Source organism: Streptomyces sp. IMTB 2501 (genome assembly GCF_001953885.1).
Classification (GTDB): Bacteria; Actinomycetota; Actinomycetes; order Streptomycetales; family Streptomycetaceae; genus Streptomyces.
Genome location: NZ_MQUS01000031.1, coordinates 1 through 56,348, shown reverse-complemented (window position 1 = coordinate 56,348; position 56,348 = coordinate 1). Strand labels below are relative to the sequence as shown.

The window sequence follows — 56,348 nt, the reverse complement described above, 5'->3', positions numbered from 1 at the left end:
GGCGACATCCAGTTGAGGGGCTTGTAGGCCCGGTCATCGGCGTGGATGGAGACGCTGCCGTCCGCCTTGACCAGGATCAGGCGGGGCGCCGAGGGCAGGTGGGCGGTGAGCCGGCCGGCGTAGTCGACCGAGCACCGGGCAATGACGAGACGCATGGTCGGCAACGCTACTCGACGCGCGCCGGTGCACGCGATTCGCCCATCGCGCTCCCTGTGTATCGCCCCAATTGTCCCTGGAAACTCTTGTTCATCCCTGGCCGATTGTGCCCGTAACGGGACCGTTCCATATACGCATTCTGCTGGTGTGGTCACCGACGGTTGCCTACCGTAGGGAACGGGAGGTCGCCGCATATGTACTGAGCGTGTTCGATATCGCGAACTCCCTGACCTGTCCGGCAACCCCTGCTCTTCGGGGGTGCGAGAGGAGAACCCATGTCGCTCGACGTCTCACCGGCCCTACTCGAACAGGCCGAGCGAGGCGAGGTCGACGAAGCAGCATTCGTCGACTGCGTCCGGACCTCCCTGCCCTACGCATGGGAGATGATCAGCTCCCTGGTGGCCCAGCTGAAGGTCGACGGCGGAGCGTTCGCCGACAACCAGACGCCCCCGGCGGACGAGCAGGCACGCGGTCAGCTGCTGCGCGCGCTCGCGAGTGACGCCATCCGCGGCGCCCTGCAGCGGCACTTCGGTGTGCGGCTGGCCTTCCAGAACTGCCACCGGGTGGCGGTGTTCCCGCCGGACTCCTCGGCGGACGAGACGCTGGCCCGCTTCACCTCGGTGCGCAGCCAGCTGCTGAACCAGTCGCCGGAGCTTCGGGACTGCTGACGGGCAGAACCGGCACGGCGCAGACAGTGAGCCGCTCGCTTGCCGCTCCACCCGCGGGAGGTGCATTCACCACTGGGGCGGCAAGCACTGGGGCCCTGGGCGGCCCGGGAGTTGAGGGCGCGCTCAGCGCAGCTGGGGCAGCACCTCGGTGCCGAGGCGCCGTAGGTTCTCCTCCGTCGCGGCCAGGTCGCCCGAGCCCTCCACGAGCAGGGCGAAGCGGGAGATACCGGTGCGCTCGGACGTGGCCGCGAGCCGGTCGACGGCGAGTCGTGGGGTGCCGACCGGGTGCAGGCCGCAGAGCAGTTCGGTGTAGGCGTACGGATCGCGCATGGCGCGCGCCCGGCCGTCGACCGTCACATGCGCCTCCAGGCCCTGCTTCAGCCAGCCCGGCATCGCCTTCAGCAGCGTCTCCGCCGCGTCCGTGCGCCGGTCCGCGAGCTGGCACACGCCGGCCGAGACATGCGCGGCGCCCGCGATCTCCTCGGCCGGCCGTCCGGCCGCGCGGGCGCAGTGCCGCCACAGGGCGACCATCTCGGCCTTCTCCTCGTCCCCGACGTGCATGCCGAGCAGCATCGGCAGCCCGCGTTCGGCGGCCAGCCGTACGCTCGACGGGGAGGTGCAGGCGACGACGACCTCGGGTCCCGGGGTCTCGGTCAGCGACTCCGACGGGCGGGGTACGACCGGCACCTCACGGAAGGAGAACCGCTCGCCGTCGGCCGCCACGGACGGCTCGCGCAGCCAGCGCAGCAGCAGATCGAGCGACTCCGGGAACCCCTGTTCGTACGCCGCGAGGCCCGTGCCGAAGACCTCCAGGTCGACCCAGGGGCCGCCGCGGCCCACGCCCAGCGTGAACCGTCCGCCGCTCGTCAGGTGCAGCAGCGCGGCCTGTTCGCCGAGGGCGACCGGGTGGGCGGTGGGCAGTACGCTGACCGCCGTGCCGACGCGGATGCGGCGGGTACGGCCGAGCAGTAACGCGGCCAGGGTGACCGCGGACGGGCATGTGCCGTACGGCACGAAGTGGTGCTCGGCCAGCCATACTGAGTCCAGCCCGGCTTCCTCGGCGACCTCCGCCGAGCGCACCGTCCGGTGCAGGGCCTCCCCGGGGCCCTGGCCCGGGAACTGGGCGCCCAGCACAAAACTTCCTACGTACATCGTGTTTTTCCTGCTTCCTCGGCTCCGACTCGGAGCTCCCCCACCCGGCATAACCGTCTGACACGTGCCCAGGACACGGCCTGGCGGAGAGATTTGCCGATTGTCTGCAGAATGGCTGGTCCCGGAGGGGGACTTGTGTGGGTTGGTTCCGTACGCGTACCCCACTCGGCGGCGCGTAGGCTGGATGCAGCCCCTGCTTCCTGTATAGCCCCGAGAGGTGTCCCGTGTCCCCGCGTCGCAACCGACCGAAGGCAGCCGGATCATCGGGCCGGAGCGCCGAGGACGACCCGGCCGGCCGGTACGGCGGCTGGCAGTCGACCGAGAGCTGGCAGGGCGAGGAGTGGAGCGTGCGCCATGTCGCCGGGGCGAGCGCCGAGGGCAAGACGTACCGCTGCCCGGGCTGCGACCAGCTGATCCCCTCCGGTGTCCCGCACGTGGTGGCCTGGCCGGAGTTCGCGGGCGTGGACGACCGCCGCCACTGGCACAAGTCCTGCTGGAACGCGAAGGACCGCCGCACCACGCGGGTGCAGCGGTCCCGTAACGCGCCGAAGTCCTAGAGCCGGCCGAGGCTGTTGAGCTACACGTCCCGCTTCTGCAGCAGCGCGTAGGCACCGGCGAACGCGGCCGCCGAGAGACCCAGCATGATCCACAGCGGGTCCCAGCCCGTGGGGCCGGAGGTGCTCAGGGAGTTGTCGTAGAAGACGCTCATCTGGCTCGGGATCGAGTACTCCAGCAGCCACTGGCGTACCTTCTCCAGCGACTGCCCGCCCATGAACAGCGCGATCACCAGCGGGGCCAGCACCGCGCCGATCATGATGGTGATGGCGCCCGCCGAGTGCCGGATGATCGAGCCCATGAGCAGTGAGAACAGCCCGAGCAGCGCGATGTAGAGGCTGATCCCGACGGTCGCCTTGAGCCATTCGCTGCCGGAGGGGGTCTTGGCACCGCCGACGCCTTCGAGCATGGACGCCTGCATCATGCCCACGAGGGCCGACGTGACCAGGGCGACGACGAAGGCGACGGCGAAGAACACGATCGCCTTGGCGGCGAGCACCCGGGCCCGGCTCGGGCACGCGGTCATCGTCGTACGGACCATGCCGGTGCCGTACTCCGAGGCCGTGGTCAGCACGCCGAGCGTGATGATGCACATGCTGCCGAGCAGCAGGCCGAAGAAGCCGAGCTGGAGCGGGGTCTGGTTCGACATGCTCTCCGACCCGGAGTGGGCCTTGACCACCGAGGCCGCCATCAGGCCGATGCCGAGGACGAGCACGACGAAGACGCCGAGCGTCCACACCGTCGACCGCACCGACTTGATCTTCGTCCACTCGGAGGCCAGCGCGTGCCCGAGGTGGGTGCGCACGACCGGGATCGGCGAGGTGTAACCGGGGTACGACCCGCCGGGCGCCGCCTGCCAGTCGGGTGCGGGAGCCTGCGGCATCGGGGGCTGGTGGGTGCTCATCGGGCGTCCTCGGGCTTGGTCAGGTCGGCGGGAGCGGGTGCGGCGGCCGGGGCCGGGGGAGCGGCTGCGGGCGCCTGGTGGGGCACGGCCGGAGCCGCCGGATGCCCTTGCGGGGCCTGAGGAGCCTGCTGCTGTGCGTGCGGGGCCTGAGGGGCCTGCTGGGCGTACGGGTTGGGGGCGGCGGCGCCCGGGGAGCCGGGAGCGCCGTAGCCGGGCATCTGGGCGCCGTCGTAGGGCATGGGCGCCGCGGGACCGGTGGCCGGCATCGCGAACGGCTGGCCGCCCTGCTGGGGCGGCGGCGGGGCGTACCAGTCGGGCTGGCCCTGGCCGGGCACCGGCACGGGCGGCTGGGCGCCGGGCGGCAGCGGCTGCTGCAGGCCCGCCTTCTGGTCGACGGTCGAGCGGTAGTCCACCGCGCCCTGCGTCATCCGCATGTACGCCTCCTCCAGCGAGGCCTGGTGCGGGGACAGCTCCCACAGCCGGACGCCCGCCTCGTGCGCGATGTCGGAGATCCGGGGCAGCGGCAGCCCGGTCACCCGCAGCGCGCCGTCCTGCTCGGGCAGGACGTGGCCGCCCGCCTCGGCGAGCGCGCTGCCCAGCTTCTCGCGCAGCTGCGGCTCCGTGTCCGGGGTGCGCACGCGCGCGAAGTCGGCGGAGTTGGCCGATATGAAGTCCTTCACGCTCATGTCGGCGAGCAGCTGGCCGCGCCCGATGACGATGAGGTGGTCGGCGGTCAGTGCCATCTCACTCATCAGGTGCGAGGACACGAAGACCGTACGGCCCTCGGCCGCGAGCGCCTTCATCAGGTTGCGGACCCAGAGGATGCCCTCGGGGTCGAGGCCGTTGACCGGCTCGTCGAACAGCAGCACCTGCGGGTCGCCGAGCAGCGCGGCGGCGATGCCGAGGCGCTGGCCCATGCCGAGCGAGAAGCCCTTGGATCGTTTCTTCGCCACGTCCTGCAGGCCGACCACGCCCAGCACCTCGTCCACGCGCCGGGCCGGGATGCCCGACAGCTGGGCGAGGCTCAGCAGGTGGTTGCGGGCACTGCGGCCGCCGTGCACGGCCTTGGCGTCGAGCAGCGCGCCGACCTGGCGGGGGGCGTTGGGCAGCTTGCGGTAGGGGTAGCCGCCGATCGTCACCGACCCGGACGTCGGGTTGTCCAGCCCGAGGATCATCCGCATCGTCGTCGACTTGCCGGAGCCGTTCGGCCCGAGGAAGCCGGTGACGGCGCCGGGCCGCACCTGGAAGGAAAGGTTGTACACGGCGGTCTTGTCGCCGTAGCGCTTGGTCAGGCCTACAGCCTCGATCATGCTCCGCACCCATCGAAAGGTTCAGGACAGCGGGGCGCACGCCCCCGTAAGGGTTAGGAGGATATCGAGGCGCTGACGGTTCCGCCCAAAAGCAAGTAAAGCAAGGAGACTACGCTGCGTGACGGAGGGCTCTACTGGGCGTCCCTGCGCCGGAGGAGTACGTATCCGCCGGCCAGCGCGGCGATCACCCACAGCACCATGATCCCGAGCCCGCCCCAGGGCCCGTACGGTACGTCGCCGGCCCTCGGCACCACCTGCAGGATCCGACTGCCCGCCTGGTCCGGCAGGAACCGGCCGATCTTCTTCGTGGCATCCACACTGCCGAGGATGTTGGAGATCAGGAAGAAGAACGGCATCAGGACGCCGAGCGACAGCATCGGCGAGCGCAGCATCGCGGCGACGCCCATGGAGAACATCGCGATCAGCGTCATGTACAGCCCGCCGCCGAGCACCGCGCGCAGCACACCGGGGTCGCCGATCCGTGCGTGGTACGGGCCGAGCATCGCCTGCCCGAGGAAGAACGCGGCGAAGCTCGTGCACATGCCGACCACCAGGGCGAGTCCGGTGGCCACCGCGATCTTGCTGAACAGGAAGGTGGCGCGCTGCGGTACGGCGGCCAGCGAGACCCGGATCATGCCGGTGCTGTACTCGTTGGAGACGACCAGCACACCGAACACGATCATGGCGAGCTGACCCAGGCTCATCCCCGCGAAGGACACGTACGTCGGATCGAACGCCAGCCGGTCCCGCACCGGCATCGAGTCGAACTGGCTCCGCGAGAACGCGGAGATGAGCATCCCGAGGGCGATGGTGACGACCACGGCCAGCGACAGCGTCCACACCGTGGAGGCCACGGACCGGATCTTGGTCCACTCGGACCGGATGACCTGGACGGCCGTCATGCCGACGTCCCCTTCCAGCCGGCGCCCCAGCCCTGCGGGGCGGGCCCCGGGCCGGCATGCGCGTGGTACTCCACCGCCTCAGCCGTCAGCTGCATGAACGCCTCCTCCAGCGAGGCCTGCTGCGGGCTCAGCTCGTGCAGCACGATCCCGTGCCGCGCCGCCAGCTCGCCGATCTGCTCGGCCTTGCCGCCCTCCACCTCCAGCACCCCGCCACCCGCCTCCACGACGGTGATCCCGCCCTCGTGCAGCACATCGAGCAGCCGCTCGCGCTGCGGGGAGCGGATCCGCACGTACGACCGCGAGTTCTGCCGGATGAAGTCGGGCATGGAGGTGTCCGCGAGCAGCCGTCCCTGCCCGATGACCACCAGGTGATCGGCGGTCAGCGCCATCTCGCTCATCAGGTGACTGGACACGAACACCGTGCGGCCCTGCGCGGCCAGCGATTTCATCAGGTTCCGGATCCAGTGGATGCCCTCGGGGTCGAGCCCGTTCACCGGCTCGTCGAACATCAGGATCCGCGGATCCCCGAGCAGCGCCGCGGCGATCCCCAGCCGCTGCCCCATGCCCAGCGAGAACCCCTTGGCCTTCTTGCGCGCCACCGCGCTGAGCCCGACGGTGTCCAGGACCTCCGCCACCCGGCGCTTCGGGATCCCGTTGCTCTGCGCGAGACACAGCAGGTGGTTGCTGGCGCTGCGCCCGCCGTGCACGTCCTTGGCGTCCAGCAGCGCGCCGATGTACGTCAGCGGGTCCTTCAGCTGCGCGTAGTGCTTGCCGTCGATACGGACGTCGCCGGCGGTGGGGTGATCGAGCCCCAGGATCATTCGCATGGTCGTGGACTTCCCGGCACCGTTGGGCCCGAGAAACCCGGTCACGATGCCGGGCCGGACCGCGAAGGTGAGACGGTCGACCGCGGCCTTGTCGCCGTACCGCTTGGTCAGCCCCTCCAGCTCGATCATGCGGCCACGCTAAGACCGGCCCTGGGGCGCTGCCACCCGAGCGGCCGGGGCGGGCGGCAGAAGGGCGAGCGAGGCGGCGAGAAGGGGGCGCGACCGTGCAGGTCGGCGCGGTGGTCTTCGCAACGGCGCGAGTGGGGCCGGTCGGGTCCGCTCACCGGCACCCACCCGGCCGCACGACGAGGAAGGCCCGCACCCCCCGAAGGAAGTGCGGGCCTTGTCGACAGTCGCCGTGAGGCAGTGTCCTTACCGGGACTGCTGCGCCGGCACCCCACGGGAGACGGGCTCGTCGTCGCCCGGCGTGCCCGCGGCGGCGACCGCGGCGCCCGTCAGCGTGGCGAGCATCTCGCGGACGTTCGTCAGCTGGGCGTTGATGCTGTCGCGGCGGTTGGTGAGGGCCGCCAGTTCGCGCTCGGATTCCGAACGGATGCGGTCCGCCTTGGCGTTGGCGTCGGCCACGATGTCCTCGGCCTGGCGCTGGGCCGTCTCCACCGTCTGGCGGGCGCGGCGCTCGGCGTCCGTGCGCAGCTTCTCCGCCTCCAGGCGGAGCTGCTCCGCGCGGTGCTCGATCTCCGCGAGCCGCTTCTCGGCCTTCTGCTGACGCGAGGCCAGGTCGCGCTCGGACTGCTCGCGGCGCTTGGCGAGGTTTGTCTCGAAGTCGGCGGCGGCCTGCGCGGCCTTGGCGCGGGTCTCCTCGAAGAGGGCGTCCGCCTCCTCGCGCTTGGACTGCGCGTCCTTCTGCGCCTCGGCACGCAGACCGGAGGCGTCGGCCTTCGCCTTCTCGACGATCCGGACGCCCTCGTCCTCGGCCTTGGCCTTGCGCTCGGCGGCGTAGGCCTCGGCGTCGTTGCGGACCTGCTGAGCCGACGACTCGGCGAGGTCGCGGTGCTGCTCGGCCGCCCGCCGGGCCTCCTCACGCAGCTCCTTGGCCTCTTCCTCGGCCAGGCGCAGGATCTTCTCGACCCGCGCGCCGAGACCCGCGTACGACGGCTCGGCGTCGGCGACCTGGGCCTGGGCGTTCTGCGTTTCGAGGTGGAGCTCCTCGATGCGCTTCTCCAGGGCGGTGATGCGGGCGAGAGCGCTGTCACGGTCGGAGACGAGCTTGGAGATACGTTCGTCCACCTGAGCGCGGTCGTACCCACGCCGCACAAGCTCGAAGCCGTAGGGGGAAGTGTCGCTCATGGGGTTCCTGTCGAATGAGACCGGTGAGGTGATAGGGGAATCCTAGGGGCCGAAGCGGTGTGTCATCGAGCGGATACGTGTTTGATCTGGAGAATGAGACCTCTTTCGGGTGGCGGATGGCCGGGGGGCTTGCCAAAAGAGTCGGGCAAAGCCCCCAGAAGACACCGGAACGTGCCTCCTGCGCTAGCCCTCTGACGACTTGCCACCCGAACGGGGGCCACCCACCGTGGCACCGGCCTTGACTCCGCCGTCCTTGCCGGACGACGGGGCCTCGAAGGACTCCAACGCCTCCAGGACGTCCTGGACACGGGAGATCTCGGCGTTGATGTCCTCGCGCCGGCGCACCAGGATCTCCAGCTCGCGCTTGCCCTCCTCGACCGTGCGCCGGGCCTCGCGGATCGCCTCGGCCTTGAGCTCCTCGGCCTCCTTGACGAGGCTGGCCTTCTTCAGCTCGGCCTCCTTGAGCAGCCCCTCCGCCTTCTTGACGGCGGCGATACGCACCTTGCCCGCCTCGGAGTTGGCCTCCGACACCAGCTCCTTGGCCTTCGCCTCGGCCTTCTCCAGCTGCTCCTCGGCGGCCTTGATGAGCGCGTCACAGCGGTCGCCCGTGGACTTCATCGTCTCGGCGGCCTCACGGCGGGCCCGCTCGTGCAGTTCCTCGATCTCGGCGGTGATGCGGTCGCGCAGCTCCTCCGCGCGCTCCCTTATCGCGGTCGCGTCCCGACGGGCACCCACCAGCAGCTCGTCGGCGTCCGTACGGGCCTTCTCGACCCGCGAGTTGCCCTCGACGGTCGCCTCGGAGACGATCCGGTTGGCCTCGCTGCGGGCCGCGCCGACCATCGTGTCGGCCTGCGACTCGGCGTCCGCGGTGGTCTTCAGCGCCTGCTGCTGCGCCTCGCCGAGCAGCTTGTCCGCCTCGGCCGTGGTCTCGGTGATGAGCGTGTCGACCTGCTCGGCCGCCTCCGAGCGCCGCTTGTTGGCGTCCTTGCGGGCCTCGTCCAGGGTCCGCTCGGACTCCTCGCGAGCGGAGTTGACGAGCCGTTCGGCCTCCGCCTCCGCGTCCGCCTTGAGCCGCTCGACATCCGCCCGCACCCGCTCGGCGTGCTGCTGGGCCGAGCCGACGGTCTCGGCGGCCTCGGCGCGCAGCCGCTCGGCCTCGCCGGTGGCCTCGCCGACGAGCTGCTCGGCGGCCGCCCGGGCCTCCGCGCGCACCCGGTCCGCCTCGGTCAGCGCCTCGGTGCGCACGCGCTCGGCCTCGGCGGCGGTCTCCGTCTGCAGCCGCTCGGCCTCGGTCAGCGCCTCGGTGCGCACCCGGTCGGTCTCGGCGGCCGTCTCGGTCGTGAGCCGCTCGGCCTCGTTACGGGCCTCGGTGATGAGGGTGTCGGCCTGGGTCGCCGCGTCCGAGCGGATGCGGTTGGCGTCCTCGCGGGCGTCCGCCCGGGTACGGGCCGCCGCCTGGTCGGCCTCGGCGAGCGCGTCCGAGGCCTCCGTGCGCACCCGCTGGGCGTACTCGGACGTGTCCGAGCGCAGCCGCTCGGCCTCCGCGATCGCCTCCGCGACCGTACGCTCGGCCAGCGCCTTGGCGGCCTCCGTCTCCTCGTTCGCCTCGCGCCGGATCCGCGAGGCGTCCTCGCTCGCCCGCTCCCGCTCGGCGTAGGCGTCGGCGCGGACCCGGTCCGCCTCCTCCTCGGCCTCCCGCCGCGTACGGTCCGCGACGTGCTCGGCGGCCGAACGCAGCCCGGTGATCTCCTCCTGCGCCTGCTCGTGCAGCCCGGCGACGGAGTCCCGTACCTGCTGGGCGTGCTGCTCGGCGGCGGAGACCATCTCGGTGGCGCGCCGGTCGGCCTCCTCGACCAGCCGGGTCGCCTCGGCCTGTGCGTCCTCGACCCGCTTGCGGGCGGAGGCCAGCAGCTCCTCGCTCTGCTCGCGGGCCCGCAGCCGCTCCTGGTCGGCCTCGGTCCGCGCGGCACCGAGCGTCTCCTCGGCCTCGCGGCGGCGCCGGACGGCCTCCTCCTGGGCGGCGGCAAGCGTCTCGGAGGCCTCCGCGCCGAGCCGCTCGGCGGCGGCCTGCGCCTCCGCGCGCACCCGGTCGGCGGTCTCCTGCGCCTCCGTCTTCAGCCGCTCGGCCTCGGCGGCGGCCTCGGAGCGCAGTCGTACGGCGATGGCCTCGCCCTCGGCGCGGGAGGCGGACGCGTCGGACGCGGCCTCGGTGCGCAGCCGTTCGGCCTCGGCCTCCGCCTGCTCCTGGAGGGTACGGATCCGCTCCGCCGCCTCGGCGCGCAGCCGCTCGCTCTCCTCGCCGGCCTCGCGGCGGATCCGGGAGGCGTCCTCGCGGGCCTCGGTCAGCGCCTCCTCGGCCGACACGAGCCGCTCCTGCGCCTCGGTCTGCAGCCGCGTCAGCTCCTCGGCGGCCTCGGCGCGGCGGGCCTCGACGGCGCGCTCGGTCTCCTCGCGCAGCTCGCGCGCGGCGGTCTCGGCGTCCGTCCGCGCCGTCTCCGCCTGCTCGTCGGCCTCGGCGCGCAGCCGCTCGGCCTCTTTGCGGGCGCGGTCCAGAGTCTCCTCGGCCTGCCGGCGCAAGCTGGTGGCCCGCTCGATGGCCTCGGTGCGGACCTTCTCACTGTCGGTGGTCGCGGTCTGCCGCAGCTCGTCGGCGTCCACCTTGGCCTTGGCCAGCAGCTCCTCGGCGGACCTGGCCGCCTCCTCGATCTGCGCGACCGCCTCCCGGCGGGCCTCCGCGCGGATCGACTCGCCCTCGGCGACCGCGTCGGCGCGCAGCTGCTCGGCCTCGCCGCGCAGCCGGCGGGCCTCCTCCTGCAGCTCGACCGTCTTGGCCCGGTACTCCTTGGTGTCGTCCTTCGCCGCGCCCTTGAGCTGCTCGGCGATGTCGTGCGCCTCGGCGCGCAGCCGGTCCGCCTCGGCCTCGGCCTCGGTGCGGATCCGCTCGGCCTCCTCGGTGGCGGCCTTGGTGGTCTTCTGGGCGTCCTCCGACGCCTTGTTGAGCACGTCCTCGGCGGTCCTGGCCGCCTTGGACAGCTGGCTCGCCGTCTCCTCGGCGGTGAGCGAGCGGGCGTTCTCGCCGGCCTCGGCGACGATCTTCTCGGCCTCGGCACGCGCGTCCGCGACCAGCTGCTCGGCCTCGGACCTGGTGTTCTCGGCCTCCTTGGTGGCCTCCTCGACCAGCCTGGCGACCTGCTCCTTGGCCGTGCGCGTGCGCGCCTCGCCGGCGGCCTCGGCGCTCGACAGCGTCTTGCTGGCGGCCTGCTCGGCCTCGGCGACCAGCTTCTCGGCCTCGGCCTGCGCCTTGCGCAGCGCCTCCTCGGCCGCCGCCATCCGCTCCTCGGCTGCCCTGCTCAGCTCGGCGGACTGCTTGCGGGCCGCGTCCGACTCGCTGGCCGTGGTGGTGCGCAGCTGCTCGGCGTGGTCGGTGGCTTCCTGGGCCTGCGTGGACGCCGCGTTCAGCAGGCGCTCGGCGTCGGTGCGGGCGCGGCGCAGGATCTGCTCGGCCTCCGCGCGGGCCGCCTCGGCGTCGCTCTGCAGCCGCTCGCGGGCCTCCCGGGTGAGCCGCTCGGCCTCCGTACGGGCGGTGGCCATCGCCTGGTCGGCCTCGGTGCGGGACTCGTCCAGCAGCCGGCGGGCCTGCTGTTCGGTCCGGGCGCGCAGTTGCTCCGCCCAGGCCACGTTCTCGTTGACGTGCGACTCGACGGTGGCGCGGCGCTCGGCCAGCTCCTGGTCGAGCTGCTGGCGCCGGGTGACCGCCTCCTGGTGCAGCTCCGCCTGGAGGCGGGCGGCCTGCTCGGCGTGCTCCTGGAGGATCCGCTGGGTCTGCGCGCGGGCCTCCGCGGCCATCCGCTCGGCTTCCTGGCGCAGCTGGTCGGCCTGGATCTGGGCATTACGGAGCAACTGCTCGGCCTGATAGCCGATGTCACCGCCGTCGAAGGCGGGCCGGGTCATGAGCGTGCGGCGCGCCTCGTGCAGCTTGGCGCGCAGCACCTCGACCTGGTAGCCGAGGTCCTCGGCGTGCTGGATCGCCTTCTCCCGCTCGGTCCTCAGCCGCTTCATCTCGGCCTCGAACCGAGAGAGGTGGTCGACGTCAGCCGCCGGCTCTCGCTCCTGGCTCTCGTAGCCCCGCACTGCGCGGTCCCATCCGTCCCCTGGTCAGCTTCTCCAACGAGCTCCGTCCATCCGCCGAACGGGGCCCCCGGGGAATGGTGTCAGATCAACGGCGGAGCACGGGCTGCTGCCCCGACGCTCGTCCCCCGAAACCCGGACCCCGGCATGCGGTCGCCCCCGCGTTCGGAGACGACCGCCCCCAACCCTACCGGCCCTTATGTACGGGGGTCAGTGCTCGGGCGACTCAACCGGGGCCGAAGTGACCAGTTCTGTCAGGACGCCGTGGCAATCCTTCGGGTGCAGGAAGGTGATCCGCGACCCCATGGAACCGCGCCGGGGCTCGTCGTACAGCACGCGTACGCCCTTGCCCCGGATCGCCTCGGAGTCGGTGTCCACATCCGCCGTACCGAAGGCGATGTGGTGGACGCCCTCGCCGTTCTTCGCCAGCCACTTGCCGACCGCGGAGTCCTCGCGGGTCGGCTCCAGCAGCTGCAGGTAGGAGGCGCCGCCGTCCGAGGTCTCGTTGATCTTGAGCATGGCCTCGCGCACGCCCTGCTCCTCGTTGACCTCGGTGTGGAACACCTCGAAGCCGTACGTGGCCCGGTAGAACTCGACGGTCGCGTCGAGGTCGTGGCAGGCGATCCCGATGTGGTCGATTCGCGTCAGCATGGGTTCAGTGGAGCGCGCCGCGCATGGTTACGCAACGTGCGCGCGATCACACCGACGGCCCGATGACGGCACGGAGTGCCATCAGTACATTCGAAGTAAACCCTCGTTCACTCCTCGGCTGTGCAGGCCGGTAAGGGGATCGCAGCTCATGCCTTCTGGAACGACCAGCTCCGTGATCGTCGCGGGCGCGCGCACGCCCATGGGACGACTTCTGGGCTCTCTCAAGTCCTTCTCCGGGGCCGACCTGGGCGGCTTCGCGATCAAGGCCGCCCTCGACCGTGCGGGGATCGGCGGCGACCAGGTGCAGTACGTGATCATGGGTCAGGTGCTGCAAGCCGGCGCCGGCCAGATCCCGGCCCGCCAGGCCGCCGTCAAGGCCGGCATTCCGATGAGCGTCCCGGCGCTCACCGTCAACAAGGTGTGTCTCTCCGGCCTCGACGCCATCGCCCTGGCCGACCAGCTGATCCGCGCCGGCGAGTTCGACATCGTCGTGGCGGGCGGCCAGGAGTCCATGACCAACGCCCCGCACCTGCTGCCGAAGTCCCGCGAGGGCTTCAAGTACGGCGCGGTGGAGATGCTCGACGCGATGGCCTACGACGGCCTGACCGACTCCTTCGAGGGCATCGCCATGGGCGAGTCCACCGAGAAGCACAACACCCGCCTCGGCATCGCCCGCCCCGAGCAGGACGAGATCGCCGCCCTGTCCCACCAGCGGGCCGCCGCCGCGCAGAAGAACGGCCTGTTCGAGGCCGAGATCACCCCGGTGGAGATCCCGCAGCGCAAGGGCGACCCGGTCCTGTTCAGCAAGGACGAGGGCATCCGCGGCGAGACCACCGCGGAGTCCCTGGGCAAGCTGCGCCCGGCCTTCGCCAAGGACGGCACGATCACCGCCGGCACCTCCTCGCAGATCTCCGACGGTGCGGCCGCCGTGGTCGTGATGAGCAAGGCCAAGGCCGAGGAGCTGGGCCTGACCTGGCTCGCCGAGATCGGCGCGCACGGCAATGTGGCGGGCCCGGACAACTCCCTGCAGTCCCAGCCGTCCAACGCCATACTCCACGCCCTGAAGAAGGAGGGCCTGGAGGTCTCCGACCTCGACCTCATCGAGATCAACGAGGCCTTCGCCGCGGTCGCCGTGCAGTCAATGAAGGACCTCGGCGTGTCCACGGAAAGGGTGAACGTCAACGGCGGCGCCATCGCGCTGGGTCACCCGATCGGCATGTCCGGCGCCCGCCTCGTGCTCCACCTGGCGCTCGAACTCAAGCGCCGCGGCGGCGGCGTCGGCGCGGCCGCGCTGTGCGGTGGCGGCGGCCAGGGCGACGCGCTCATCGTGCGGGTGCCCAAGGCCTGAGCCCTCGCTGTACGTCGGTCTCTGTACGTCGGTTGTACGTCGCTGAAGTGAACGGAGCTGTTTGATGCAGGACGTCTCCTCTCTGGTGGCCCGGGCCAGGGAAGGCCGGCCGCGGGCCGTGGCCCGGCTGATCTCCCTGGTGGAGGGGGCGTCCCCGCAGCTCAGGGAGGTCATGGCAGCACTGGCGCCACTGACCGGCAACGCCTATGTGGTGGGCCTCACCGGCTCCCCGGGAGTCGGCAAGTCGACGTCGACCTCGGCGCTCGTGAGTGCCTATCGCAAACAGGGAAAGCGGGTCGGCGTCCTGGCTGTCGACCCGTCCTCCCCGTTCTCGGGCGGTGCCCTGCTCGGCGACCGCGTCCGTATGTCGGAGCACGCTTCGGACCCCGGCGTCTACATCCGCTCGATGGCCACGCGGGGCCACCTGGGCGGCCTCGCCTGGGCCGCACCGCAGGCGATCCGCGTCCTGGACGCCGCGGGCTGCGACGTGATCCTGGTCGAGACGGTCGGCGTCGGCCAGTCGGAGGTGGAGATCGCCTCCCAGGCGGACACGTCGGTGGTCCTCCTGGCCCCGGGCATGGGCGACGGCATCCAGGCGGCGAAGGCGGGCATCCTGGAGATCGGCGACGTGTATGTCGTCAACAAGGCCGACCGGGACGGCGCCGACGCCACGGCCCGCGAGCTGAACCACATGCTGGGCCTGGGCGAGTCCCGTGGTCCCGGCGACTGGCGTCCGCCGATCGTGAAGACGGTCGCGGCCCGTGCCGAGGGCATCGACGAGGTCGTGGAGGCCCTGGAGAAGCACCGCGCGTGGATGGAGGAGCGCGGTGTGCTCACCGAGCGCCGCAGAGTCCGCGCGGCCCGCGAGGTGGAGACCATCGCCGTCACGGCGCTGCGTGAGCGCATCGGCGACCTGCACGGCGACCGCCGCCTCAGCGCGCTCGCGGAGCGGATCGTCGCGGGCGAACTGGACCCGTACCGAGCGGCGGACGAACTGGTGGCGGGCCTGACCCAGGGCTGACCCCGGTCAACCTCCTTACCGGGAAGCTGTCTTGATCCACATGCTCCTCACCCTGGCGTAGAGCGCACCCCGGTCCGCGAGGCCGCAGGCATGGCCCTCGCGGACCTTCGGTGTCCTCTCTCCCGCCTCCGCCCTGAACCGGCGCCCCGGGGTACCGCCGGTGACCACGGGTGGTCCGGCGCCTGAGTGAACACAGCGGTGAGCGCGGGAAGTTCGGGCGGGGCGCCGGGTGCGGGTCTGCCGATCGCCGGCCTACTGCTACCGCTGTGCTCCACCCTGGCCAGTGCAACTGCACTGGGCAGCGCCTTTGGTGCTTCTGCCGTCGCCGTGCCGCGGGCCGCCGCGGGGCGGTCGCGCAGTTCCCCCCCGCCCCTGGAGAACCGCGGCGCCCTCGGCCGGCTGGCTCAGGGACGCCCCCGCTGTCCCCGCAGGTGGTCGGCGATCGGCTTCAGGGCCTTGTCCAGTTCCGTCAGGGCCTCCGGCGACAGCAGGTCGATGAAATGCCGCCGCACGGAGGCGACATGATGTGGCGCCACCTTCTTCATCGTCTCCAGGCCGTGCTCGGTCAGTACGGCGTACAGCCCCCGCCGATCGGACTCGCAGTTCTCGCGGCGCACCAGATTCGCGTTCTCCATGCGCGTGATCTGGTGCGAGAGCCGGCTCTTGGACTGCAGGGTCGCGGAGGCGAGGTCGCTCATCCGCATACGCAGGTCGTCCGACTCGGACAGGTTCACGAGGATCTCGTAGTCGTTCATAGTCAGGCCGAACGGCTGCAGATCCTTCTCCAGCTGGTACGTCAACAGCCTGTTGACCTCCAGGTGGGTGCGCCAGGCGCACTGCTCCGCATCGGTCAGCCAGTGCGTGGCCGTCTCAGTCTCCATGAATGAAGTCTACCTAAGAAGTTGAATGGCGAACTACTTTGGATGGTGTGACAGTGCGCACGCGTTCGACGTCACACTCCGCAGACTACCGCTCACAGCCCGAAGCGACGCTGGAGGTCCCCCAGCTGTCCGGGAAGGCGCGGTGCGGCGGACGGTTGCGGACCGTGTCCGCCCGGTGCCGTACCGCCACCTCCGGGCACCCCTGGTTCGGACGGCACGACCCCCGTCGCCACCTCGCCCATGAGGGTCTCCGTCGACTGCAGCAGGACCGTCCCGGCACCCACGAACTCGAACTGGTGCTCCTCACCGGAGACCCCGCCGAGGCCCGTCATCGCACGTAGACCGCCCAGTACGCCCGTCAGGTAGCCGTGGTCGTAGTGATGGCACGGCGACGGGCAGTCGGCCCACCCGACGAGCGCCTGCGGGTCGACCCGGATCGGAGGCTCCATGAACACCACCGGACCATTAGATGCAGCCACAAACTTTCCGGTTCCGATAAGGGTCAGAAAACCCGGCACGATCGATTGCTTGAGCGCGAGACTTGGCTGAAAAGCGAGCAGATTGCCCGCGCGAATGGTCAAGTTCCCGTCGTCCAGGTCGTAGGAGTTGACGTCGAAGGCCCGGTCGGCGAGCAGCATCTTGCCCGAGCCGGCCGCCACGACCCAGTCGCTCGCGTGCAGTGGCGAATGGAACGACGTGCGGACAATTCGGTCGAGTCGGCCGTGTCCGATGCCGTTGAACTCGATCGCCCCGTAGTAGGCGATCATCTTCCCCTTCTGCAGGAACCACTGCCCGCTCTTGAGCTCGACGCAGAACGTGTACGTGTTCACGTTGTCGTCGGCGGGCAGGGACATCGGGTCGTACGCGACCGGTCCGGCGCCCGGAGTTCCGTAGGTGCTCACAGCTTCTCCTCCGACGCCTGGACGTACACCGTGCCGTTGCCGCTCAGCTCCAGCTGGAAGGCCTCGCCGGAGCCACGGCCCACCATCTCGCGCCAGCCGAGCGCGGCGGACAGCCTGTTGCGGACCTCGCCGTGATGGGCGACGTACGCCTGCGGGTCGACATGGACCGGGTGCTGGGGGGTGATCGGGATCTCGAAGACACCGCCGTGCGCCATCACGGCGACCGAGCCCTGGCCCTGGAGGGTGGTGGTGAACAGACCCTGCCCGGTGACCTGGCCCCGGACCAGGCCCATCACCCCGCCCTGCGAGCCCATGAACATCGTGCCCTGCCGGAGCGTGCCCTCGAAGGCGAGCAGCCGGTCTGCCTCGACGTAGAGGGTGTCGCCGGTGAGGTTGATGACGTGCACATGGTGGCCGCCGTGCCCGAAGAAGACGGTGCCGCTGCCTTCGACGGTCATCAGCGGGGTCGCCTCGCCGGACACCCGGCGCCCGATCATGGACACCAGCCCGCCCTGGCCGCCCTGGATGTTCGGCGTGAAGGACACGTCCCCCTTGTAGGCGAGCATCGCGCCGCGCTGGCTGTACAGCCGCTGCCCCGGCAGCACGGTCGCCTCGACCATCTTGGAGTTGATCTCCCGGAACGTCATGTCAGAGATCCCCCGCGATCGTGTTCCGCTCGCTCGGCTGCACGTACACCAGTCCGTCGCCCTCGAAGCGGATCTGGAAGGCCTCGCCGCCGCCCTCCCCGAAGAACGTGCGGAACGTCACACCGGACTGGAAGGACTGCCGGACATTGCCCTGGTGGGCGATGTAGGCACCCGGGTCGACGATCAGCGGGTACTGCGGGCTGACCCGGAGCACGACCGCCGGCCCGTCGGACATGATCGCCGCCTGGCCGTGTCCCTCGACCGTGGTCGTGAACAGCCCGTTGCCCTGCGAGGCGCCGCGCAGCCCGGTGAACGTCGTGCCCGTCCGCAGCCCCGCGTCCGTCACGAGGAGATTGCTCGACTCGACGTACAGCTTGTCCCCCTGGAGGCCCACGAGGTTGATCTCCGAGGCGCGGTCCGCGAACCAGCAGGTCCCGTGCCCCTTCACCTCCATCACCGTCATCTGCTCGCCGGTGAGCCGCCGGGTCACCATCCCGCGCAGCCCCTCACCGCCACCGGTGAGCTTCTTGAAACTCATCTGCCCGTCGTACGCCACCATCGAGCCGTTCTTCGCCTTCACGGCATCCCCGGTCATCTCGACGGCGAGCACCTTGCTGCCTTGGAGTCGGAACATCGCCACGCAGCGAAAGTAGCGGCGCGGCGGGTGGACGGAACAGGCCCCGTGGGTGGATACCGACCCTGAGCGGACCCCTAGGGTTGCCGTTTGCCACAATGGGTGAACGCTTGTGCGTGCGTTCACAAACGGCAGCCCCCAGCCGACGGACCGCAACCGGCAGACCGTCGCGAGAACTCCCACCGAAGGTGACCCGTGGACATCAAGACCGCCACCGCCCTCCGCCGCCTCCGCCTGGTCTCGGCCCCGGAGGCCGTGTCCTTCCTGATCCTGCTCGTCTGCTCGGTGCTGAAGCGGACCACGGACTTCAACGCGGTCCCCGTCATGGGCGCGGTCCACGGCGTCCTGTTCGTGCTCTACGTGATCTTCTGGGCGGACGCCTGGAACCGCACGAAGTGGCCGCTGAAGACCGCCGCCCTCTACTTCGTCCTCTCGGTGCTGCCCACCGGCGGCTTCTTCGCCGAGCGCAAGCTCAAGCGCGCCGCCGAGGACGAGGTCATCGCCGCCCGCGCCCGCAAGGAAGGGGTCGTGAACGCATGATCGTCGCCTTCTCCGTGACACCCCTCGGTGTCGGCGAGGACGTGGGGGAGTACGTCGCCGACGCCGTGCGCGTGGTGCGCGAGTCGGGTCTGCCCAACCGGACCGACGCGATGTTCACCTCCGTCGAGGGGGAGTGGGACGAGGTGATGGACGTCGTCAGGCGGGCCGTCGCCGTGGTGGAGGAGCGGGCACCGAGGGTTTCTCTGGTGCTCAAGGCCGACATCCGCCCGGGTGTCACGGATGGGCTCACGTCCAAGGTGGAAACGGTCGAACGGCACCTGGCGTAGCCCCGCGCCCTGTTCAGTCGGCTGTCCCGCTGTCAGTGCCATGCCCGGCGGTGTCCGCTCGTACACGTACAGCACCTGGTGGCCGTGGCGGAGGGACGTCACGGGGCCAGCCGTAGCCGATGGGCCAGGGCTGTGGTGGTCGTCGGCTCGTGCAGTGCGGCGAGGACCGCCGCCCGGTCGCGGCCCGGCAGTCGTACCAGCGCGTCCGGGGTCCGGGTGCCCGGCTCGGTCCACAGACCGGCGATGCCGCGGGCCGGACAGACCGGTGTGGGCTGCCACGGGGGTTCGAAACCCGTGATCGCGTCGGGCCAGGAGAAGGCGCTCGGCATCAGGACCAGGCCCTGGCCGTCGAGGTCGCGCGTGTACTCGATGTGCTGTGCGAGCGTCAGTTACGGCCGTCCCAGGACAGCCGGGGGTCCAGCTCGGGCAGCAGCGCGCCGAGCCCCACCTCGGCCGGCCGGCGCGAGTGGAAGGCCACGTCCGCCTCCAGCAGGGCCCGCAGCCGGGGCCGGTCCGGTGCGACCAGCACCCTCCCCCAGTTCTCGGCTTCGCTCGAACCGGGGGACCCCCATCGCCGCCGCCGGGCCCGCCCTCCGGGCGGACGACGGGAGTTCGACGACAGGGCCTGGCGCGGGCACCCCGGCGCCGGGTCTGCGCCTGCTGTTCGCCGACCGCCGGGTGCGCGTCCTGCTGCTGGTGTTCTGGATCCCGGCGGCGTTCTCCGTCGTCCCCGAGGCGCTGGCGGCGCCGTACGCCGACGAGCTGGGCCGTCGCTCCACGGGGCTCGGGCTGCTGATGTGCGCCCTGCCCGTCGGCACGGTGGCGGGCGAACTGTTCGCCGGGGCCAGGCTCGGCCCCGCGGCCCGCGAACGCGTCGTGCTCCCGCTGCTCTGCCTGACCCTGCTGCCGTACCTCGGCTACGCCCTGCGCCCCGGGCTCGTCCCGTCCCTGCTGCTCCTGCTGCTGTCCGGGGCCGGATCGGCGTACGCCCTGGGCCTGGACCAGTGGTTCGTGCGGGCCGTGCCGGAGGAGCTGCGCGGGCGGGCCATGACCGTGCTGAGCGCCGGGCTGATGACCGTCCAGGGCATCGGCATGACGCTGGCCGGGGTGGCGGGCGTGCTGTGCTGCTGCGCGCCGGCCGTCGCGGCTCGGGCGACCGAAAGCCGAGACGGGGCTGCCCGGAATATGACCGGCCGGTAGGGTCTGATGACGTGCCGAAGCCACTCAGCCTCCCCTTCGACCCCATCGCCCGTGCCGACGAGCTCTGGAAGCAGCGCTGGGGAAACGTGCCGTCCATGGCCGCGATCACCTCGATCATGCGGGCCCAGCAGATCCTGCTCGCCGAGGTGGACGCGGTGGTCAAGCCGTACGGACTGACGTTCGCGCGCTACGAGGCACTGGTGCTGCTCACCTTCTCCAAGGCCGGTGAGCTGCCCATGTCCAAGATCGGTGAGCGGCTCATGGTGCATCCCACGTCCGTGACCAACACCGTCGACCGGCTGGTGAAGTCCGGGCTGGTCGCCAAGCGCCCCAACCCGAACGACGGCCGCGGCACCCTCGCCGTCATCACCGACAAGGGCCGCGAGGTGGTCGACGCGGCCACCCGCGACCTGATGGCCATGGATTTCGGGCTCGGGGTGTACGACTCGGAGGAGTGCGCGGAGATCTTCGCGATGCTCCGTCCGCTGCGGGTCGCGGCACACGATTTCGACGACGACTGAGACGGGGGCCGACCCCGGCCAAGATCTCCCGGAACGGGTGGTTACGCTCGACCCCATGAAGAAGAGCGTGCTGACCCGCTACCGCGTCATGGCCTACACCACCGGTGTCCTGCTGGTGCTGCTGTGCCTGAGCATGATCGCCAAGTACGGGCTGGACATCAGCGGTGCCGCGGACTTCACGCGAGTCGTGGCCATCGCCCACGGCTGGCTGTACGTCGTATACCTGATCTTCGCGTTCGACCTGGGCTCGAAGGCGAAGTGGCCCGTCGGCAAGCAGCTGTGGGTGCTGCTCGCGGGGACCATCCCCACCGCCGCCTTCTTCGTCGAGCGCCGGATCAGCCACGAGCTGGAGGCCAAGGTCGCCGACCCGGCCCCGGTCGCGGCCAAGGCCTAGGGTCTGCCGGGCGGACCCCGTCGCAGAGGCGGGGGCACCCCCCCATCGCCCCCGCTCATCCGCGCTGATGAGGCGCCGTCGATACCCTGCGACCCGATCCGCCGGACAGGCCTGGCGCCCCCGCCTCCACTGCCGCGCGAGTGCCGCTCGGCGGTCGGCCATCGACATTTACTTGGACGTCCTAGTAAATTCGATGGTATGGACGCTCACGCCATCGAGGAGGGCCGCCGGCGCTGGCAGGCCCGCTATGACGCCGCGCGCACGCGCGACGCTGACTTCACCACGCTCTCCGGCGATCCCGTGGAGCCGGTGTACGGGCCCCGACCGGGCGATACGTACGAGGGATTCGACCGGATCGGCTGGCCCGGGGAGTACCCCTTCACGCGCGGGCTCCATCCGACCGGCTACCGCGGGCGTACCTGGACGATCCGGCAGTTCGCCGGGTTCGGCAACGCCGAGCAGACCAACGAGCGGTACAAGATGATCCTGGCCGCGGGCGGCGGTGGGCTGTCCGTCGCCTTCGACATGCCGACGCTCATGGGGCGCGACTCCGACGACCCGCGCTCGCTCGGCGAGGTCGGGCACTGCGGCGTCGCCATCGACTCGGCCGCCGACATGGAGGTCCTGTTCAAGGACATCCCGCTCGGCGACGTCACCACCTCCATGACCATCAGCGGGCCCGCCGTGCCCGTCTTCTGTATGTACCTGGTCGCCGCCGAGCGCCAGGGGGTGGACCCTTCGGTCCTCAACGGCACGCTCCAGACCGACATCTTCAAGGAGTACATCGCGCAGAAGGAGTGGCTCTTCCAGCCCGAGCCGCATCTGCGCCTCATCGGCGACCTGATGGAGTACTGCGCGGCCGGGATTCCCGCGTACAAGCCGTTGTCCGTCTCCGGCTACCACATCCGCGAGGCCGGGGCGACGGCCGCGCAGGAGCTGGCGTACACGCTGGCGGACGGCTTCGGGTACGTCGAGCTGGGGCTCAGCCGCGGTCTGGACGTCGACGTCTTCGCGCCCGGTCTCTCCTTCTTCTTCGACGCGCACGTCGATTTCTTCGAGGAGATCGCCAAGTTCCGTGCGGCGCGCCGGATTTGGGCCAGGTGGATGCGAGATGTCTACGGCGCCCGGTCCGAGAAGGCACAGTGGCTGCGGTTCCACACGCAGACCGCGGGTGTGTCGCTGACCGCGCAGCAGCCGTACAACAACGTGGTGCGTACGGCCGTGGAGGCGCTGGCCGCCGTGCTGGGCGGGACCAACTCGCTGCACACCAACGCGCTCGACGAGACGCTTGCCCTGCCCAGTGAGCAGGCGGCGGAGATCGCGCTGCGCACGCAGCAGGTGCTGATGGAGGAGACCGGGGTCGCCAACGTGGCGGATCCGCTGGGCGGTTCGTGGTACATCGAGCAGCTGACGGACCGGATCGAGGCGGACGCGGAGAAGATCTTCGAGCAGATAAAGGAGCGGGGTCTGCGGGCGCACCCGGACGGGCGGCACCCGATCGGGCCGATCACCTCCGGGATCCTGCGCGGCATCGAGGACGGGTGGTTCACCGGCGAGATCGCCGAGTCCGCCTTCCGCTATCAGCAGGCGCTGGAGAAGGGCGACAAGAAGGTCGTCGGCGTCAACGTCGCCACCGGGTCCGTCACGGGGGATCTGGAGATCCTGCGGGTGAGTCATGAGGTGGAGCGGGAGCAGGTCCGCATCCTGGGCGAGCGGAAGGGGGCGCGGGACGAGGCGGCGGTGCGCTCGGCGCTGGACGCGATGCTGGCCGCCGCGCGTGACGCCCGCGGCGGAGCCGCCAATGGGGGCAGCAACATGATCGAGCCGATGCTGGACGCTGTGCGGGCCGAGGCGACGCTGGGCGAGATCTGCGGGGTGCTGCGGGACGAGTGGGGCGTGTACACGGAGCCGGCCGGCTTCTAGGGCCCCGGTGGGCAACGTCTGCCCGTAGGGAGCGGCGTCCGGTGCGTGCGCTCGGTGTGCCGGCCGGAGGCCGTACCCGACGGGCCGGGCGTCCGCGGGCTCTCGGCCGGTCCGGGGAGAGGGCGTGCCGGGCGTCGCGACGGGGCGGACGTCAGGGCCTGTGCGGTGCGGGCGTACCAGCGGGCCCCGCCCCCCGGACCCCGGGCTGCGCTCGGTCGGCCGCGCGGTGGCCGCTCAGGGCTGCGGCTCGGTCGGCTGGGAGGCTCCTGCCAGGCCCAGCAGCAATATCCGTGTGAAGCTGTGGACCCAGTCCTCGTTCGCCGGTTTGCCGCTCACCAGGGTGCGGTGGACGACCGCGCCCGCCACCATGTCGAAGATCAGGTCCACCGTGCGGGCGGACTCCTCCGGGTCGGGTTCCGGGGGGAGTTCGCCGCGGCGCTGGGCCCTGGCGCGGCCCTCCAGGACCAGCCGCATCTGGCGTTCGACGATGGACGCGCGGATGCGCTCGCGCAGGGCGTCGTCGCGGGTGGACTCGGCGACCACCGCCATCAGGCCGCTCTTCGCCTCCGGACGGGCCAGGATCGCCGCGAACTGCAGGACCACGCCCTCGATGTCGGCCGCGAGGCTGCCGCGGTCGGGGAGTTCCAGCTCGTCGAACAGTTCTGCCACCGCGTCGCACACCAGCTCCGGCTTGCCCGCCCAGCGGCGGTACAGCGTCGTCTTCGCAACTCCGGCGCGCGTCGCCACGTCTCCCAGGGTGAGCTTGGACCAGCCCAGTTCCACCAGCGCCTCCCGGGTCGCGGCCAGGATCGCGGTGTCCGCGGTGGCGCTGCGCGGACGTCCGGTACGGCTGGCGGGAGTGCGGCTCTGCATCCCCCGACCATAACCGGCGGGAACTGTGCGGTCGTGAGGGAGATCACCGGGGGGTGGTGTCGCGAGGGGTCCCGATGGCATTACGCTACGAGTCGTAGCGAAAGCTCGTGAGAGCTCGTGCCGGACGTACGCGAGCGACGACCACGGGGCGTGGGGTGGGGACCCGGCGCCCGCACCGACGACTTTTTCATTTCGACGCGGTAACGGGGGAGGATAGACGCATGCAGCCACGGAACATGTCCATGAGCGGCGTCGTCGACCTCGCCGCGGTGAAGGCGGCCCAGGAGGCCAAGGCCAAGGCCGAGCAGACGCGCGCCGAGGCCGCCCGGCAGGGCGGCACGGGGGCCGTCGCCCCGGCCGATCTCGTCATCGACGTCGATGAGGCGGGATTCGAGCAGGATGTCCTGCAGCGCTCCGCCGAAGTCCCCGTCGTCATCGACTTCTGGGCCGAGTGGTGTCAGCCCTGCAAGCAGCTGAGCCCGGTCCTGGAGCGGCTGGCCGTCGAGTACAACGGGCGCATCCTCCTCGCCAAGATCGACGTCGACGCCAACCAGATGCTGATGCAGCAGTTCGGGGTCCAGGGGATTCCGGCCGTCTTCGCGGTCGTCGCGGGACAGGCGCTGCCCCTCTTCCAGGGGGCCGCAGGCGAGCAGCAGATCCGGGAGACCCTGGATCAGCTGGTGCAGGTCGCCGAGCAGCGCTTCGGGATCGCCGGCCTGACCGTCGACCCGGACGCTCAGCCCGGCGCCGCCCCCGCCGAGGTCCGGGAGGGCCCGTACGACGCCGCGCTGAACGCGGCCGCCGACGCCCTGGACGCCGGTGACCTGGCCGGTGCCGTCCAGGCGTACAAGAACGTGCTGGCCGACGATCCGGCCCACCCCGAGGCCAAGCTGGGCCTGGCGCAGGCCGAGCTGCTGCAGCGGGTGCAGGGCTTCGATCCGCAGCAGGTCCGCCAGGAGGCCGCCGCGAAGCCGAAGGACGCGGCCGCGCAGATCGCCGCCGCCGACCTGGACCTGGTGGGCGGCCATGTCGAGGACGCCTTCGGGCGGCTGATCGAGACCGTGCAGCGCACCGTCGGTGACGACCGGGACACGGTGCGGCGCCGGCTGCTGGAACTGTTCGAGGTCGTGGGCCCCGAGGACCCGCGCGTGATCGGGGCGCGCAGGGCGCTCGCGCGGGCGTTGTTCTGACCAGTCGCTAAACGCCGCGGCTTGTGATGCCGAGGTGAAAGATTCGCCGACGAGACGTCAGGGCGACTCCGCTTTACCAAATCTTGGTAATCGGGTGATCTGTTACTCCGAGTAAGTCGAAGCCGTTGATCTGTCTGGTTTTGTCCAGGGGTCAACGGCTTTGCTCTGCCCTGAGATGACACCCAGAGTCGCACTCCGAGACCGGTCGGTCGTACTCCGGTTATCCAGCCGTTACTAGCCAGTAACGAACCCCCTTGTGCCCGGCGCGAGAATGCACCACGATCGGCGACGCTCGGTCCATTCCCGTACCCCGACATCCGGTTGGGTCGCGGGAGACACTGGGTCCCCACCGAGCAGAGCCGACGGCAGTGGCGCCGGCTCTTGGGCAGGGGGGTCTTCGTCCACCCGGCGAAGCCTGTCCAGCAAGGTTGTGCGTGATGCGTGTCAGGCGCGACCAGTGGTTGTCGCTCGGGAATGATCGCCGGTGATTCGGGCGCGCTTCGCGCCACTGAGCGCGGGCGTTCTCCTTCCCGAGGACGTAGCACTTCTCCCATCCCTGCCCGGGTGAGCCGCCTGTTGGGGCGATTCCGGGCCAGGAGATGTACGTCCGAGAAGGAGGAAAAATGGAGTCCCAGGTGCGTGGCGGGACCAGATGGAAGCGGTTCGCTGTGGTCATGGTGCCCAGCGTGGCCGCCACGGCGTGCATAGGTGTCGCCCTCGCGCAGGGTGCTCTCGCCGCTTCGTTCAGCGTGTCCGGTCAGTCGTTCAAGGTGACCGCGGACAAACTGGTCGGTCAGGGCTTCGAGCAGTACGGCGCGATCGACAACGGCTACACCATGAGCGGCCAGCAGACCGCTCACCCGGTCGCGGTCTCGGCCTTCAAGAGCGCCTCGATCAGCAACATGTGCCAGTCCGTCGTGACGCCGAACATCCCGGTGCTGGGCTCGGTGAGCCTGGTGCTGAAGGCGGGCGCCGACAAGCCGGTCGAGGCCGACAATCTCTACATCGACCTCGACGACCTCAGCGCCGATGCCACCTTCAACAACATCGACATCGGTGTGGCTGCCAAGGACGCCAACAAGGGTCCGGGTATGAAGGGCGGGAAGGAGCAGTCCAACCCGTACGGCTTCGCACAGCAGGCCGACTCGGCCACGCTGACCGGTGTGAAGCAGACGGCCTGGGCGACCACGGCCGGAACCTTCAAGCTCAGCGGTCTGCACATGTCGGTGCAGACGGGTACGCACGAGTGCTACTGAGCACTCACTGACGGGCGGGGGAGCCGGTGGCGCCCCCGCCTGTCCACTCTCCGGCCGTGCTTCACAAGCGGTCCACATCACCACCACAGCAACGCCGCACCAGGGAGCTGTTTTCCATGAGCGCCGAGACTCCTGCCGCCGCACCCGGCCAGTTCACCCGCCGGAGGCTGCAGTTCCGCGCCTGGCGGGGCACCCGTCCTTTCTGGGCTGGTCTGTTCGTCTTGCTCGGCGGCTTTCCGATCATGTACTTCCCGTACGCCCACCTCCAGGTCGGACATCTGACGCTGGCGATGGCGACCACCGCGGGAGCCGGATCCCTGATCATCGGCGTGCTGCTCATGGTCCTGGGCATCAGCCTCTGGTTCCAGAAGCACGTCCGCACGTTCGCGGGCGTCGCGGCGATCCTGCTCGCGCTGGTGTCCATCCCCGTGTCCAACTTCGGTGGCTTCGTCCTCGGCTTCCTCTTCGCCCTCATCGGCGGAGCGATGGCCGTGGCCTGGGCGCCGGGCGCGCCTCCGCAGCCGCAGCCGCCCGCCGAGGCGGCTCCCGGCGAGGGCGGTGCCCCGCAGGCCGCGGTGCCGTCGGAGCAGCGCGCGGACGCGTTCGACGCGTTCGGGGAGAACGACCTGTCAGGAACGAGCCCGGCCAACGGGGCGAACGGGAGGCACAGTGCCGGCTGACGAGGTGACCCGCGGGACCGACGAGGACGGGTCCCACGTGAGAACCGGGCCCCGCCATGCGGCCCCCAGAAAACCACTGTTCACCAGGTTCCACATGCCGGCGGGCAAGGCGATCGCCTCCGTGGCGATGCCGACGGCGGTGCTGATGGGCATGGGCTTCACGTCCACGCTCGCCCTCGCGGACAGCGGTGGCAGCCCGTCCCCGTCGACGACCTCGAAGAGCCTGACGGCCGACGAGTACAAGAACTGCGTCGCGGCGATGGACGGCTCCAAGAGCGCCTCGCCGTCGCCCTCCGCCTCGGCGAGCAAGTCCGCGGACACGGCCACGCCGACGCCCTCGGCGAGCGACAGTGCCAAGGACACGAAGTCCGGTGGCTCGGGCACGACCTCTTCGCCGGATTCAGGTTCCGGCGACAAGGCCTCGCCCACGCCTACCGCGACGTCGGCCCCCTCCTCCTCGGGCTCCGGCTCGGGCTCGTCCGGTGACACGGCCACGCCCACCCCGTCGGCGTCCAAGAGCAGCGGCGGTCTGCTGGGCACCATCGGCGACACGCTCGGCGGCATCCTCACCGGCGGCAGCAAGGACTCCGGATCCCCCTCCGCGAGCCCGACGCCGTCCGCGACCCCGTCGGCGGGCAAGTCCTCGGACTCGGCGTCCCCGTCGGACTCGTCGTCGTCCGGTTCCAAGGCCTCCGACACCGTCTCCAATGCCGCCAAGGCGGTCGGCGACACGGTCAAGAGCACCACCGACACCGTCAAGAGCACCACCGGCTCGGTCTCCAAGGCGGCGCAGGACACGGCCAAGGCGGCCGCGTCGGCCACGCCGAGCCCGTCCGCGAGCTCCAGCACCCCGGCGGGGAACTGCCCGGCGGCCACGACCGACCAGGGCGGCGTCGACAACAAGGTGCCGGTGGCGGACGACCCCTGGTACCTGGACGCCAGCTCGCTGCTGCTCAAGGGCGCCGACTACCAGGGCATCGTCGAGGTGAAGACGGCGTCCGGCACCACCAAGAAGGTGCTGAAGTACGTCATCTCCGACGGCACGGACATCGGGGACCTGCACCAGACGGTGAAGGACAAGCTCTCGGGCAAGACCTACCACGTGCAGGCGGCCGGCGGGTCGACGTCCACCATCCGGGGCGGCGCCACCACGATGTACACCGAGAGCATCTCGGGCAACCTCTTCGGCCTGATCCCGATGAAGTTCACGCCCGACAGCCCGCCCCCGCTGAACCTGCCGCTGATCTACTTCACCAATGTGAAGGTGGTCCAGGCAGCCCAGTTCGGCGGCAACCTGCACGTGCCCGGCATGCATGTGTACACGACCGACTGACCGGTCCCACAAGCCCGTTCGGGAGCCGCAACACACTGAGGGCGCCCCCTGATCCCAGGGGGCGCCCTCAGTGCCGTACAAGGCCCTTGCGGGGCTTGTCAGTTGCCCTGCGTGCCCAGGTGGTGGACGCGGAGCATGTTGGTGGTGCCGGGGACGCCGGGGGGCGAGCCGGCGGTGATGATGACCGTGTCGCCCGCGTTGAAGCGGCCCAGCCTGGCGATCTCCTGGTCCACCAGGTCCACCATCTCGTCCGTGGTGTTCACGAACGGCACGACGTGCGACTCCACGCCCCAGCTCAGCGTGAGCTGGTTGCGGGTGCCCTCGTCCGTGGTGAAGGCGATGATCGGCTGGATCGCGCGGTACCGGGACAGGCGGCGCGCGGTGTCACCGGACTGGGTGAAGGCGATCAGGCCCCGGCCGCCGAGGAAGTCGGCGATCTCGCAGGCCGCGCGGGCCACCGAACCACCCTGCGTGCGCGGCTTCTTGCCCGGCACCAGCGGCTGCAGGCCCTTGGAGAGCAGCTCCTCCTCGGCCGCCTTGACGATCTTCGACATCGTCTTGACCGTCTCGACCGGGTACGCGCCCACGCTGGACTCGGCCGACAGCATGACCGCGTCGGCGCCGTCCAGGATCGCGTTGGCCACGTCGGAGGCCTCGGCGCGGGTCGGACGGGAGTTGGTGATCATCGACTCCATCATCTGGGTCGCCACGATCACCGGCTTGGCGTTGCGCCGGCACAGCTCGATCAGGCGCTTCTGCACCATCGGGACCTTCTCAAGCGGGTACTCGACGGCGAGGTCGCCACGGGCCACCATCACGGCGTCGAAGGCCGCGACGACGTCCTCCATGTTCTCCACCGCCTGCGGCTTCTCCACCTTGGCGATGACCGGGACCCGCCGGCCCTCCTCGTCCATGACGCGGTGCACGTCCTGGACGTCCTTGGCGTCCCGGACGAAGGACAGCGCGACCATGTCGCAGCCCATGCGGAGGGCGAAGCGCAGGTCCTCGACGTCCTTGTCGCTCAGCGCCGGCACGTTGACGGCCGCGCCGGGCAGGTTGATGCCCTTGTGGTCGGAGATGACACCGCCCTCGATGACGATGGTCTTCACCCGCGAGCCCTCGACATCCAGGACCTTCAGCTCGACGTTGCCGTCGTTGATCAGGACCTGGTCGCCCTTGTCGACGTCGCCCGGCAGCCCCTTGTACGTCGTACCGCAGATGTGCTTGTCGCCCGGTACGTCCTCGGTCGTGATGACGAACTCGTCACCGCGTTCGAGCTCGACCGGACCCTCGGCGAAGGTCTCCAGGCGGATCTTCGGGCCCTGCAGGTCGGCGAGGACACCGATGGCCCGGCCGGTCTCCTTGGCCGCGCCCCGGACGCGGTCGTACCGCGCCTGGTGCTCGGCGTGGGTGCCGTGGCTGAAGTTGAACCGGGCTACATTCATGCCCGCCTCGATCATGGCGACGAGCATCTCGTGGGAGTCGACCGCGGGGCCGAGAGTACAGACGATTTTCGAACGGCGCATGGGGCGATCCTATCGGTTTGTTTCGCTACGGAATATTCCGTCTGGCGGAAGATACAAATGAGTGCCACACCGCTCAGGTGCTATTCAGTTGTTCTTTCCGACCAGTGCGTAGGTCTGGGTTGCGATCTCCAGTTCTTCATCCGTCGGCACCACGGCGACGGCGACACGCGCATCCCGCGGAGAGATCAGCCTGGCCCCGTCCGCTCGCACCGCGTTCAGCTCCGGGTCGACCGCCAGGCCCAGCCCCTCCAGGCCCGCGATCGCGGCCTCGCGCACCGGCGCCGCGTTCTCGCCGACCCCGGCCGTGAACGCCACCGCGTCCACCGTGCCGAGGACGGCGTAATAGGCGCCGATGTACTTCTTGAGCCGGTGAATGTAAATGTCGAACGCGAGAGCGGCCTCTTCGTCCCCCTCGTCGATCCGGCGGCGGATCTCCCGCATGTCGTTGTCCCCGCACAGACCGAACAGGCCGCTCCTCTTGTTGAGAAGAGTGTCGATCTCGTCCATGGACATTCCGCCAACCCGTGCCAAATGGAAGATGACGGCGGGATCCAGATCACCGGAGCGCGTCCCCATCACGAGCCCCTCCAGCGGAGTCAGCCCCATGGAGGTGTCCACGCACCGGCCCTTGTCGACCGCGGACGCGGAGGCGCCGTTGCCCAGGTGCAGCACGATGACGTTGACCTCGGACGGATCCTTGCCCAGCAGTCGCGCGGCCTGACGCGAGACGTACGCGTGCGAGGTGCCGTGGAAGCCGTACCGGCGGATGCGGTGGCGGTCGGCGATCTTCGGGTCGATCGCGTAGCGCGCCGCGGACTCCGGCATCGTCGTGTGGAACGCGGTGTCGAAGACGGCGACCTGGGGCAGGTCGGGGCGGAGCGCCCGGGCGGTGCGGATGCCGGTGAGGTTGGCCGGGTTGTGCAGCGGGGCGACCGGGATCAGCCGCTCGATCTCGGCGAGCACCTCGTCGTCGATGACGGTCGGCTCGGTGAAGAACAGGCCTCCGTGCACCACCCGGTGCCCGATCGCGGCCAGCTCCGGCGAGTCGAGGCCGAGGCCGTCCCGGGTCAGCTCCTCGGCGACCGCCTTGAGCGCGGCGTCGTGGTCGGCGATGGGCCCGGTGTGCTCGCGGGTGTCGCCGGTGGTGAGGCAGGCGTGCTTGAGCCGGGAGGTCTGCTCGCCGATGCGCTCCACCAGACCGACGGCCAGTCGGTTCGCGTCGCGCATGTCGAGCAGCTGGTACTTCACCGACGAGGAGCCGGAGTTGAGGACGAGGACGCGAGTCGCTGCGCGGGTTGCTGCCACGGTGTTGAAGTGCTCTCTGTTTGACGTTACTTGACGGGCGTCTGGGCCTGGATCGCCGTGATGGCGACGGTGTTGACGATGTCCTGGACGAGGGCGCCGCGGGACAGGTCGTTGACGGGCTTGCGCAGACCCTGCAGGACCGGGCCGACGGCGATCGCGCCGGCCGAGCGCTGCACGGCCTTGTACGTGTTGTTGCCTGTGTTGAGGTCCGGGAAGATCAGGACCGTCGCCTGCCCGGCGACATCGGAGTCCGGCAGCTTGGTGGCCGCGACCGACGGCTCCACGGCCGCGTCGTACTGGATCGGCCCCTCGATCTTCAGGTCGGGCCGGCGCGAGCGCGCCAGCTCGGTGGCCTCGCGCACCTTGTCGACGTCGGCGCCGGAGCCGGAGGTGCCGGTGGAGTACGACAGCATCGCGATCCTGGGCTCCACGCCGAACTGAGCGGCCGTACCCGCCGACTGGGTCGCGATGTCCGCGAGCTGCTCGGCGTTCGGGTCCGGGTTGACCGCGCAGTCGCCGTAGACCAGCACCTTGTCGGCGAGGCACATGAAGAAGACGGACGAGACGATCGAGGAGTCCGGCCTGGTCTTGATGATTTCGAAGGCGGGCCGGATGGTGGCCGCCGTGGAGTGCACCGAGCCGGAGACCATGCCGTCGGCCAGGCCCTCCTGGACCATCAGGGTGCCGAAGTAGTTGACGTCCGACACGACGTCATAGGCGAGTTCGACCGTGACGCCCTTGTGGGCGCGCAGCGCCGCGTACTTCTCGGCGAAGGAGTCCCGCAGTTCGGAGGTGGCCGGGTCGATCAGCTGGGTGTCGCCGAGGTCGATGCCGAGGTCGGCGGCCTTCTTGCGGATCTGGTCCTCAGGCCCGAGCAGGGTCAGGTCGCAGACCCCGCGGCGCAGCAGCACCTCGGCCGCGTGCAGCACCCGCGCCTCAGAGCCCTCCGGGAGGACGACCCGGCGCCGGTCGGAGCGTGCCTGTTCCAGGAGCTTGTGCTCGAACATCATCGGGGTGACCCGGTCGCTGCTCGGCGCCGAGACCCGGCGGGCCAGGTCGGCGGTGTCGGCGTAGCGCTCGAACAGGCCGAGCGCGGTCTCCGCCTTGCGCGGGGTGGCCGCGGTCATCTTCCCCTCCAGCGAGAACAGCCGCTCAGCGGTGGGGAAGCTGTTGCCGGCCACGGAGAGGACCGGGGTGCCCGGGGCGAGCCGGGCCGCGAGGGTGAGGATCTCGTCGGTCGGCACCTCGTTCAGGGTGAGGATGACACCGGCTATCGGCGGGGTGCCGGCGCTGTGCGCGGCCAGCGAGCCGACGACCAGGTCGGCGCGGTCGCCCGGGGTGACGACCAGGCAGCCCGGGGTCAGGGCGGTGAGCAGGTTCGGCAGCATCGCGCCGCCGAAGACGAAGTCCAGCGCGTCCCGGGCGAGCCCCGAGTCGTCGCCGAGCAGGATCTTGGCGCCCAGGGCGTGGCCGATCTGGGAGACGGTCGGCGCGGACAGCGCTGGCTCGTCGGGCAGCACGTAGCAGGGCACCGGCATCCGGGTGTCGAGCCGCTCGGCGATCAGGTCGCGGTCCTCGCGGGCCACCCGGTTGACGGCCATGACGAGCACGTCGCAGCCGAGGCCGTCGTAGGCGCGGTAGGCGTTGCGGGTCTCCGCGAGGACGGACTCGGCCGACTGCTTGCGGCCGCCGACCACCGGGATCACGGAGGCGCCGAACTCGTTGGCGAGACGGGCGTTCAGGGACAGTTCGTCCGGCAGCTGGGTGTCGGCGAAGTCGGTGCCGAGGACGAGGACCACGTCGTAGTCCCGCGCGACCAGGTGGAAGCGGTCGACCAGCGCCGAGACCAGCTCGTCGGTGCCCTGCTCGGCCTGGAGCGCGGACGCCTCGTGGTAGTCCATGCCGTAGACGGTCGCGGGGTCCTGCGAGAGGCGGTAGCGCGACCGCAGCAACTCGAACAGGCGATCGGGTCCGTCGTGCACGAGCGGACGGAAGACGCCCACCCGGTCGACCTGCCGGGTCAGCAGTTCCATGACTCCCAGCTCCACGACCTGGCGGCCGTCACCGCGATCGATCCCGGTCACGTACACGCTGCGCGTCACGCGTCGACTCCGTTCCTCATGTCATATGTCCGATAGGCCTGCGTACTGGCCAGAAGGTCGTGTCTTCGGCATAAAAATCGCCCACCAAGGTGAGCTGAACCCTCTTGACAATACCTCTGCCGCCGGATAAGGCGCCCGTCAAGTGGCTCACGGTCCCGGCGGACGTGGAACAATCGACACTGGCTCACCGGCACCGACAGCGAGCAGGAGACACAGCACGATGCGCATCGGAGTTCTCACCGCAGGCGGCGACTGCCCCGGCCTGAACGCCGTGATCCGGTCGGTCGTGCACCGGGCGGTGGCGCAGTACGGCGACGAGGTCATCGGCTTCGAGGACGGCTACCGGGGTCTGCTCGACCGCCACTACCGCTCCCTCGACCTGGACGCGGTCAGCGGCATCCTGGCCCGCGGCGGCACCATCCTCGGCTCCTCCCGGCTGGAGCGCGACCGGCTGCGCGAGGCCTGCGAGGGCGCCGCCGACATGGTCGAGGAGTTCGGCATCGACGCGCTGATCCCGATCGGCGGTGAAGGCACCCTGACCGCGGCCCGCATGCTCTCCGACGCGGGTCTCCCGGTCGTCGGCGTCCCCAAGACCATCGACAACGACATCTCCTCCACCGACCGCACCTTCGGCTTCGACACCGCCGTCGGCGTCGCCACCGAGGCGATGGACCGGCTGAAGACGACTGCCGAGTCCCACCAGCGCGTGATGGTCGTCGAGGTCATGGGCCGGCACGCCGGCTGGATCGCCCTGGAGTCCGGCATGGCCGCCGGCGCCCACGGCATCTGCCTGCCCGAGCGGCCCTTCGACCCCGCGCACCTGATCAAGATGGTCGAGGAGCGCTTCGACCGCGGCAAGAAGTTCGCCGTCATCTGCGTCGCCGAGGGCGCCCACCCCGTCGAGGGCACCATGGACTACGGCAAGGGCGAGATCGACCAGTACGGCCACGAGCGCTTCCAGGGCATCGGTACGGCGCTCGCGTACGAGCTGGAGCGGCGCCTCGGCAAGGAGGCCAAGCCGGTCATCCTCGGCCACGTCCAGCGCGGCGGCGTCCCCACCGCCTACGACCGCGTCCTCGCCACCCGCTTCGGCTGGCACGCCGTCGAGGCCGCTCACCGCGGCGAGTTCGGCAGGATGACCGCGCTGCGCGGCACCGACATCCAGATGGTGCCGCTCGCGGAGGCCGTCACCGAGCTGAAGACGGTGCCGAAGGACCGGATGGACGAGGCCGAGTCGGTCTTCTAGGCGGTCCTGTTCTCCACGGCGGTCCAGAAGTTCTGCACGATCCGGTCGAGGAACTCCTCGCCCCCCTCGCCGGACTGCTTGCTGCCGCCGCCCCAGCTGAGGGTGGCGGCCATGTGTCCCTGGTAGTCCTGGTGCAGATCCTGCAGGACGTCCTCCAGGACGCCGCGGTCCACGGCCGCCAGCTTCGCCACCGGACGCACATAGGCCTGCCAGCGGGTGGTCACCGCGCTGTGCAGCAGCTCGGTGAGCTTGTCCTCGCGGCCCGTGACGGCCACGAAGTCGGGCAGCGCCAGCTGCAGCAGCTCCGCCAGCGCGGCCGACTGGCGCTCGTTGCCGCGCCAGGTCCCGCTCTCCTCCATCCGCAGATACGCGGAGAGGTCCGTGCCGATGGCCCGGGCCACGTCCTCCGGCGCGATCCCGCGCGCGATGCGGTGCTCGCGCAGGGTCCGGGGCCGGCCGATGAGGTCCCCCGCGGAACACCACAGCACCCCTGCGAGCGCGGTGAGTTCGGGACTGGTCGGGGAGGCGACGCCGCGCTCCCAGGCGATGACGAGATCGGGCGTGACATGGGGCAGACCGTACGAGGCCCGCATGCCGTAGGCGACATGCTCGGGGCCCATGCCGAGCGCGGCACGCAGCCTGCGGGCGGCCGGAGCGTTGAACGGAGGAGCTGAGGGTTGGCGCACCCCGCACAAGCTAGGGGTGCTCTGTCGCGCTGACTACGGTCCGTTCGAACGAGATCACACATCGTAGATTCGTACGTCTAGATCGTCCCCTCTGTCATGGCACTCGGTGTCACGCCTGTCACCTGGGGTTACCCCACGTTACCCCTTCACCGCCCCGCCGAGCGCGAAACCGCCGCCCAGTCGGCGGGCCACCAGGACGTAGAGCAGGATCACCGGCGTCGAGTAGATGACGGAGAACGCGGCGAGCTGGCCGTAGGCCACCATGCCCCGGTTGCCGAAGAAGTCGTTGATGCTGACCGAGGCCGGCATCTGGTCCGGGCTGAGCAGCAGCATGAACGGGACGAAGAAGTTCCCCCACATCATCACGAACGAGAACACGGTGACGACGGCGAGCCCCGGCCCCATCAGCGGCAGCACGATCCGGACCAGGGACTGCAGCGAGGACGCCCCGTCCGTCCAGGCCGCCTCCTCCAGCTCCTTCGGCACCCCGTCCATGAAGTTCTTCATCAGCCAGATGGCGAACGGGAGTTGGGAGGCGGCGAAGAAGAAGACCGTGCCCTGGAGGGTGTCGATCAGGTTCACCCGTACGAACAGCGCGTACACCGGCACCATGATCGCGGTGATCGGCAGGCTCGCCGCGAACAGGATCGTCAGCAGAAACGGCCGGTTGAGCCGGGAGCGGTACCGGGACAGCGGATACGCGGCCAGCGCCGCGCACACGACGGTCAGCGCGGTGCCGCCGCCGCACAGGATCAGGCTGTTGAGCAGCGGGGTGTAGGTGATGTCCGGGGTGAGGATCGCGTCGAAGTTGCCCAGGGTGAATCCGTCCGGGACCCTGACCCGCAGATCGGCGTGCGGATCCACGGAGGACAGCACCACCCAGGCGAGGGGCAGCGCGAAGGCGACGGCCACGACCAGCAGGGAGAGATCGGCGGCGAGCCGGCGGGAGGTGCGCTTGCGGGGCATCTCGGTGTCACACCTCCGTCCGCAGCAGCCGCAGATACACGGCCGAGAACAGGGACCCGACGAGCAGCAGGAGCAGGGCGACCGCGGTGCCGTACCCGATCATGCTGTTCTGGAAGGCCTGCTCGTACATGAACAGCGGCAGCGTCTGGCTCTTGTTCCCGGGCCCGCCCCGGGTCATCACCCAGATCAGCCCGAAGACGGACAGTGTCTGCAGGGTGTTGAGCATGAGGTTGGTGCCGATGGACCGCCGGATCATCGGCAGCGTGATGTGCCACATCCGCCGCCAGCCGCCGGCCCCGTCCACCTCGGCGGCCTCGGTGATCTCGCTCGGTATCTCGTCGAGGGCGGCGGAGTAGACGAGCATCGAGAACGCCGTACCGCGCCAGACGTTGGCGAAGGACACGGCGAGGACGGGCAGCGTGAACAGCCAGTTCTGGCGGGGCAGATGGAGCCAGTCCAGGAGGGCGTCGAGCGTTCCCTCGCGCCGGAAGAAGGCGTACAGCAGAAACCCGGCCACCACCTCCGGCAGCACCCACGCCGTGATGACCACCCCACCGGTGAGCGTGCGCACCGGCTTGGAGGCCCGCTTCATCAGCGCGGCCAGGGCGAGCCCCAGGGTGTTCTGCCCGACGAGCGAGGACAGCACGGTGAACACCAGCGTCAGCCAGACGGCGTTCCGGAACTCCGCGTCCTGAAAGGCGTGCCGGAAGTTGGCGAACCCGACGAACGACGCATGCGCCTGACCGGTCAGCTGCAGGTCGGTGAAGGCGATGTAGACGCAGTAGGCGATCGGCCCGGCGAGGAAGAGCAGCAGGAGGACGACTGCGGGGGAGAGGGGGAGGGCCCGGGCGATCCGGCGCCGGTGACGCCTCACTTCTGGACCACTTGGCCGCCGGTGACGTCCTTGAGTGTCGAGTCGTACGTACCCACCGCTTTCTCCGCCGGCGCGTCACCGGTCGTCACGCTCTCCATCGCCTCCTGGATCGCGGTCGACACCTTCGGGTACGCCGGATACGCGGGCCGGTAGTGCGTGGTGGCGACCAGGTCGGTGAAGAACTTGATGCCGGGCTGGGCGGTGGCGTACGACGGGTCGGCGGCGACGTCCTTGCGCACGGAGATGCCGGAGTCGGCGATGTACCACTTCTTGGCGTTCGCCTCGGTCTGCATGGTCCTGATGAAGTCGAAGGCGAGGTCCGGGTGGCCCGCCTTGGCCGGGACGGCCCAGGTCCACCCGCCGGACATGCTCACCTTGCCGGGCGCCTGCCCGGCTTGCGTGGGCATGTACGCGAGGCCCAGCTGCCTGGACCAGTCGGGCCACTCGTGGCCGCTGCCGGGGAGCCATGTCTGCGGAAGCCAGGAGCCGTCGAGGTCGATGCCGATCCTGCCCTGGGGGAGAAGCTCGCCCATGACGGTGGTGGCGAAGTTGGGATCGAGGGCGTCGGAGACGTCGGGGCCGAGCTTCTCCTTGTACACGGTCTCGACGAACTTGAGCGCGTCCGTGAACCCCTGGCTCCCGGCGATCCACTTCTTGCTGCCGCTGTCATACAGGGGATCGCTCGTGCCGTCGCCCGTGCCGTACAGGAGCATCTCGAACCCCTGCATGGTGGCCCGCTCACCCGCCTGCTTGCCGGTGTAGACGTTGAGCGGGGTGACGCCGGGCACCTTCTGCTTGATGGTGCGGGCGGCGGCGAGGACGTCGTCCCAGTTCCTCGGCTGCCAGTTCGCCGGCAATCCGGCCTTCCTGAAGACCCGCTTGTCGAACCACAGCCCGCGGGTGTCGGTCCCGTCCGGGACGCCGTACGTCTTCCCGTCCTGCCCCCTGGCCGCCGCCTTCGCGGTGTCGATGAACTGATTCCAGTCCGGCCACTTGGCGAGATAGGGGTCGAGGGGCTTCAAGTACCCGCTGGTGATGTCGGAGTTGATGAGGAAGGTGTCCTCGTAGACCAGGTCCGGTGCGGTTCTCGGCGAGCGCATCATCTGCTGGACCTTGGTGTAGTACTCGGAGTCCGGGGCCTTGATGGGGACGAACTCGACCTTCTTCCCGGGGTACTTCTTCTCGAACTCCTTCTTGATCCCGGCGAGATAGGTGTCCATCACCTTGACCGAGTTGTCGGTCGACTGCTTGTACGACACCTTCAGCGTGTTCGGGCTGCTTCCGGAGCCCGAGCCGCACGCGGTGAGGGCGGTCGCGGCAAGGGCGGCGGTGAGGAGGGCGGAGAGAGCGGCGGTGGGGCGCACGGGCATGACCTCCTGCGGGCGCACTTCTACGTGGCCAGGTGGTTGCCGTGCGAAGGTAAGAGGAGTGGTCTAGTCAGGTCAATGCGTGTGCGCGCAATTGGAGTACGCGGATCCTCCCGGCCCCGTTCACCCGCTCATCGCCCTTGCGGAACCCACCGATAAACCAGTTCCGGCCGCCCCACCTGTCCGTACTGCGGGCTGCGTGCGGCGCGGCCCGTGTCGACCAGGTGTTCCAGGTAGCGGCGCGCGGTGATGCGGGAGATGCCGACCGCCTCGGCCACCCCGGCCGCGGTCAGTCCGTCCGCCGCCTCCCGCAGTGCGCCCGTCACCCGCTCCAGCGTGGGCGCGCTCAGCCCCTTCGGCAGCGCCGCGGGTGACGGCGCCCGCAGGGTCGCCAGCGCGCGGTCGACCTCGTCCTGGCCGCTCGCCTCGCCCGCCGCCGCGTGGAACTCGGCGTAGCGGACCAGGCGGTCCCGGAGCGTGGCGAAGGTGAAGGGCTTCAGGACGTACTGGACCACACCCAGCGAGACGCCCTCCCGTACCACCGTCAGATCGCGTGCCGACGTGACCGCTATGACGTCCGCGTGATGGCCGGCCGCGCGCAGGGAACGGGCGAACTGCAGGCCGTGGACGTCGGGTAGGTGGAGGTCGAGCAACAGCAGATCCACGGGCGTACGGTCCAGGACGCGGCGCGCCTCCGCGCCCGTGTGGGCCTTGCCGACCGCGACGAAGCCCGGCACCCGGCCGACGTACAGCACATGGGCGTCGGCGGCGACCGGGTCGTCCTCGACCACGAGGACGCGGATCGGCTGCTGGTCCACGGTCATCTGCCGTCACCCACCGCCGACCGCAGTGGCAACCGCGCCTCGAACATCGCTCCGCCCTCGCCGTCCTCGTCCGACTCCGCCACCGTCAACGTGCCCTCGTGACGGGTCACCGCCTGCCGGACCAGGGCCAGTCCGAGGCCCCGGCCGCCCGGCCCGGCCGGCTTCGTCGAGAACCCCCGCTGGAATACCAGGTCGGCATGGGCCGGGTCGACACCGGGGCCCGTGTCGGACACCCGCAGGACCAGTTCGGTGCCGGTGGCGTACAGCGTCACCGTGACCCGCGCCCCCGCGCTGCCCTGCGCCGCGTCCACCGCGTTGTCGATCAGGTTGCCGAGGATGGTGACCAGGTCCCGCGCGGACAGGCCCTCGGGGAGCAGGCCGTCGTCGAGGCGGCTGTCGGGCGACACCACCAGTTCCACGCCCCGTTCGTTCGCCTGGGCCGTCTTGCCGAGCAGCAGGGCGGCGAGCACCGGTTCGCCGACCGCCGCGACCACCTGGTCGGTCAGCGCCTGGGCCAGCTCCAGTTCCGCCGTGGCGAACGCCACCGCCTCGTCGGCCCGGCCCAGCTCGATCAGCGACACCACGGTGTGCAGGCGGTTGGCGGCCTCGTGCGCCTGTGAGCGCAGGGCCTGGGTGAAGCCGCGCTCCGAGTCCAACTCGCCCATCAGTGACTGGAGTTCGGTGACGTCGCGCAAGGTCACCACGGTTCCCCGCTGCTCGCCTCCCGACACCGGGGACGTGTTCACCATCAGCACCCGGGTCGCCGTCAGATGCACCTCGTCGACCCGGGGCCGCGAGGACAGCAGTGCGCCGGTCAGCGGGGACGGCAGCCCGAGGTCGGCGACCGAGCGGCCGATCACGTCCGTGCCGGATGCGTTGGATGTGCCGGACGCGCTGGTTGCGCCGGAGCCGCCGGAGCCGCCGGAGGCGCCGGAGGCATCGGAGGTGCCGGCTGCGTCCGAAGCGCCGCCGACGCCCAGCAGCTCTCGCCCGCCGTCGTTGATCAGCGCCACCCTGTACTGCCCGTCCAGCATCAGCAGGCCCTCGCGGACCGCGTGCAGCGCCGCCTGGTGGTAGTCGTGCATCCGGCTCAGCTCGGTGGCGTTCATGCCGTGGGTGTGGCGGCGCAGCCGGGCGTTGACGACGTACGTGCCGACCGCGCCCAGCAGCAGCGTGCCGCCGGCCACCCCGAGCAGCGCCGTGACCTGGTCCTGGACCCGGGCGCTGATCTCCTCCACCTTGATGCCGGCGCTGACCAGACCGATGACCCGGCCGTTCTCCTCGACCGGGGTGACCGCGCGGACGGAGGGGCCGAGGGTGCCGGTGTAGGTCTCGGTGAAGGTGTGGCCGTGCACGGCGGGGTCGATACGGCCGAGGAAGCGTTTGCCGATCTGGCGGCGGTCGGGGTGGGTCCAGCGGATCCCGTCCGGGTTCATGATCGTGACGAAGTCGACGTCGGCGTCCCGCATGACCTGAAGGGCGTACGGCTCCAGCGCGGCCGAGGGATCGGAGGTGTGGATCGCCGAGCGGACCGAGGGGGCGTCCGCGATCGAGCGAGCCACCGCCGTGACCTGGCGGACCGCCGCGTCCTCGGCCTGGCGCTGGTCGCTGACGTAGGTGAACAGCGCGTACCCGGCCACGACCAGCGCGATCAGCACGGCCTGCATGGCGAACAGCTGGCCGGCCAGGCTGCGGGGCCGGGGGAGACGGGGGACGCGCATGTCAGCAGTGTGCCTCTTCGGGTGTCTCGTCGGTTAAGCGTGAACTAAATGAACGGAAGGGTGACCGCTCTCACAGGGCGGGAGATAGTCACGGCATCCCCCACAACCCCCGGACGTGAGCCGCACGCCGGTGATGCCGACGAAGACGTCAAGGAGGGCAGCCGTGGCCGCCAGCACCCCCGATACGGCACCTGCCGTACCCCGTGTGAAACGGGACCGGACCCATTACCTGTACATCGCCGTCATCGTGGCGGTCGCGCTCGGCATCGCCGTGGGACTCATCTGGCCCGACGCCGCGGTCCAGCTGAAACCGCTCGGTACCGGTTTCGTCAACCTGATCAAGATGATGATCTCGCCGATCATCTTCTGCACGATCGTGCTCGGTATCGGGTCGGTACGGAAAGCCGCCAAGGTCGGCGCCGTCGGCGGTATCGCCCTCGGCTACTTCCTCGTGATGTCGCTCGTCGCGCTCGCGATCGGGCTCGTCGTCGGCAATGTGCTGCACCCGGGTGACGGGCTGCACCTGACCAACGCCATCAAGGCGACCGGGCACGCCCAGGTGTCCGCCGACGCGCTGCCGCCCGTCGACTTCGTGCTGTCGATCATCCCGACCACGTTCGTCTCCGCCTTCACCGGGGGCCAGGTCCTCCAGACGCTGCTGGTGGCCCTGCTCGCCGGGTTCGCGCTGCAGGCCATGGGCTCGGTCGGGCAGCCGGTGCTGCGCGGCATCGAGCACATCCAGCGGCTGGTCTTCCGCATCCTGTCGATGGTCATGTGGGCCGCGCCGATCGGTGCCTTCGGCGCGATCGCGGCGGTGACCGGTTCGGCCGGGCTGGACGCGCTGAAGAGCCTCGCCGTGCTGATGCTCGGGTTCTACGTCACCTGCGTCCTGTTCGTCTTCGTCGTACTCGGCGCGGTCCTGCGGATCGTCGCGGGGCTGAACATCTTCTCGCTGTGCAAGTACCTGGCGCGGGAGTTCCTGCTGATCCTGTCCACCTCGTCCTCCGAGTCCGCGCTGCCGCGGCTGATCGCGAAGATGGAGCACCTGGGCGTCAGCAAGCCGGTCGTCGGTATCACCGTGCCGACCGGTTACTCCTTCAACCTCGACGGCACGATGATCTACATGACCATGGCGTCGCTGTACATCGCGGACGCGCTGGGCACGCCGATGTCGGTCGGCGAGCAGATTCCGCTGCTGCTGTTCCTGCTGCTGGCGTCCAAGGGCGCGGCGGGCGTCAGCGGCGCCGGGCTCGCCACCCTGGCCGGCGGCCTCCAGTCGCACAAGCCCGCGCTGGTCGACGGCGTCGGCCTGATCGTCGGCATCGACCGCTTCATGAGCGAGGCCCGCGCGCTGACCAACTTCGCGGGCAACGCGGTGGCGACGGTGCTGGTGGGCACGTGGACCAAGGAGATCGACAAGGAGCGGGTGCGGCGGGTGCTCGCCGGTGATCTGCCGTTCGACGAGACCACGCTGCTGGACGAGAACCAGGGGACGGTCACCGAGGTGCCCGAGCCGCAGGAAAAGGCGCTGGCAAAGGCCTGATCCGCAGAGATCACCGGATGTCCGGCCCCGCCTGAACCGGGGCCGGGCATCCGGCATTTTCCACGGCCGGTTCGTCTACGACTCTGCACTCACCTTGGCCACCAGCGCGGTGGCGAGCGAGGCGGGCATGCCCGCCGCGGTCAGCACCGTGACCGTGGCCGAGCGGCCCGCCTCGTCCGCTGCCACGAGGCCGTCGTTCACCGCCTCCATCACCGCGAAAAGCAGCTGCTCGTGCACATAGGCCAGCGCCGGCGCCGGCAGCGGTGAACTGAACACGCCCGCCGCCAGGCCCCGTTGGAGCAGCTCGACCTTGTTGGCGCGCAGCGGGGCGAGGCGTTCGCGGATGCCCTGGACGGTGACCGTGCGCTGGGCCAGGGCCACCAGCAGCCGATAGCGGTCGGCGATCTCCCAGATCGCGAGCACCGAGCGGGCCACCGACTCCGCCGGATCCGCCACACCGTCCCGCGCCCGGGCGTCCGCGTCCGCCAGCGCCTCCACGGCCCCGTCGACCAGGGTGCTGATCAGCGCCTCACGGCTGGGGAAATGGCCGTACACCGTCCGTCGTACGACGCCCGCGGCGCGCGCGATCTGGTCCATGGAGGCGTCGGGATCGCGCAGCAGTTCGGCGAGGGCGACGTCGAGGATGCGGCGCCGGTTGGCGTCGGCGCGGCTGGTGTTACCCGTGGTCATGGCCGTCATTCTGCCTTCCCTCTGCCTCGGCTCCGTCTTCCCCGGTCAACTTGCACAGTGCTGTGCAGCGGCGTACATTGCACATGGTTGTGCAATTGCACGTAACTGTGCAAGTTTCACTCCCCGCATCACATCTCGTCGCGCATCCGAGGAAGGCGACCCCTGCCATGCGACTCGTCATGACCGAACCGGTCGAGAAGATGGAGCGTCCGTACGCCCGGCGCTGGTGGGCACTGCTCGTGCTCTGCCTGAGCCTGCTGATCATCGTGATGGCGAACACCGCCCTCACGGTCGCCGCGCCCGACATGACGAAGGACCTCGGGCTCTCCAGCGCCGACCTGCAGTGGGTGATCGACGGCTACACCGTCCCCTACGCGGCGCTGATGCTGCTGCTCGGCGCGATCGGCGACAAGTACAGCCGGCGGGGCGCCCTGGTCCTCGGCCTTCTCGTCTTCGGCGGCGGCGCCGTCTTCGGCTACCTCGCCGACAGCGCGGCGACCGTCATCGCGGCCCGCGCCGTGATGGGCGTCGGCGCGGCGCTGATCATGCCCGCCACGCTCTCCCTGCTCGCCGCGACCTTCCCGCGGGCGGAGCGGGCCAAGGCGATCACGCTGTGGACGGCGACGGCCGGCCTCGCCATCGCCGCGGGTCCCGTGGTCGCCGGCGCGCTGCTGCGCGACCACGGCTGGTCCTCGACCTTCCTGATCAACGTGCCCGTCGCGGCCGTGGCGATCGTCGCCGCCTTCGTGCTCATCCCGCCGTCCAAGGCCGGTCACCACGACCGCATCGACTATGTCGGCGGCCTCCTGTCGGTGATCTGGACCGGCTCCCTGATCTACATGATCATCGAGGGCCCGCACTTCGGCTGGGGCGTGAAGGCCGTGACGGCGGCGGTGGTCGCGGGCGCCGGCCTGGTCGCCTTCGTCCTCTGGGAGCTGCGCCACCCCCGCCCGATCCTGGACGTCCGCCGCTTCACGCACCGCGGTTTCGCGGGCTCCAACCTCGCCGTGGCCCTGTTCTTCCTGGCCGTCTTCGGTGCCTTCTACTACCTCACCCAGCACCTGCAGTTCGTCCTTGGCTACGACGCCCTGGAGACCGGCGTACGGATGCTGCCGCTGGCCGGCGCCGTCTTCGCCGGCTCGGCCCTGACCGGCTTCCTGACCCCGCGCGTCGGCATGAAATGGACGGTCAGCGCGGGCATGGTCGGCGGCACCACCGCCCTCGCCCTGCTCACCCGGGTCGACGCGGGCTCGACGTACAGCGACTTCCTCGCCCCCCTGATCATCCTGGGCCTCGCCATCGGCCTCGCCCTCTCGCCCTGCACCGACGCGATCATGGGCGCCTTCCCGGAGTCCGAGCTGGGCGTCGGCGGCGCGGTCAACGACACCTCGCTGGAGCTGGGCGGCTCGCTCGGCATCGCGATCCTCGGCTCGCTGCTCGCCACCTCGTACGGCAACCATCTGAGCGACGCCATCGCCGGCAGCAAGCTGCCCGCGAGCGCCCTGGACACCGCGCAGGACTCGGTCGGCGCCGGATACGCGGTCGCGCAGGGCATCGGCGAGAAGGCGCACCAGCTGGCCGCGCAGGCGGCACACGCCACCAACCCGCAGCAGGCCGCCCAGCTCAAGCAGCAGGCCACCGAACTCGCCGCAGGCGCCCGGCAGATGGCCCACGCGGTCGGCTCCTCCTTCTCCGACGCCGTCGCGCACACCAGCCTGGTCGGCGCGGTGATCCTCGGCGCCGGCACGATCCTCGTGGCCGTTCTGCTGCCGCGCCGTGAAACCGCCGCGCCGGACGTGAAGGCCGAGGAGAAGGAACTGGTGGACAGCTCGGCCGGCTGAGCATCCCTTGCCCCGATCCACTAACGTGCCGCTCCGGATCATTCGGAACGGCACGTTCGTGTTTGGCGTCAGTACGTGTGAGTCAGCACCTGTATGGAGGCACGGGGGATGAAGATCGACTGGGACCGGCGGACCTGCGCGCGGAAGGGGCATGTGACCTACGCGCCCGACGACCCCCGGCTGCGCCGCCGGCTGCACGCCGAGACCGCGCTCGGGGACGTGTGGCGCTGTCTGCGCTGCGGTGACTTCGTGCTCGGTGCGCCGCACGGCTCGGGGCCGGCCGCCGACGCCCCGCTGGTGCCGCGCGGAAAGGTGCTCCGGGACCTGTTCATCCTGCGCTTCCTGGCGATCGAGCGGGCGGTGCGCGGGGTGTTCATCGTGCTCGTCGCGGTCGCGGTGTGGAAGTTCAGCAACAGCCAGGACGCGGTGCGCAAGCTCTTCAACCAGAACCTGGACGTCTTCCGCCCGGTCTTCCGGCACTTCCACTACGACCTCGACCACTCACCGGTCGTCGGCTCCATCCAGAAGGCCTTCGGCTACAAGCACTCCACGCTGCTGCTGGTGGCCGCCCTGCTGCTCGCCTACGCGCTGATCGAGCTGGTCGAGGCGGTCGGCCTCTGGTACGCCAAGCGCTGGGCGGAGTACCTGACGGTCATCGCCACCGCCGCGTTCCTCCCGCTGGAGATCTACGAACTCACCGAGAAGGTCAGCTATCTGAAGATCGCCACCCTGGTGCTGAACATCCTCGCCGTGCTCTACATCGCTCTCGCGAAGCGGCTGTTCGGGCTGCGGGGCGGACGGAAGAAGTTCGAGGAGGAACGGCACAGCGCCTCGCTGATGGAGGTGGAGGAGTCGGCCGGGGTGACCGTCTAGTGCCCTGGCAGGCAACGTTTGCCCGTCAAGGGCCGGGCGTCGCGACGGGGTGAACGTTGCCTGTTGGGGCGCTAGGTAAGTCTCGCCAGCTCCTGATCGGTCAGGTGCAGGTCCGCCGCCCGTGCCGAGTCCCGGATCGTCTCCGGTCGGCTCGCGCCCGGGATCGGGACCACGGCCGGGGAGCGGGAGAGCAGCCAGGCCAGGCAGACCTGCTGCGGGCTCACCTCCCGCTCGCGCGCCACCTCGTGGAACGCCGTGAACCCCGCGGCGCGGTGCGCCGGCCCCGAGGGCCCGTCCAGGGAGCTGCGCGAGATCCCGCCCAGTGGGCTCCAGGGCAGGAACGCCAGCCCCAGCTCCGCGCACAGCCGCAGCTCCGGCTCGCTGTCGCGAACCTCGGGGGAGTAGCGGTTCTGTACCGACACCAGACGGTCACCGAGGATCGCGCGGGCCCGCCGGATCTGGTCCGCGTCCACGTTGGAGAGGCCCGCCAGCCGGATCGTGCCCTCGTCCAGCAGTTCGCGCAGTGCGCCGACGGACTCCTCGAAGGGTACGGCCGGGTCGGGCTTGTGCAGCTGGTACAGCCCGATCGCCTCGACGCCGAGCCGCTTCGCGGAGGCCTCGGCGGCCGCCTTGAGATGCCGGGGCGTGCCCGTCACCGTCCAGCTGCCGTCGGCCGGGCGGCCCCGGCCGCCCTTGGTGGCCACCAGCACGCCGTCGGTGTCACCGCCGTAGGTGGCGAGTGCGCGGGCGACCAGCAGTTCGTTGTGGCCGGGGTCCTGGCCCGGCAGATGGTAGGAGTCGGCCGTGTCCAGCAGTGTCACGCCCGCCTCCAGCGCCGCGTGCACCGTGGCCAGGGCGCGTCTCTCGTCCGGGCGTCCCTCGATGGACAGCGGCATGGCCCCGAGCCCGACCGCGCTCACCGGGAGTCCGCCAAGGCTGCGGTACTGCATGTCAGTTGTCCTTTCCCAAGGTCTCGGCGACGGCCTTCGGCAGCCACTGCCGTACCGTCCCGAAGGAGAAACCGAGCCTGACGGCCCGGGAGTTGTCCATGGCGTAGTGGCGCCGGAAGGCGAACGGGGAGACCTCGGCGGAGTCGGTCACCGTGAACACCGGCCCGGCCGCGCCGAGGTGGGCCGCCACCTCCGCGCACAGCTCCTCGACGCCCAGCTCTCCGTGGGAGGCGGCGTTCACCGGGCCCGTGAACCCCTCGCCCGCCGCCCAGAAGACGAAGTCCGCGATCTCCTCGACGTGAACGTACGTCGCCGGATGCACGAGCGGCGGTACGGCTATGGGGGCACCGGCGCGGATGCGGCCGGCGTAGTGCTGGAGGCGGCCCGTGAAGTCGTCGTCACCGCCCAGGACATGCGCCACCCGGACGGACACGAACGGGAAGCCGGAACCCTGCAGCACCGCCTCCGCCTGCCGCTTGCCCTCGCCGTAGTGCGACTGGAGGAACCCGGGGTCGTCCCACGGCAGTTCCAGGTCCACCGGGCACATGGCCGGGTCCACCGCGCTCTCCGGTACGGGCACCTCGCAGTCCTCGTGCTCGTACACCTCCACTGTCGAGGTCAGCACATAGCGGCCGGTGCGCCCGGCGAAGACCCGGCGGGCGATCGCCGCCTGGCGCGGGGTGTAGCAGACCTGGTCGAGGACGACGTCGAACGTCCGTGTCCCGACGGCCTCGGTCAGGGCCGCTTCGTCGTTCCGGTCGGCGATCACGTGCACCGCGCCCGGCGGCGGGGCCGCCGAACCCCGGTTCAGGACCGTCACCCGGTCACCGGCTGCCAGCAGCCGCCCGATCAGCCGCTTGCCGAAATAGCGGTTGCCGCCGATCACCAGTACCTCTCGCGCCTTTCCCATGACCATAATTCTCCGGGCTGCACAGCGGCCTCAAGAAGGGGGAGACATGGGACATACGGCCACCGCACCGAAAGAACCGCGGCAGCTGCGGGCCGTCGCCAACGAAACATCGGTGGCCTTCGACGGGGTGGACCGGCAGATCCTCGAACTGCTGCAGACGGACGGGCGGATCAGGCTCAGCGAGCTGGGCCGGCGGGTCAGTCTGAGTCCGGCGGCCGTGGCCGAGCGGGTGCGCCGGCTGGAGGCTGCGGGCGTGGTCGAGGGGTACGCCGCCCGGGTCGCGCCCGGCCGCCTCGGCTACGGCATCCAGGCCTTCATCCGGGTGAACCCGCACGGCGGCTACACCCTCAAGCACCCGAGGACCCTGGCGCTGATCGGCCGGCCGGAGATCACCGAGGTGCACCACGTCGTCGGCGAGGACTGCTGGATCCTGAAGGCCGCCGTCACCGACACCGTGCACCTGGAGGAGATCCTGGAGCAGACCTCGGCGCTGGGCCGTACGACGACCTCGATCGTGCTGTCCTCGCCGGTGCGGCTCAAGCCGCTGCTGCCGCCCGCCTTGCCTTGACGCCGACGTCAACGCCTACGGTCGTAGGCATGCGAATCGGCGAGCTGGCCGCACGGGCCGGGACCACGACCCGCGCCCTGCGCTACTACGAGGCACGCGGGCTGCTGCCGGCCCGGCGGGACGGCAACGGACACCGCACCTACGACGAGGCCGACCTGCGGCTGCTGGAGCAGATCCGGACGCTGCAGGACTTCGGGTTCGAGCTGGAGGAGACGCGGCCCTTCGTGGAGTGTCTGCGCGCCGGGCACCAGGAGGGCGACTCCTGCCCGGCCTCGCTCGTGGTCTACCGGCGCAAGCTGGCCGAGCTGGACGCGCTCATCGGGCAGCTGTCGGCGGTGCGGGAGACGGTCGCCGGGCAGCTGCGGCGGGCCGAGCTGGCCCGGGACGCGCTGGCCGCCGAGGCGCTGGCTCCGGGTGGCCCGGAGCCCGTGTGCGAACTGGGAGGGCTTGCGCGATGAGCGTGACGGGCGGACTGCCGCAGGTGACGGACGTCGATTTCGAGACGGAGGTGATCGGCTCCGATCTGCCGGTGCTGGTGCAGTTCACGGCCGACTGGTGCGGGCCGTGCCGGCAGCTCGCGCCGGTGCTGAAGGACATCGCCTTCGAGGAGGGCGACCGGCTGAGGATCGTGCAGATCGATGTGGACCGCAACCCGGAGACGACCGTCGCCTACGGCGTGCTGTCGACGCCGACACTGATGGTCTTCCAGGACGGTGAGCCGGTGCGGTCGATGGTGGGGGCGCGGCCCAAGCGGCGGCTGCTGGAGGAGCTGGCCGACGTGCTCTGAGGCGGAGCCGCCCACAAAAAATCCCCTGAGCAATTGCGCTCGGGGGATTTCTCTGCGTATATTCAGTGATTCGCGACTTCATTTTGAATAAGTCGCGGAGAAGTTCACTGGGCACAGTATATCCGGGCGGGAGCGGAATTGTCAAACACCGAATTTCCAGACGATGAATTGCGGCGCGAGCAGGAATTCATCGACGGACTGTACGCGCGCGTGGACGTGCTGCGCGGTGAGACCGAGACCTCGGTCACGGACGCGCTCGCCCAGGGCGACAAGCCCATGCAGGCCCGGCTGGAGCGGGACATCCTGGTCGCCGAGCGCTCGGGGCTGCTCGCCGCGCTGAACGCCGTCGACGGCTCGCTCTGCTTCGGCCGGATCGACCTGGCCGACGGCACCGCCCACCACATCGGCCGGATCGGGCTGCGCGAGGACGACGCCGAGCACACCCCGGTCCTCATCGACTGGCGCGCCGATGTCGCCCGTCCCTTCTACCTGGCCACCGGGTTCACGCCGATGGGCCTGCGGCGGCGCCGGCACATCACCACCGAGGGCCGGACCGTGACCTCGCTGCACGACGAGATCCTCGACCTCGGCGACGCGACCCGCACCGGGTACGAGGACCACAACGGCGATGCCGTACTGCTGGCCGCGCTGAACTCGGCGCGCACCGGCCGGATGAGCGACATCGTGCAGACCATCCAGGCCGAGCAGGACGAGATCATCCGGGCGCCGTACCGCGGGGTGCTGGTGGTCGAGGGCGGGCCGGGTACGGGGAAGACGGCGGTCGCACTGCACCGCGCCGCCTATCTCCTGTACGAGTACCGAGAGCTGCTGGCCCGCCGGGCCGTGCTGATCGTCGGCCCCAACCCTGCCTTCCTCGGCTACATCGGCGAGGTGCTGCCCTCGCTCGGTGAGACGGGCGTGCTGCTCGCCACCGTCGGCGAGCTGTTCCCGGGCGTGAAGGCCACCGCGACCGACACCCCGGAGGCGGCCGCCGTGAAGGGCCGCGCCGACATGGCCGAGGTGCTCGCCGCCGTCGTACGGGACCGGCAGGCCCTGCCCGACCCGGTGATCGCGATCGAGCACGACCGGGAGGTGCTGATGCTCGACGACGGCCTGGTGAGCGTCGCCCGTGAGCGCACCCGCGCGGCCAGGCTGCCGCACAACGCGGCCCGCGAGCACTTCGAGGGGCACATCCTCAACACCCTCACCGAGCTGTACGCCGAACGCGTGGGCACCGACCCGTACGACGGGAGCAGTCTGCTCGACGCCTCCGACATCACCCAGATCCGCGACGAACTCGCCGAGAACCCCGAAGTCTGGTCCGCCGTCGACCAGTTGTGGCCGCGGATCGGCCCGCGGCGGCTGGTCGCCGACTTCCTCGCCGAGCCGGAGGGGTACGTCAGCGAGGCGGACGCGGCCGCCATCCGGCGCCCGGTGACCCGCGCCTGGACCGTCGCCGACGTCCCCCTGCTGGACGAGGCGGCCGAACTCCTCGGCGAGGACGACCGGGTGGCGCGGGCGCGTGCCGAGCGTGAGCGCGAGACGCAGGTCGCCTACGCGCAGGGCGTGCTGGACGTGTCGTACGCGTCCCGGACGTACGAGTTCGAGGACAAGCACGACGACGATTCCGAGGTGCTGTCCGCGCACGACATCATCGACGCCGAACGGTTCGCCGAGCGGCAGGAGGAGGCGGACCACCGCAGCGCCGCCGAGCGGGCGGCGGCCGACCGGACCTGGGCGTTCGGGCACATCATCGTCGACGAGGCGCAGGAGCTGTCGCCGATGGCCTGGCGGCTGCTGATGCGGCGCAGCCCGACCCGCTCGATGACCCTGGTCGGCGACCCGGCTCAGACCGCCGAGGCGGCCGGGGTCGGCTCCTGGGCGGACATCCTCGCGCCGTATGTCGAGGACCGCTGGGAGCACACCCGGCTCGGCGTCAACTACCGCACCCCGGCCGAGATCATGGAGCTGGCCGCGGCCGTGGTCCGCGCCGAGCACCCCGGCTTCGAGCCGCCGAGTTCGGTCCGTTCGACAGGGGTACGGCCCTGGGTGCGGCAGGCCGCCGGTGAGTTGCCCGAGGCCGTGGCCAAGGCGGTCGCCGAGCTCACCCCGGACGAGGGCCGGCTGGCGGTCATCGCCCCGCGCGAGCTGCACCGCTCGCTGGCCGCCCGGCTGGACGGGGTCACGGCGGGTGCCGAGCCCGATCTGACCCGTACGGTCGTGCTGCTCGACCCCCGCCAGGCCAAGGGCCTCGAATTCGACTCGGTCCTGGTGGTGGAGCCCGCCCGCTATGGCACCAGCGACCTGTACGTCGCCCTGACCCGCGCCACCCAGCGGCTCGGGGTGCTGTACACGGACCTGCTGCCGGGGGCGCTGGCCACCGGCGTCACCGGGCCGTAGCGGTCGGCGAGGAGCTGTCCGCCGCCGACGGCGGCGGGTAGCTCGGGTGCTGAGCGGAGGACAGGGGTGCGAGCCCCGCGCACAGCGCGGTCGGGAAGGCGGGTTCCCTGCGCTGTACGGCCTCGCAGCCGCCGGCCGCGCTCTCGAAGACCGGCTGCCAGCCGGAGCGCTCCGCCCGGAAGAAGTAGCGGTCGCCGAGCCGGGACGTGCAGGCGGAGTCCTTGGTGTCGTCGCCGCACGCCGGTCCCGTGCGCCAGGAGAAGTCCAGCACCAGCCATCTGCCGTCGCAGTGCTCGGCGTCTCGGTAGGCGTGCTCGGGCGCGTCGACGGCGATCAGCGCCTGCTCGTAGGAGGCGGTGGTGCAGCCGGTGGCCGGCGGGTGGCAGCCGAGCCGGCCGCACCGCCGCAGCGCGGGCGGCCTGGCGCCGTCGGCGGTGAAGGTGGTGTCGTTGTCGACGATCAGGTCGCGCGCGCCCAGTGGCTGTGGCAGCCGTACCCGTGCCGTGGCCGTGCTCTCCCCGGTGCATCCCGAGCGCCGGTCCCCGGACGGCGACTCGAAGGTGATCTGCACCCACACATGCTCCGCCACGGTGTCCGTCACCGCCGCCTTGAGCCCCCGCACACACGGGCGTGGGCCGCTGGGCACCTGTGCGTCGAGGCTCAGTGTGCGCTGGTCGGCGCCGAGCCGGGCACCGGTGACCCCGGAAGGCCCGAAGGTGGTCCACGGGATCGGCCCGGTGTCCGTGGCGGCCGCCCCTGGGCCGCCGCCGTCCACCCGGGTGCCGCAGCCGCCCAGCAGCAGGACGGCGACGGCACACAGCAGGGCAGCCATCGATCTGTACGGTCGCATGTGCCTCAATCCCCCCGTGGTGCACCGAAGTTGACCTAGGGGGCACTATAAGGCGCGCCTCGCCCGGTCAGGCGGGCCGGAGCCAGACCGTGGCGAGCGGCGGCAGGGTCAGCCGGATGCTCGCCGGGCGGCCGTGCCAGGCCCGCGGTTCCGGTTTGACCACATCGGGGTTGGTGACACCGCTGCCGCCGTACCGGACCGCGTCCGTGCTGAGGGCCTCGTGCCAGGCCGGAACGTCCTCCGGGACGCCGAGCCGGTAGTCGTGGCGGACCACCGGGGACAGATGGGAGATCGCGAGGAGCGGGTTGCCGTCGGCGTCGAGACGCAGGAAGGCGAAGACGTTGTCGTCCGCCGCGTCCCCGGCGATCCACTGGAAGCCCGCAGGGTCGGTGTCCCGCTGCCACAGGGCCGGGGTCGCCCGGTACAGCGCGTTCAGGTCCCGTACGAGATCCCGTACGCCCCGGTGGTCGGCCGCGGCGCCGTAGGACGGGTCGAGCAGCCACCAGTCGGGGCCGTGCGCCTCGGACCACTCGGCTCCCTGCGCGAACTCCTGGCCCATGAACAGAAGTTGCTTGCCGGGGTGGGCCCACATGAAGCCGAGGTAGGCGCGGTGATCGGCCCGGCGCTGCCACCAGTCGCCCGGCATCTTCGACACCAGCGCCTGCTTGCCGTGCACGACCTCGTCGTGGGAGATCGGCAGCACGTAGTTCTCGCTGTACGCGTACACCATCGAGAAGGTCATGTCGTGGTGGTGGTACTTGCGGTGCACCGGCTCGTGGGCCATGTACTGCAGCGAGTCGTGCATCCAGCCCATGTTCCACTTCAGGCCGAAGCCGAGCCCGCCGAAGCCGCTCGGGCCCTTGTGGTGGGTGGGGCGGGTGACGCCGTCCCAGGCCGTGGACTCCTCGGCGATGGTCACCACACCCGGGCAGCGCCGGTAGACCGTGGCGTTCATCTCCTGCAGAAAGGCCACCGCGTCCAGGTTCTCCCGGCCGCCGTGCTCGTTCGGCGTCCACTGGCCCGGTTCGCGCGAGTAGTCCAGGTACAGCATGGAGGCGACGGCGTCCACCCGCAGGCCGTCGATATGGAACTCCTCGCACCAGTACACGGCGTTGGCCACCAGGAAGTTGCGCACCTCGCGGCGGCCGAAGTCGAACTCCAGGGTGCCCCAGTCGGGATGGGCGGCCCGCAGCGGATCGTGATGCTCGTACAGCGGACGCCCGTCGAACTCGGCCAGCGCCCAGTCGTCCCGGGGGAAGTGCGCCGGCACCCAGTCCATCAGTACGCCGATCCCGGCCTGGTGCAGCCTGTCCACCAGGTGCTTGAAGTCGTCCGGTCCGCCGAGGCGGGCCGTCGGCGCGTAGAAGCCGGTGACCTGGTAGCCCCAGGAACCGCCGAAGGGATGCTCGGCGACCGGCATCAGCTCCACATGCGTGAAGCCCAACTCCTTCACATAGGCCGGAAGTTGTTCGGCCAGCTCGCGATAGGTCAGGCCGGGGCGCCAGGACGGCAGGTGGACCTCGTACACGGAGAACGGGGCCTCGTGCACCGGGGTGTCGGCCCGGTGCACCAGCCACTGCCCGTCGGCCCACGTGTGGTGCGAGGCGTACACGATCGACGCGGTCGCGGGCGGCGCCTCGGTACGGCGGGCCAGCGGATCGGCGCGCAGGGTGCGCGAGCCGTCCGGGCGGGTGATCTCGAACTTGTACGCCTCGCCCTCGCCGATCCCCGGCACGAACAGCTCCCACACGCCGGAGGATCCCAGTGAGCGCATCGGAAAACCGGTGCCGTCCCAGAAATTGAAGCCGCCCGTGACCCGTACGCCCCGCGCGTTCGGCGCCCACACCGCGAACCGGGTGCCCGGCACGCCCTGCTGGGCGGTGACATGGGCGCCGAGCGCCCGCCACAGCTGCTCGTGCCGGCCCTCGCCGATCAGATGCAGGTCCAGCTCACCGAGGGTGGGCAGGAAACGGTAGGGGTCCTCGGTGTCCAGGACCGTCCCCTCGTACTCCACGAGCAGCCGGTACTCGGGTACGGCCCGCAGGGGCAGCAGCCCCGAGAAGAACCCGTCGCCGTCGTCGTGCAGCGCGACGCGCAGCTCGCCGGTGACGACCGTGACGGCAAGCGCGTACGGCCGCAGGACCCGGAAGGCGACGCCTCCGGTCACCGGGTGGGCGCCCAGGACGGAGTGCGGATCGTGATGGGTGCCGTGCAGCAGCCGCTCGCGGTCGGCGGCTGCCGGCGCGGGGGAGACGGCGGCGGCATCCGGGGTGTGCTTCGAGGTGGCTGACTTCTTGGTCGTCACGGACGGGCCTCCAGGGCGGACGCGGCGAGGCGACGGATCGCCGACAGCGGTACGGGGAGCCAGTCGGGCCGGTGCCGGGCCTCGTAGACGACCTCGTAGACCGCCTTGTCGGTCTCGTAGGCCCGCAGCAGCACCGGATCGGTGCGTGGATCGCGGCCGGCCACCTCCGCGTACCCGGAGCAGTAGGCGGCCCGGCAGACGCGCGCCCAGTCCGGCGCGGGCGGGCTCGCCGAGTGGGCCGCGTAGTCGAAGGAGCGCAGCATGCCCGCGATGTCCCGCACCGGCGGCTGCGGCAGCCGCCGTTCGGCCGGCGGCCGGGCCGGCTCGCCCTCGAAGTCGATCAGCGACCACGCCCCGGACGGCGAGCGCAGACACTGGCCGAGATGCAGATCGCCGTGGATCCGCTGCGCGGTCCAGGTGCGGCCCTCGTCGGCGAGTCCGGCCAGCGCCCGGTAGGCCGCCCGCAGCCCGCTCTCGTACGGGCGCAGCACCGGCACCGCCTGGACGGCCGCCGCCAGCCGCTCGGTCATCCCGTCGGCCAGCGATCGCAGCTGGGTGTGGCCGAGGGTGGCCGTCGGCAGGGCGTGGGCGAGCGCGGTGTGCACCTCGGCGGTGGCCCGGCCCAGTTCTCGGGCCTCGGCGGCGAAGTCCTCGCCCTTGGCCAGCTCGCGCAGCGCCAGCTCCCAGCCGTCGCTCGCCCCGCTGATGAACGGCTGCAGCACGGCCAGCACATACGGCTCGGTGTCGATCTCGGCGTGCAGCCAGGCCGTCGGCGCGGGCACCCGGGGGCAGCCCTCGCGGGCCAGCGCCAGCGGGATCTCCAGGTCGGGGTTGACGCCGGGCACGACCCGGCGCAGCAGTTTCAGGATGAACGTATCGCCGTAGACGACGGACGAGTTGGACTGCTCGACGGTCATCAGCCGGGCCACCAGGCCCTCGCGGATCTCCTGGCGCGGGTCCCGTTCGAAACACAGCCCGCCGACGCGGGCCTGGGTGCGCAGGGCCTCCAGGAGCACTTCGGCGGGCCGGGGGTCGTGCAGGGCCTCGTACACCGTGCGTCCGGCGAGCGGCCCGTCCTCCACATGTCCGATCAGCGCGGGCGCAAGCCGGGGCGGCAGCGCCTCGCGCACGCCTATGAGGAGCTGGTAGCAGTCACCGGGGTGGGGCTCGGCGCCGAGCACGGACGGCTGGTGGACGCGCAGCAGCAGATGGTGGAGGCCCAACCGGCCGTCGAGCGGCAGCAGTTCCGTGGCGGCCACGAGTGTGAACCCGGTGACCGGGCGCCCCTTGCCGGCGAACCAGCGCTGCCGGGGCAGCCACTCGCGCAGCAGGGGATCGAGCGAAGCCAGGAGGTGACCGGTCGTACGGCTGCTGTCGGACGGGGTGACCGTTTCCGCCATGGGTGTCACGTCCTTTCCCCGGATGGTCGGGGTGTTACTGATGCGTGCCCAGGGCGGGACGGTGGAAACCGCCCCGCCCGCAGGGTCCTACGCCGCGTCTCGCCGCAGCCGGAACCAGTAGAAGCCGTGCCCCGCGAGGGTGAGCAGGTACGGCAGCTCGCCGATCGCCGGGAAGCGGACCCCGCCGAACAGCTCGACCGGGTGTCGCCCGCAGAACCGGCTCAGGTCCAGCTCCGTCGGCTGGGCGAAGCGGGAGAAGTTGTGGACGCACAGCACCAGGTCGTCCCCTCCTTCCCCGGTCAAGGGGGCCTCGCGCAGGAACGCCAGCACCGCCGGGTTGGAGGACTGCAGCTCGTTGTAGGACCCCAGTCCGAAGGCGGGATTCTGCTTGCGGATCTCGATCATGCGGCGGGTCCAGTGCAG

Annotated in this window: 53 protein-coding genes and 1 pseudogene (1 of these 54 running past the window's edge); 22 read left to right on the top strand and 32 right to left on the bottom strand. The window is 70.7% G+C overall.

Annotation, left to right across the window (positions count from 1 at the left end):
• Window positions 1-155 carry the start of an endonuclease NucS gene (gene nucS / locus AV521_RS37295; RefSeq protein ID WP_076095058.1) on the bottom strand. The gene continues 517 nt to the left of window position 1, outside the view, so only the first 155 of its 672 coding nucleotides appear in the window; it begins with the start codon at window positions 153-155; its stop codon lies beyond the left edge, outside the window.
• A 276-nt stretch (window positions 156-431) separates the two neighbouring features.
• Here nucS and AV521_RS37290 point away from each other — a divergent pair, with 276 nt between their 5' ends.
• The gene (locus tag AV521_RS37290; RefSeq protein WP_076095056.1) at window positions 432-824 is read left to right on the top strand and encodes an SCO5389 family protein; all 393 of its coding nucleotides are present in this window, start codon (window positions 432-434) and stop codon (window positions 822-824) included.
• Between the two features lie 123 nt (window positions 825-947).
• On the opposite strand, the gene AV521_RS37285 is transcribed toward AV521_RS37290, so the two are convergent.
• Window positions 948-1,976 (bottom strand): LLM class flavin-dependent oxidoreductase, encoded by a 1,029-nt coding sequence (locus AV521_RS37285; RefSeq protein WP_076095054.1) that lies wholly within the window; start codon window positions 1,974-1,976, stop codon window positions 948-950.
• Window positions 1,977-2,200: 224 nt separating this feature from the next.
• Between AV521_RS37285 and AV521_RS37280 the strand changes: the two genes are divergently transcribed.
• Window positions 2,201-2,533 (top strand): ATP/GTP-binding protein, encoded by a 333-nt coding sequence (locus AV521_RS37280; RefSeq protein ID WP_076095051.1) that lies wholly within the window; start codon window positions 2,201-2,203, stop codon window positions 2,531-2,533.
• 20 nt (window positions 2,534-2,553) lie between these two features.
• On the opposite strand, the gene AV521_RS37275 is transcribed toward AV521_RS37280, so the two are convergent.
• The 7 genes from AV521_RS37275 to mce form a co-directional block, all read right to left on the bottom strand.
• A complete protein-coding gene (locus tag AV521_RS37275; protein ID WP_076095049.1) occupies window positions 2,554-3,435 on the bottom strand; it encodes an ABC transporter permease subunit in 882 nt (293 codons plus the stop codon).
• Window positions 3,432-4,745, bottom strand: a complete 1,314-nt coding sequence (locus AV521_RS37270) for an ABC transporter ATP-binding protein (protein WP_076095047.1) — start codon at window positions 4,743-4,745, stop codon at window positions 3,432-3,434. Before AV521_RS37270 ends, AV521_RS37275 begins: the two co-directional genes overlap by 4 nt.
• A gap of 131 nt (window positions 4,746-4,876) precedes the next feature.
• Window positions 4,877-5,647, bottom strand: coding sequence for an ABC transporter permease (locus tag AV521_RS37265; protein WP_076095045.1), 771 nt, complete (start codon window positions 5,645-5,647; stop codon window positions 4,877-4,879).
• A complete protein-coding gene (locus AV521_RS37260) occupies window positions 5,644-6,603 on the bottom strand; it encodes an ATP-binding cassette domain-containing protein (RefSeq protein WP_076095042.1) in 960 nt (319 codons plus the stop codon). Before AV521_RS37260 ends, AV521_RS37265 begins: the two co-directional genes overlap by 4 nt.
• Before the next feature lie 243 nt (window positions 6,604-6,846).
• Window positions 6,847-7,782 (bottom strand): cellulose-binding protein, encoded by a 936-nt coding sequence (locus AV521_RS37255; RefSeq protein ID WP_076095040.1) that lies wholly within the window; start codon window positions 7,780-7,782, stop codon window positions 6,847-6,849.
• Window positions 7,783-7,965: 183 nt separating this feature from the next.
• Complete coding sequence (gene scy, locus AV521_RS37250) at window positions 7,966-11,913, bottom strand: polarized growth protein Scy (protein WP_076095038.1); 3,948 nt, start codon at window positions 11,911-11,913, stop codon at window positions 7,966-7,968.
• Window positions 11,914-12,120: 207 nt separating this feature from the next.
• A complete protein-coding gene (gene mce / locus AV521_RS37245) occupies window positions 12,121-12,561 on the bottom strand; it encodes a methylmalonyl-CoA epimerase (RefSeq protein ID WP_076095036.1) in 441 nt (146 codons plus the stop codon).
• A 148-nt stretch (window positions 12,562-12,709) separates the two neighbouring features.
• Here mce and AV521_RS37240 point away from each other — a divergent pair, with 148 nt between their 5' ends.
• Together AV521_RS37240 and meaB are read left to right on the top strand one after the other, a co-directional pair.
• Window positions 12,710-13,909, top strand: coding sequence for an acetyl-CoA C-acetyltransferase (locus tag AV521_RS37240; RefSeq protein ID WP_076095034.1), 1,200 nt, complete (start codon window positions 12,710-12,712; stop codon window positions 13,907-13,909).
• Window positions 13,910-13,973: 64 nt separating this feature from the next.
• The gene (meaB, locus tag AV521_RS37235; protein ID WP_076095032.1) at window positions 13,974-14,930 is read left to right on the top strand and encodes a methylmalonyl Co-A mutase-associated GTPase MeaB; all 957 of its coding nucleotides are present in this window, start codon (window positions 13,974-13,976) and stop codon (window positions 14,928-14,930) included.
• A 404-nt stretch (window positions 14,931-15,334) separates the two neighbouring features.
• Here meaB and AV521_RS37230 read toward each other — a convergent pair whose 3' ends face one another.
• The 4 genes from AV521_RS37230 to AV521_RS37215 all read right to left on the bottom strand — a co-directional run bounded on the left by AV521_RS37230 (window position 15,335) and on the right by AV521_RS37215 (window position 17,994).
• The gene (locus tag AV521_RS37230; RefSeq protein WP_076095029.1) at window positions 15,335-15,811 is read right to left on the bottom strand and encodes a MarR family winged helix-turn-helix transcriptional regulator; all 477 of its coding nucleotides are present in this window, start codon (window positions 15,809-15,811) and stop codon (window positions 15,335-15,337) included.
• Between the two features lie 92 nt (window positions 15,812-15,903).
• Entirely contained in the window at window positions 15,904-16,713 is an 810-nt protein-coding gene (locus AV521_RS37225; protein ID WP_076095027.1) for an AIM24 family protein, read from the bottom strand.
• Window positions 16,710-17,360 (bottom strand): AIM24 family protein, encoded by a 651-nt coding sequence (locus tag AV521_RS37220; protein ID WP_076095025.1) that lies wholly within the window; start codon window positions 17,358-17,360, stop codon window positions 16,710-16,712. Before AV521_RS37220 ends, AV521_RS37225 begins: the two co-directional genes overlap by 4 nt.
• A 1-nt stretch (window position 17,361) precedes the next feature.
• On the bottom strand, window positions 17,362-17,994 hold the full coding sequence (locus AV521_RS37215) for an AIM24 family protein (RefSeq protein WP_076095186.1): 633 nt from the start codon (window positions 17,992-17,994) through the stop codon (window positions 17,362-17,364).
• Between the two features lie 195 nt (window positions 17,995-18,189).
• Between AV521_RS37215 and AV521_RS37210 the strand changes: the two genes are divergently transcribed.
• Both AV521_RS37210 and AV521_RS37205 read left to right on the top strand, forming a co-directional pair.
• The gene (locus AV521_RS37210) at window positions 18,190-18,534 is read left to right on the top strand and encodes a DUF3817 domain-containing protein (RefSeq protein ID WP_076095023.1); all 345 of its coding nucleotides are present in this window, start codon (window positions 18,190-18,192) and stop codon (window positions 18,532-18,534) included.
• Window positions 18,531-18,821, top strand: a complete 291-nt coding sequence (locus tag AV521_RS37205) for an MTH1187 family thiamine-binding protein (protein ID WP_076095021.1) — start codon at window positions 18,531-18,533, stop codon at window positions 18,819-18,821. The genes AV521_RS37210 and AV521_RS37205 overlap by 4 nt, the downstream gene beginning before the upstream one ends.
• A 98-nt stretch (window positions 18,822-18,919) precedes the next feature.
• On the opposite strand, the gene AV521_RS52985 is transcribed toward AV521_RS37205, so the two are convergent.
• Both AV521_RS52985 and AV521_RS52980 read right to left on the bottom strand, forming a co-directional pair.
• Entirely contained in the window at window positions 18,920-19,150 is a 231-nt protein-coding gene (locus tag AV521_RS52985) for a hypothetical protein (protein WP_076095019.1), read from the bottom strand.
• 56 nt (window positions 19,151-19,206) lie between these two features.
• Window positions 19,207-19,350: a hypothetical protein gene (locus AV521_RS52980; RefSeq protein WP_371917096.1), complete on the bottom strand. Its 144-nt coding sequence runs from the start codon at window positions 19,348-19,350 to the stop codon at window positions 19,207-19,209.
• 107 nt (window positions 19,351-19,457) lie between these two features.
• Between AV521_RS52980 and AV521_RS37195 the strand changes: the two are divergent.
• The 4 genes and pseudogenes from AV521_RS37195 to AV521_RS37180 all read left to right on the top strand — a co-directional run.
• Window positions 19,458-20,021: pseudogene (locus AV521_RS37195) on the top strand (MFS transporter); the annotation flags it as partial.
• A gap of 11 nt (window positions 20,022-20,032) precedes the next feature.
• Complete coding sequence (locus AV521_RS37190; RefSeq protein WP_076095017.1) at window positions 20,033-20,542, top strand: MarR family winged helix-turn-helix transcriptional regulator; 510 nt, start codon at window positions 20,033-20,035, stop codon at window positions 20,540-20,542.
• Window positions 20,543-20,597: 55 nt separating this feature from the next.
• Window positions 20,598-20,936, top strand: a complete 339-nt coding sequence (locus AV521_RS37185) for a DUF3817 domain-containing protein (protein ID WP_076095015.1) — start codon at window positions 20,598-20,600, stop codon at window positions 20,934-20,936.
• Between the two features lie 198 nt (window positions 20,937-21,134).
• On the top strand, window positions 21,135-22,859 hold the full coding sequence (locus tag AV521_RS37180; protein ID WP_076095013.1) for a methylmalonyl-CoA mutase: 1,725 nt from the start codon (window positions 21,135-21,137) through the stop codon (window positions 22,857-22,859).
• Between the two features lie 234 nt (window positions 22,860-23,093).
• Here AV521_RS37180 and AV521_RS37175 read toward each other — a convergent pair whose 3' ends face one another.
• Window positions 23,094-23,732 carry a TetR/AcrR family transcriptional regulator gene (locus AV521_RS37175; RefSeq protein WP_076095011.1) on the bottom strand — a complete coding sequence of 213 codons (639 nt, stop codon included), beginning with the start codon at window positions 23,730-23,732 and terminating at the stop codon, window positions 23,094-23,096.
• A 221-nt stretch (window positions 23,733-23,953) separates the two neighbouring features.
• Between AV521_RS37175 and AV521_RS37170 the strand changes: the two genes are divergently transcribed.
• From AV521_RS37170 to AV521_RS37150, 4 genes are all read left to right on the top strand, one after another.
• A complete protein-coding gene (locus AV521_RS37170; protein ID WP_076095009.1) occupies window positions 23,954-24,922 on the top strand; it encodes a tetratricopeptide repeat protein in 969 nt (322 codons plus the stop codon).
• 623 nt (window positions 24,923-25,545) lie between these two features.
• Window positions 25,546-26,178 (top strand): DUF6230 family protein, encoded by a 633-nt coding sequence (locus AV521_RS37160; RefSeq protein WP_076095007.1) that lies wholly within the window; start codon window positions 25,546-25,548, stop codon window positions 26,176-26,178.
• Between the two features lie 116 nt (window positions 26,179-26,294).
• Entirely contained in the window at window positions 26,295-26,858 is a 564-nt protein-coding gene (locus tag AV521_RS37155; protein ID WP_076095005.1) for a DUF6114 domain-containing protein, read from the top strand.
• Entirely contained in the window at window positions 26,848-28,191 is a 1,344-nt protein-coding gene (locus AV521_RS37150) for a hypothetical protein (RefSeq protein WP_107481126.1), read from the top strand. The genes AV521_RS37155 and AV521_RS37150 overlap by 11 nt, the downstream gene beginning before the upstream one ends.
• A gap of 98 nt (window positions 28,192-28,289) precedes the next feature.
• Here AV521_RS37150 and pyk read toward each other — a convergent pair whose 3' ends face one another.
• From pyk to pta, 3 genes are all read right to left on the bottom strand, one after another.
• Window positions 28,290-29,717, bottom strand: a complete 1,428-nt coding sequence (gene pyk, locus AV521_RS37145) for a pyruvate kinase (RefSeq protein WP_076095003.1) — start codon at window positions 29,715-29,717, stop codon at window positions 28,290-28,292.
• A gap of 84 nt (window positions 29,718-29,801) precedes the next feature.
• Window positions 29,802-31,022, bottom strand: coding sequence for an acetate kinase (locus AV521_RS37140; RefSeq protein ID WP_076095001.1), 1,221 nt, complete (start codon window positions 31,020-31,022; stop codon window positions 29,802-29,804).
• Between the two features lie 26 nt (window positions 31,023-31,048).
• Complete coding sequence (gene pta, locus AV521_RS37135) at window positions 31,049-33,124, bottom strand: phosphate acetyltransferase (protein ID WP_076095000.1); 2,076 nt, start codon at window positions 33,122-33,124, stop codon at window positions 31,049-31,051.
• Window positions 33,125-33,344: 220 nt separating this feature from the next.
• Between pta and AV521_RS37130 the strand changes: the two genes are divergently transcribed.
• The gene (locus AV521_RS37130; protein ID WP_076094998.1) at window positions 33,345-34,370 is read left to right on the top strand and encodes an ATP-dependent 6-phosphofructokinase; all 1,026 of its coding nucleotides are present in this window, start codon (window positions 33,345-33,347) and stop codon (window positions 34,368-34,370) included.
• Here AV521_RS37130 and AV521_RS37125 read toward each other — a convergent pair.
• From AV521_RS37125 to AV521_RS37100, 6 genes are all read right to left on the bottom strand, one after another.
• On the bottom strand, window positions 34,367-35,056 hold the full coding sequence (locus AV521_RS37125; RefSeq protein WP_076094996.1) for a transcriptional regulator: 690 nt from the start codon (window positions 35,054-35,056) through the stop codon (window positions 34,367-34,369). The genes AV521_RS37130 and AV521_RS37125 overlap by 4 nt on opposite strands.
• Before the next feature lie 138 nt (window positions 35,057-35,194).
• Entirely contained in the window at window positions 35,195-36,022 is an 828-nt protein-coding gene (locus AV521_RS37120) for a carbohydrate ABC transporter permease (RefSeq protein ID WP_076094994.1), read from the bottom strand.
• A gap of 7 nt (window positions 36,023-36,029) precedes the next feature.
• Window positions 36,030-36,896: a carbohydrate ABC transporter permease gene (locus tag AV521_RS37115; RefSeq protein WP_179023679.1), complete on the bottom strand. Its 867-nt coding sequence runs from the start codon at window positions 36,894-36,896 to the stop codon at window positions 36,030-36,032.
• Window positions 36,893-38,266: an extracellular solute-binding protein gene (locus tag AV521_RS37110; RefSeq protein WP_107481124.1), complete on the bottom strand. Its 1,374-nt coding sequence runs from the start codon at window positions 38,264-38,266 to the stop codon at window positions 36,893-36,895. The genes AV521_RS37115 and AV521_RS37110 overlap by 4 nt, the downstream gene beginning before the upstream one ends.
• Before the next feature lie 128 nt (window positions 38,267-38,394).
• Window positions 38,395-39,087 carry a response regulator gene (locus AV521_RS37105; RefSeq protein ID WP_076094992.1) on the bottom strand — a complete coding sequence of 231 codons (693 nt, stop codon included), beginning with the start codon at window positions 39,085-39,087 and terminating at the stop codon, window positions 38,395-38,397.
• Complete coding sequence (locus tag AV521_RS37100; protein ID WP_076094990.1) at window positions 39,084-40,808, bottom strand: sensor histidine kinase; 1,725 nt, start codon at window positions 40,806-40,808, stop codon at window positions 39,084-39,086. The genes AV521_RS37105 and AV521_RS37100 overlap by 4 nt, the downstream gene beginning before the upstream one ends.
• Before the next feature lie 133 nt (window positions 40,809-40,941).
• On the opposite strand from AV521_RS37100, the gene AV521_RS37095 reads away from it, so the two are divergent.
• Window positions 40,942-42,351 carry a cation:dicarboxylate symporter family transporter gene (locus AV521_RS37095; protein ID WP_076095175.1) on the top strand — a complete coding sequence of 470 codons (1,410 nt, stop codon included), beginning with the start codon at window positions 40,942-40,944 and terminating at the stop codon, window positions 42,349-42,351.
• 75 nt (window positions 42,352-42,426) lie between these two features.
• Here the strand turns inward: AV521_RS37095 and AV521_RS37090 are convergent, their stop codons facing one another.
• Window positions 42,427-43,050, bottom strand: a complete 624-nt coding sequence (locus tag AV521_RS37090; protein ID WP_076094988.1) for a TetR/AcrR family transcriptional regulator — start codon at window positions 43,048-43,050, stop codon at window positions 42,427-42,429.
• A 158-nt stretch (window positions 43,051-43,208) separates the two neighbouring features.
• Between AV521_RS37090 and AV521_RS37085 the strand changes: the two genes are divergently transcribed.
• Both AV521_RS37085 and AV521_RS37080 read left to right on the top strand, forming a co-directional pair.
• Entirely contained in the window at window positions 43,209-44,882 is a 1,674-nt protein-coding gene (locus tag AV521_RS37085) for an MFS transporter (protein ID WP_076094987.1), read from the top strand.
• 108 nt (window positions 44,883-44,990) lie between these two features.
• Window positions 44,991-45,755: a DUF2127 domain-containing protein gene (locus AV521_RS37080; RefSeq protein WP_076094985.1), complete on the top strand. Its 765-nt coding sequence runs from the start codon at window positions 44,991-44,993 to the stop codon at window positions 45,753-45,755.
• 71 nt (window positions 45,756-45,826) lie between these two features.
• Here the strand turns inward: AV521_RS37080 and AV521_RS37075 are convergent, their stop codons facing one another.
• Entirely contained in the window at window positions 45,827-46,705 is an 879-nt protein-coding gene (locus AV521_RS37075) for an aldo/keto reductase (protein WP_076094984.1), read from the bottom strand.
• A 1-nt stretch (window position 46,706) separates the two neighbouring features.
• A complete protein-coding gene (locus AV521_RS37070) occupies window positions 46,707-47,615 on the bottom strand; it encodes an NAD-dependent epimerase/dehydratase family protein (protein ID WP_076095173.1) in 909 nt (302 codons plus the stop codon).
• A gap of 46 nt (window positions 47,616-47,661) precedes the next feature.
• On the opposite strand from AV521_RS37070, the gene AV521_RS37065 reads away from it, so the two are divergent.
• The 4 genes from AV521_RS37065 to AV521_RS37050 all read left to right on the top strand — a co-directional run bounded on the left by AV521_RS37065 (window position 47,662) and on the right by AV521_RS37050 (window position 51,370).
• Complete coding sequence (locus AV521_RS37065; protein WP_179023677.1) at window positions 47,662-48,183, top strand: Lrp/AsnC family transcriptional regulator; 522 nt, start codon at window positions 47,662-47,664, stop codon at window positions 48,181-48,183.
• Window positions 48,184-48,212: 29 nt separating this feature from the next.
• Window positions 48,213-48,641, top strand: coding sequence for a MerR family transcriptional regulator (locus AV521_RS37060; protein ID WP_076094981.1), 429 nt, complete (start codon window positions 48,213-48,215; stop codon window positions 48,639-48,641).
• Window positions 48,638-48,970, top strand: a complete 333-nt coding sequence (gene trxA, locus AV521_RS37055) for a thioredoxin (protein WP_107481123.1) — start codon at window positions 48,638-48,640, stop codon at window positions 48,968-48,970. The genes AV521_RS37060 and trxA overlap by 4 nt, the downstream gene beginning before the upstream one ends.
• 168 nt (window positions 48,971-49,138) lie before the next feature.
• Window positions 49,139-51,370 carry a UvrD-helicase domain-containing protein gene (locus AV521_RS37050; RefSeq protein ID WP_179023683.1) on the top strand — a complete coding sequence of 744 codons (2,232 nt, stop codon included), beginning with the start codon at window positions 49,139-49,141 and terminating at the stop codon, window positions 51,368-51,370.
• On the opposite strand, the gene AV521_RS37045 is transcribed toward AV521_RS37050, so the two are convergent.
• The 4 genes from AV521_RS37045 to AV521_RS37030 form a co-directional block, all read right to left on the bottom strand.
• Window positions 51,357-52,220, bottom strand: a complete 864-nt coding sequence (locus AV521_RS37045; protein ID WP_256725840.1) for a hypothetical protein — start codon at window positions 52,218-52,220, stop codon at window positions 51,357-51,359. The two genes, AV521_RS37050 and AV521_RS37045, sit on opposite strands and share 14 nt — an antisense overlap.
• Window positions 52,221-52,287: 67 nt before the next feature.
• A complete protein-coding gene (gene glgB, locus AV521_RS37040) occupies window positions 52,288-54,525 on the bottom strand; it encodes a 1,4-alpha-glucan branching enzyme (RefSeq protein WP_107481122.1) in 2,238 nt (745 codons plus the stop codon).
• A complete protein-coding gene (locus AV521_RS37035; RefSeq protein ID WP_076094979.1) occupies window positions 54,522-55,925 on the bottom strand; it encodes a maltokinase in 1,404 nt (467 codons plus the stop codon). Before AV521_RS37035 ends, glgB begins: the two co-directional genes overlap by 4 nt.
• A gap of 87 nt (window positions 55,926-56,012) precedes the next feature.
• Window positions 56,013-56,348, bottom strand: a 336-nt coding sequence (locus AV521_RS37030) for an alpha-glucosidase C-terminal domain-containing protein (protein ID WP_179023675.1), incomplete at its 5' end; no start/stop codon positions are given.

Coding starts and splice junctions, on each gene's coding strand:
- AV521_RS37095 (WP_076095175.1), top strand. CDS start 40,942: ATGCCGACGAAGACGTCAAGGAGGGCAGCCGTGGCCGCCAGCACCCCC.
- AV521_RS37205 (WP_076095021.1), top strand. CDS start 18,531: ATGATCGTCGCCTTCTCCGTGACACCCCTCGGTGTCGGCGAGGACGTG.
- AV521_RS37065 (WP_179023677.1), top strand. CDS start 47,662: ATGGGACATACGGCCACCGCACCGAAAGAACCGCGGCAGCTGCGGGCC.
- AV521_RS37180 (WP_076095013.1), top strand. CDS start 21,135: ATGGACGCTCACGCCATCGAGGAGGGCCGCCGGCGCTGGCAGGCCCGC.
- AV521_RS37080 (WP_076094985.1), top strand. CDS start 44,991: ATGAAGATCGACTGGGACCGGCGGACCTGCGCGCGGAAGGGGCATGTG.
- AV521_RS37175 (WP_076095011.1), bottom strand. CDS start 23,732: ATGCAGAGCCGCACTCCCGCCAGCCGTACCGGACGTCCGCGCAGCGCC.
- AV521_RS52985 (WP_076095019.1), bottom strand. CDS start 19,150: ATGCCGAGCGCCTTCTCCTGGCCCGACGCGATCACGGGTTTCGAACCC.
- AV521_RS37070 (WP_076095173.1), bottom strand. CDS start 47,615: ATGGGAAAGGCGCGAGAGGTACTGGTGATCGGCGGCAACCGCTATTTC.
- AV521_RS37155 (WP_076095005.1), top strand. CDS start 26,295: ATGAGCGCCGAGACTCCTGCCGCCGCACCCGGCCAGTTCACCCGCCGG.
- AV521_RS37170 (WP_076095009.1), top strand. CDS start 23,954: ATGCAGCCACGGAACATGTCCATGAGCGGCGTCGTCGACCTCGCCGCG.
- mce (WP_076095036.1), bottom strand. CDS start 12,561: ATGCTGACGCGAATCGACCACATCGGGATCGCCTGCCACGACCTCGAC.
- AV521_RS37220 (WP_076095025.1), bottom strand. CDS start 17,360: ATGACGTTCCGGGAGATCAACTCCAAGATGGTCGAGGCGACCGTGCTG.
- AV521_RS37215 (WP_076095186.1), bottom strand. CDS start 17,994: ATGTTCCGACTCCAAGGCAGCAAGGTGCTCGCCGTCGAGATGACCGGG.
- AV521_RS37110 (WP_107481124.1), bottom strand. CDS start 38,266: ATGCCCGTGCGCCCCACCGCCGCTCTCTCCGCCCTCCTCACCGCCGCC.
- trxA (WP_107481123.1), top strand. CDS start 48,638: ATGAGCGTGACGGGCGGACTGCCGCAGGTGACGGACGTCGATTTCGAG.
- AV521_RS37275 (WP_076095049.1), bottom strand. CDS start 3,435: ATGAGCACCCACCAGCCCCCGATGCCGCAGGCTCCCGCACCCGACTGG.
- AV521_RS37255 (WP_076095040.1), bottom strand. CDS start 7,782: ATGAGCGACACTTCCCCCTACGGCTTCGAGCTTGTGCGGCGTGGGTAC.
- pyk (WP_076095003.1), bottom strand. CDS start 29,717: ATGCGCCGTTCGAAAATCGTCTGTACTCTCGGCCCCGCGGTCGACTCC.
- AV521_RS37270 (WP_076095047.1), bottom strand. CDS start 4,745: ATGATCGAGGCTGTAGGCCTGACCAAGCGCTACGGCGACAAGACCGCC.
- AV521_RS37060 (WP_076094981.1), top strand. CDS start 48,213: ATGCGAATCGGCGAGCTGGCCGCACGGGCCGGGACCACGACCCGCGCC.
- AV521_RS37105 (WP_076094992.1), bottom strand. CDS start 39,087: ATGACCGTGGACCAGCAGCCGATCCGCGTCCTCGTGGTCGAGGACGAC.
- AV521_RS37185 (WP_076095015.1), top strand. CDS start 20,598: ATGAAGAAGAGCGTGCTGACCCGCTACCGCGTCATGGCCTACACCACC.
- AV521_RS37240 (WP_076095034.1), top strand. CDS start 12,710: ATGCCTTCTGGAACGACCAGCTCCGTGATCGTCGCGGGCGCGCGCACG.
- AV521_RS37260 (WP_076095042.1), bottom strand. CDS start 6,603: ATGATCGAGCTGGAGGGGCTGACCAAGCGGTACGGCGACAAGGCCGCG.
- AV521_RS37265 (WP_076095045.1), bottom strand. CDS start 5,647: ATGACGGCCGTCCAGGTCATCCGGTCCGAGTGGACCAAGATCCGGTCC.
- AV521_RS37035 (WP_076094979.1), bottom strand. CDS start 55,925: ATGGCGGAAACGGTCACCCCGTCCGACAGCAGCCGTACGACCGGTCAC.
- AV521_RS37085 (WP_076094987.1), top strand. CDS start 43,209: ATGCGACTCGTCATGACCGAACCGGTCGAGAAGATGGAGCGTCCGTAC.
- AV521_RS37160 (WP_076095007.1), top strand. CDS start 25,546: ATGGAGTCCCAGGTGCGTGGCGGGACCAGATGGAAGCGGTTCGCTGTG.
- AV521_RS37075 (WP_076094984.1), bottom strand. CDS start 46,705: ATGCAGTACCGCAGCCTTGGCGGACTCCCGGTGAGCGCGGTCGGGCTC.
- meaB (WP_076095032.1), top strand. CDS start 13,974: ATGCAGGACGTCTCCTCTCTGGTGGCCCGGGCCAGGGAAGGCCGGCCG.
- AV521_RS37120 (WP_076094994.1), bottom strand. CDS start 36,022: ATGCCCCGCAAGCGCACCTCCCGCCGGCTCGCCGCCGATCTCTCCCTG.
- AV521_RS37285 (WP_076095054.1), bottom strand. CDS start 1,976: ATGTACGTAGGAAGTTTTGTGCTGGGCGCCCAGTTCCCGGGCCAGGGC.
- AV521_RS37100 (WP_076094990.1), bottom strand. CDS start 40,808: ATGCGCGTCCCCCGTCTCCCCCGGCCCCGCAGCCTGGCCGGCCAGCTG.
- AV521_RS37230 (WP_076095029.1), bottom strand. CDS start 15,811: ATGGAGACTGAGACGGCCACGCACTGGCTGACCGATGCGGAGCAGTGC.
- AV521_RS37290 (WP_076095056.1), top strand. CDS start 432: ATGTCGCTCGACGTCTCACCGGCCCTACTCGAACAGGCCGAGCGAGGC.
- AV521_RS37090 (WP_076094988.1), bottom strand. CDS start 43,050: ATGACGGCCATGACCACGGGTAACACCAGCCGCGCCGACGCCAACCGG.
- AV521_RS37045 (WP_256725840.1), bottom strand. CDS start 52,220: ATGCGACCGTACAGATCGATGGCTGCCCTGCTGTGTGCCGTCGCCGTC.
- AV521_RS37130 (WP_076094998.1), top strand. CDS start 33,345: ATGCGCATCGGAGTTCTCACCGCAGGCGGCGACTGCCCCGGCCTGAAC.